The organism is Achromobacter sp. (assembly GCF_049647645.1).
GTDB lineage: Bacteria > Pseudomonadota > Gammaproteobacteria > Burkholderiales > Burkholderiaceae_B > Achromobacter.
Genome location: NZ_JBARYB010000055.1, coordinates 1 through 53,585, shown reverse-complemented (window position 1 = coordinate 53,585; position 53,585 = coordinate 1). Strand labels below are relative to the sequence as shown.

Here is a 53,585-nt window from a genome sequence, read left to right as displayed (position 1 = left end):
AGCTGTTGGCCATCGAGCAGCGCGTTCACGCGCGGGTCGTTGTTGTTCAGCTCATAGGTGTAGGAGCCGTCGGCCTTGAGGACGATCTTGCCGTACTCGCCGTTGACTGCGGTGTTGACGTTGCCGTTGACGTTCTGGCCGGCGGCGACCGTGCCCTTGGCCACGCCCACGACGTTGGTGGCGTCCGCGCCAAGGGTGTCGGCGCCGGTGCCGCTGATGACGTTGCCGGTGGCGGTCAGCGCGGTGTCTTCCGTGACGGAAGCGGTGTCGGGCTTGGCCTCAGGAGCTGTGTCGGTGATCTGGATGACCAGGTCATTGCTACGGGTCTCGCCGGCGAAGTCCGTGACGGAAACCTGGACGAGGTCGCGTACCGAATCGTCGCCGTTAGAGTGATCGGCAGCTCCGCCAGTCTCCTTGTAGGAGTATGTGATCTTGCCAGTGGTGGCGTCGTAATTGGTGATGGTCAGCACCCCCTTGTCGGTGGTGATGACTACCGGGTTGGCGGCGCTGGCGTTGCTGACGTCTTTGCCGCCGACGGTAACCTTGTTGATGCCAGCCTCGGCGGATACGGTCACGGAGCCGGTGACCGTGGCGCCGGAGGCTTCGGCCACATTGTTGTGGCCAGCGGTAACGTCGCCGTCGCTGTCTTCAGGCGTGATCACCGGAGGAGCGTCGGTCTGCCCAGTGACCGTAATGGTCAGGGTGGCCGTGCTGGTCGCGCCCTGCGCGTCGGACACGGTGTACGTGATCGACGTCGTCGCCGTCTGGCCATCATTCAGGTACTGGAACGCCGTGCCGGGATTGAACGTGTATGTACCGTTGGCGTTCAGCGTGAATGTGCCGCCATTGGAACCTACGACAGGCTGGCCTACGTCGGCGTCGACGCCGTTGACCTGCGAGACGTGCATGGCGTCGCCGTCCGGATCGCTGTCGTTGCCCAGTACGCCTTCTGTGACGTGGTCAACGACCAGGGGCTTGTCTTCACCGGTGGTGCCTTCGTCATTGGTAGCGACAGGGACAGGGTTGCCCACGGTCCAGACGAAGGTCTGGGAGACGGTCGCACCCGACTTGTCGGTGGCGGTCACGGTGATGAGGTACTCGCCCTTGACCCCCGTATTGGTGTGATCGGACGCCCAGTTGGCGAACTGGCCGGTGAAAGTACCGGTAGTGGGGTCGAACTTCAGCCCGCCGGGGATGTGGTCGACCGAGTAGACCAGGGAATCGCCGTCATCGAGGTCGCTGAAGAAGCCGGACAGGTTGTAGTTGACGACATCGCCGTCCATGTTGTCCTGGTTCTGCAGGGCAACTGCGGTCGGCGCGTCGTTGGTGCCGGTGATTTCGACCGTCAGCGTGGCGGAGCTGGTGCCGCCTTGGCCGTCCGTGACGGTATAGGTGATCGAGCTGGTCGCCGTCTGGCCGGCAGCCAGGTGCTGGAAGGCGTTGCCGGGGTTGAACGAGTACGAGCCGTCGGGGTTCAGGGTGAACGTGCCGCCGTTGGAGCCGGCCGTCGGCGTGCCGACGTTGCCGGTGGCGCCGTTGACTTGCGAGACGGTCAGGGTATCGCCATCCGGGTCAACGTCGTTGGCCAGGACGCCGTTTTGGGCGTCGACGTTGAGTGTGGTGTCCTCATCCGTGGTGCCGTTGTCGTTGGCTGCTGTCGGTGCGGGATTGGTGACGTCCCAGTTGAAGTCCTGGGAAGTCGTGGCGCCGGACGGGTCGGTGGCGGTCACCGTTACCGTGTAGACGCCGTTGTTGCCGCCTTGCGAGGCGGAGTGGTCGATGGTGCCGGTGATGATGCCGGTGTTCGGATCAATGGTGAGGCCGGGCGGCAGGCCGGTGGCCGTAAAGGTGAGCTTGTCGCTGGTGTCCGGGTCCGAGAAATGGCTGGAGACGTTGTAGCTCACACCCGTCTGGGCGTCGATGCCCGACGTGTCGGCAATGGCGGTGGAGACCGGGCCATCGTTGGTGCCGGTGATCGTCACGACGACGGTCGCCGTGGAGGTGGCGCCGCTGGGATCCGTGATGGTGTACGAAATGGTGCTGGTGGCAGTTTCGCCCACGGCCAGATGGCCGTATTCGTTACCCGGGGTGAAGACGTAGCTGCCGTCGGGCAGGACCGTGAATGTGCCGCCGTTGCTGCCGTTGACCGTGATGCCGGCCGGGGTCATGGGGCGGCCGCTGACCGAGACGATCGCCAGCGGGTCGCCGTCGGGGTCCGAGTCGTTCAGCAGCAGGTTGCCGCGCACCAGGCTGTTCTGGTCTCCGCTGGCAGCGTCGTTCAGCGCGTTGGGGGGAGTATTGACGGTGGCTGGGGTTGCGTCATCGTCACCGCCGGCGCCGGCGCCGGTACCGGACAGGCGGGGCAGGATTTCCTGGCCGCGGCTGGGGTTCGGGTAAGCCAGGTCGAGCGGCGTGGTCGTTTCCAGAATGCGGGCCAAGCGCACGAAGCTGCTGCCGCCGTCAGGGCCGCCGCCGGTCAAGACGGCTGCGGTGGGATCCAGTTCGTCGAACGGATCGCGGCCGTCGCGCAGGGCGGCCAGGAGACGGTCGGAGTCGGTGCCGGAGGGCGGGGCCACCGCCGCTTCGGACGGGTCGGCCAGCGGGCCGGTCATGTCGCCGGTTACCGCGACCTCGCGGCCTTCGCCGATGACGATAGGCATGCCGTTTTCAACCTGAAGCGAAACCGTGGCGCCCGAGGCAGTGACGACGTCGCTGCCGGCGGGGACCTTGCTGCCTTGATGCAGTTCGGTCAGAGAACCGTCGCTATTGCGTATCCACGCGCGACCGGAGATTTCGTTGACGACTGCGGGGGAGGTGTTGGCCATGTTGGTTCCGTTTCAGGGAGTTATCCAAGATGGCCAGATACTAGATTGCGCCGCCGGCGCGGGATATTGTCCTCAAGGACAGTATCAGGAAGTAATTTTGATTTTGGCGTCGGCGGGGGCTGAAATGCCGTGAACGAGCAGGGCGAGCTGCAGGCGGTCGGTTACGCCCAGCTTTTCGAAAACGGCTGACAGGTGGGCCTTGACCGTGCGTTCGGTAATGCCCAGGGCTTCGGCGATCTGCGCATTGGCCTGGCCGCTGGAGGCATAGCGGGCGACGGTGATTTCACGTTCGGTCAGCACGCCGCCGTCCCAGGAGTGCGCATCCTGGGCGCGTTCGGCGACCAGTTTGAGCAGCCGCGACACCAGGGAACGGCCCATCCAGATGCCGCCGGATGCGACGACTTCCAGCGCCTGGGACAGCGAAGCTGCCGACGCATAGCCGTGGCAGTATCCGTGCGCGCCGGCGCCCAGGACCCGGGTGCCTTGCTCGTCGTTCGGGCTGGGGCTGGCGACAACCACGTGCATGTCTGCCAAGGTCGTGGCCCAGCTGGGGTCTTGCCAGGACGGCAGGCGGGGCAGGTCCGCGTCCAAGACCGCCAGCGTACGGCCCTGTTCGCGCCAGCGCTGCAGGTCGGCCAGGCCGCGCCCGCGGGCCGCCAGCCAGCGGGCCGAGTTCAGGCCACGCCAGTGCTGCCACAACAGGTCGTCGTGCGTAATCAACAGAACAGGAACGGGTTTCATAAAGCCTTGCAGCCCTCCTTCAACGTTCGGTAAAGGCATTCGCCTTGGCGCGCAGTATGGGCTTGAGCAGGTACTGCAGCACCGTGCGCTTGCCTGTCAGGATATGAACCTCCGCCACCATCCCGGGGATGATGGGCAACAGCTTGTCGCCTACCGTGCTGCGGTCCGTGCGGACCCGTACTACATAGTAGGAATTGCCTTTCTCATCGGTCACGGTGTCCGCGCCGATCTGTTCCACCTTGCCTTCCAGGCCGCCGTAGATGGCGAAGTCGTACGCCGTGAATTTCACTTCCGCCTTCTGGTCGGCATGCAGGAAGCCGATGTCGCGCGGTTGGATGCGGACTTCGAGCAGCAGCGTGTCGTCCTTGGGCACGATTTCGATGATGTCCTTGCCGGGCTGGACCACGCCGCCGACCGTGTTGTTGAACAGCGTCTTGACCGTGCCGCGCACCGGGGCGCGCACTTCGGCCAGTTTCACGCGGTCAGCCAGCGCCAGTTTGCCCTGGCGCAGGGTGGCCAGCTTGGTGTTGGTTTCAGACAGTTCGCTGCGGGCCTGGTTGCGGATATTCAGCTCGGCTTCCTGCAGCTTGCTTTCCGCTTCCTTGATGGAAGCCTGGAAGCGGTCGATCTGGGCTTCGGCGCCTTTCTGTTCGCCGCAATAGCGGGCCACGTCGCGTTGCAGGCGCAGCAGATCCACTTCGGATACGGCCCCGCTCTTGAGCAGGGGACGGGTCACCTGCAGTTCGCGCGAGGTCAGGCTGCAGCTCGCTGCGGCCTGGTCACGCTTGGCGATGGTTTCGCGCAGGTCTTCCTGGCGCTGCTTGAGTTGCTCGCGGGCGACGTTGACCGTGGCGTTCAGCTCTGTGGTGCGGGCTTGCCAGACATTACGCTCCATTTCCACCAGTCCAGGCGCCTGCGTCAGTACTTCCTCGGGGGCCACGAAGGGCTCGCCGGTGGCCAGGGCCTGCAGTCGGGCGGCCTTGGCGAGCAGGGACATGTATTCCGCGTTATTTTCGCCCAGGGACGAAGCGAACCGGGTGGAGTCGATCTTCAGCAGGACTTCCCCGGCCTCGACTTCTTGCCCCGGACGCACCAGGATTTCCTCGACGATACCGCCGTCCAGGCTCTGGATGATCTGGACCTGGCGCGACGGCACGACCTTGCCTTCGCCCCGGACGACTTCGTCGATGCTGCCGGTACCCGCCCACAGCAGCAGTCCGCCGGTGGCCAGCAGGCTGACCCACAGCAGGATGCGCGAGCCACGCGCCTGGGATTCATGGATGACCCATTCCGCGTTGCCGACGTAGTCGGAGCGTTGTTGGGGTTTGCCTTTTTCGGCTCCGTCCAGCAGGCGGTCGAAGAAGAACACGAAGACGCCGCGCAGCATGCGCCACAAGCTTCCAAACAGGCCGTGCCGGGTTTCGCCGGGATTGTTCAGCATGGTTTCCTCAGCTTCCGCGTCCGACGCGTCCTTGACGCAGTGCTTCGACAACCTGTTCCTTGGGACCGTCGGCCACGATGTGACCGTTGTCGATCACGATCAAGCGGTCGACCAGGTCCAGCAGGGCAGTGCGGTGCGTGACCAGCAGGATCGTCTTGGTGGCGCTGGCTTCGCCCAGGCGCTTGCGCAGTTGCGCTTCGCTCTGGTGGTCCATGTTGCTGCTAGGCTCGTCCAGCAGCAGGATGGGCGGATCGTTGATCAGGGCACGTGCCACCGCCACCGACTGGCGCTGGCCGCCGGAGAGGGACTCGCCGCGTTCGCCGATGACCATGTCGAAGCCGTCGGGATGCAGGTTGGCGAAATCGGTGACGCCGGCCATATTGGCGGCCGCCAGGATGCTGGCGTCGTCGGCGTAGGGCGCGCCCATCGCGAGGTTGTGTTTCAGGCTGCCATAGAACAGCAGCGGGTCCTGCGGCACGTGGCCGATGGCGCGGCGCACGTCGGCGGGATCGATCTGGCGCACGTCTACGCCGTCCAGCAACACGGCGCCCTCGGTGGGCTGATACAGCGCCAGCGCCAGTTTTTCCAGCGTGGTCTTGCCGGAACCGATGCGGCCGATGATGCCGACTTTTTCACCCGGCTGCAGTTTGAAGGACACCTTCTTCAGCACCGGCTGCTTGCTGCCGGGATAGCTGAAGGTAACGTCGCGGAATTCAATGCCGCCGTGGAAGACCGGACGATGCAGGAATTCGGCTTCTGCCGGACGTTCAATCGGCAGCTTCATATAGTTGTCGATCGAGCCGAGCGAGGTGCGCGCGTTCTGGTACTGCATGAGCAGCCCGGCGACCTGGCCGAGCGGGGCCAGGCAGCGGCCGGCGATCATGGAAGCGGCGATGATGCCGCCCATGGAGATGGCGGATTCCTGCGCCTGGTAGACACCGATAATGACGACGGAGATCGATACCAGTTGCTGGACGGCCTGTACGAAGCCGACCGTCGAAGACGAAATCAGCTTCAGCTTGCCGCCAGTCAGGGCGATAAATTCGGTGGCGCGTTCCCAGTTGCGCTGGATCGAGCCCTGGGCATTGAGCGTCTTGACAGACTCCAGGCCGGTCAGCGCCTCGACCAGGGTTGCATTGCGTTGCGACGAGGCCTGGAACGATGCCATGGTCAGCGATTCCATGCGGGCCTGCGCGGCCAGCGATACCAGCAGGATCAGCACGATCGCGACCAGGGGCGGGAGGATCATCCAGGGTGAGATCCAGGCCAGCGCCAGCAGGAACAGGAGAATGAAGGGCAGGTCCACCAGGGTAGTGATGGTGGCCGACGCGATGAAGTCGCGGATGGATTCGAACGAACGCAGGTTGGCGGCGAAGGAGCCCACCGACACCGGCCGGCCTTCCATGCGCAGGTCCAGCACCCGTTCCATGATCTGCGCCGACAGGCGCACATCGACCCGCTTGCTGGCGCTGTCCACAACATGGGAGCGCGCGGTGCTCAGGATCATGTTGAAGATCACGACCAGGGTGATGCCGATAGCCAGCACCCAGAGTGTCTCGACGGCGTTGTTTGGCACGACGCGGTCATACACGTTCATGGTGAACAGCGGCATCGCCATTGCGAAGATATTGATCAGCAGGGCAGCGATCAGCGCATCGCGGTACATGCGCCGGTTTTCCATGATGGCGGCCCAGAACCAATGGCGCTCGCGTACCTTGGCGACTTCGGGCGCGCGCGCGTCGAAGCGGAACTGCGGGCGCACAAAGCACACCAGCCCGGTGTATTGCGCAGACAGTTCCGCAGCGCTCATTTCCATCGAGCTGCCACCTAATTCGGGGTGGCTGACAACATACTTATCGCCGTCCCTTTTCAGCAACAGGCAGGCGCGCTCGCCGTTGAGCAGCAGGATCGCGGGCAACAGGTCCTGCGAGATGCTGTCCAGCGTGCGTTTGACCACGCGGGCGGAGAGCTGCGCGCGCGCGGCGGCGCGCGGCAGCAATGCGGGAGTCAGCTTGTGTTCTTCCAGAGGCAGGCCCGCGGACAAAGCCTGTCCCGTCGCCGTCACGCCATGCAGCCGGGTGATTTCCACCAGGCAATCCAGCAGAGGGTCGTCGTGCGCCGCGCGCGCGTCAGCGCGCCACTCCCGGGCCGCCGTTTCAGATAACTTGTCCATCTTCGTCATCCAGCAGGTCGAGGTGTTCGGAGAGGCGCGCGCGCTGTTGCTTGCGCTGGGTCAGCTTTTGTTGAGCCTGCACAGGCAGGTCGGTCATACGCAAGGTGCCATTGGCTATCAGCGCGTCGATCAGATCTTCCAGGACGCGGACAAAATCCGCGTCCAGTTGTGAGAAGTCGTTGCCCTGTTTCTGCATATGGTCTCCTTGCGCTTGCGTCGCCTAGGGTTTGGCTTTGGGCGAGTTTACCGGGATGAACGTAGGCGGCAGATTGCCTTCGTTGTATTGCACGCGCACGGGAGCCAGGCGGGCGGAGTCAGGAACCGTGGAATTGCAGAGCTTGATCACTTCGTCGGAGACTTCCAGCTTGCCGTTTTCCTCGGGCATTTCATTGCGCGCGGGCTGCAGCGACAGCGCCGGCAGCAGCGCGTGCGACAGCGCCAACCAGCGGTACTGGGCGAGCTGGAGGTCGTACAAGCCGTTGGTCAAGGCGCGGCGCGACTCGAACAATTCATTTTCGGTGTCCAGCAAGTCCAGCAGCGAACGCTGGCCGATCTGGAACTGCTGGCGGTAGGCTTCGCGCACCTTCGTGGTGGCTACTTCGTGGTCGCGCAGGAACGGCAGCTTCTGGCTCAGGCTGGCGACGTTGTTCCAGGCCACCGCCAGATCCTGCTGCACGTTGCGGCAGGTGTAGTCGCGGATATCGCGCGCGGCGTAGGACTGCGCGGAGGTCTGGCGCACGCGGGCGGAATCGGCTCCGCCGCGATACAGGTTGTAGCTCATGACGACCTGGACGCTGGAACTTTGGATGTCGCGGTTCTGGGGCGTGGGATCGTTCTGGTCGCGGCCGGTGGAGGCCACGAACTCGAACTTGGGCGAGAACGCGCCCTTGGACGAGGCGACGCCGGCCTGCGCGGCTTGCAGCCCGGCCTGCTTGGACAGGAAGCTGGGGTTGCGGCGCAGCGACTCGTTGAAGTCGGCGGGCTTGACCGGCAGCTTGCTGGCGATATCGGGCGTCGGCTGCATCGAGTCAGGGGGCAGGGCGCCAGTGACACGCTGGAAGCGTTGCTGCACGTCCAGCAGGTTGGCGGTTTCGGTCATCAGGTTGGTCTGGGCCAGCGCCAGGCGCCCGCCGGCCTGTTCCAGGTCGACGCGGCGGCCCACGCCGGAGTCAGCGCGTTCGCCGATCTGCTTGAGCGTTTCTTCGTGCAGGGTGTAATTCTGGCGGGCCAGCAGCTCCATGTCGCGATAGCGCTGCAGGTCGATGTAGGCCTGCACGGCGCCGAACGCGGTGTTGTCGCTGGTGGCCAGCAGGTCATAAAACCGCGCCAACTTGTCGAAGCCGGCTTGCTTGACGTCGTTGCTCGTGCGGAAGCCGTCGAAAATCAGCTGGCGCAGTTCCACGCTGTAGCCGGGCCGGTTCCAATTCTGCGACCCGACTCCGGGCACGTTGCTGCGGTACTCGCGACCCACATAGCCTTGCGCATTGATCTGCGGGAAGAAGGCGCCGCGAGCGACGGCCTGGCCTTCCAGCGAAGCCTGGAAATCGTGGTACTTGGCCTGGATTTCCGGATTGCTGAGCAGGGTCTGCTCGACGATCTGGTTCAGAGTGACGCCAGCTTGCCCGGAGGCGGGAGCCGATGACTGTGCAAATGCCGCAGGAACGAATGCCAGGGCAAGGACCGAAGTCGTGCTTTTGAGCAAAAACGAAGCCATAGTGATTATTCGCGAGTCGAGTTAGGAATTAATGGCCGCCATATTGTGTGGAAATGTCAGTTTTGACGAGTCAATATTTGTTAATTCTTGACGAAGTTTTCCGGTCGGCAGTTTGAGTTTCTTCGCGCATCATCTCTTAATTAGCTTGAATTTGCACTAATTTCGCTATATTCCAGATTTTTGGTCCAGTTTAATGCAGGATAAATGCGGTTTATTGCGTTTTGTTTCGCAGTTTGGGCGTCCGCGCTGAACAACGATTATATCGGTTTGATAATTTTGTATCTGTTTTAAATACCCGAATTTGTATCTGTAACTGTTTGGCTACAGCATCGTTGGGGCATGAAAGTGGGACGAAGTCACCCCTGTCATTTCCTAGCATGGTAGTGTTAATACTGGTATATAAGGTGCAGTTGTACTAGGTTGAGACCCTGTGCATAATTCGCTCATGCCGCAGTGGCCGGCGCACGGGAATGGTTTTCAACCGCGCGCGGCACGAGCCGGATTGTCTACTTGCAGAGCGCATCCATGGCCCAAACTCTTTACGACAAACTCTGGGACGCCCACGTCGTCCACCAGGAATCAGACGGTACCTGTCTGCTCTATATCGACCGCCACTTGGTGCATGAAGTCACCAGTCCCCAGGCGTTCGAGGGCTTGGCGATGGCCGGCCGCAAGCCGTGGCGCACGGGCGCCAATCTGGCGGTCGCGGACCACAACGTGCCGACGCTGAACCGCGCCCAGGGCATCGACGATCCGATTTCCCGCCTGCAGGTGGATACGTTGGATGCCAACTGCGATAAGTACGGCATCACCGAATTCCGCATGAATGACCTGCGCCAGGGCATCGTGCACGTGATCGGCCCGGAACAGGGTGCGACCCTGCCTGGCATGACCGTAGTCTGTGGCGACTCACACACCAGCACGCACGGCGCGCTGGGCGCGCTGGCCTTTGGCATCGGCACCTCCGAGGTCGAGCACGTGCTGGCGACCCAGACGCTCCTCATGAAGAAAGCCAAGAGCATGTTGATCAAGGTCGAAGGCGAACTGCCCTTCGGCTGTACGGCCAAGGACGTGGTCCTGCACATCATCGGCATCATCGGCACCGCCGGCGGCACCGGCTACGCCATCGAGTTCGCTGGCAGCACGATGCGCGCCCTGTCGGTCGAAGGCCGCATGACCGTCTGCAACATGGCCATCGAAGCCGGCGCCCGTTCCGGCATGGTGGCGGTCGACGACAAGACGATCGAATATTTCCGCGGCCGTCCCTTTGCGCCCACCGGCGTGCTCTGGGACCAGGCGGCAAGCTACTGGCGCACCTTGCATACCGATGAGGGCGCCAAGTTCGACTCCGTGGTGGAGATCAATGCCCGCGACATCAAGCCTCAGGTCACCTGGGGCACGTCTCCCGAAATGGTGCTGCCGGTGGATTCCCGCGTACCGGACCCCGACCGTGAAAAGGATGACGTGCGCCGCAGCGGCATGGAACGCGCCCTGCAATACATGGGCCTGAAGCCCAACACGCCGCTGACTGACATCCGCGTGGATCGCGTCTTCATCGGCTCGTGCACCAATTCGCGCATCGAAGATCTGCGCGCGGCCGCCGCCGTGGCGCGCGGCAAGCATGTGGCGTCCAATGTGCGTCAGGCCATGGTGGTGCCGGGCTCGGGCCTGGTCAAGCAACAGGCCGAGCGTGAAGGGCTGGACAAGATCTTCATCGAGGCGGGTTTTGAATGGCGCGAGCCGGGCTGCTCCATGTGCCTGGCCATGAACGCCGACCGCCTGGAACCCGGTGAACGTTGCGCTTCCACCTCGAACCGCAACTTCGAGGGCCGGCAAGGGCAGGGCGGGCGCACCCATCTGGTCAGCCCGGCCATGGCCGCCGCCGCCGCCGTCGCCGGCCATTTCGTCGACGTCCGCACTTTCCGTTAAGCGTCAAGCACCGAGTACCGACATCATGCAAGCATTTACCACTCACGAAGGCCTGGTGGCTCCGCTCGATCGCGAAAACGTCGACACGGACCTCATCATCCCCAAGCAGTTCCTCAAGTCCATCAAGCGCACCGGCTTCGGCCCGAACCTGTTCGACGAGCTGCGCTATCTGGACCACGGCGAACCCGGCATGGACAACAGCAAGCGTCCGCTGAATCCGGATTTCGTGCTGAACCAACCACGCTACCAGGGCGCGTCGGTGCTGCTGGCGCGCAAGAACTTCGGCTGCGGCTCCAGTCGCGAGCATGCGCCCTGGGCGCTGACGCAGTTCGGCTTCCGCGCCATTATCGCGCCGTCGTATGCCGATATTTTCTTCAACAACAGCTTCAAGAACGGTCTGCTGCCGATTGTCCTGTCCGAGCTGGAAGTCGCGCGCCTGTTCGACGAAGTGAAGGCTTTCCCGGGCTACAAGCTGCGCGTCGATCTGGACCGCCAGGTCGTGGTGGCGGCGGACGGGCGCGAGATGGGCTTCGACATTGAACCCTTCCGCAAGTACTGTCTGTTCAATGGCTTCGACGATATCGGGCTGACCCTGCGCCAGTCGGACAAGATTCGCGCCTTCGAGGCCGAGCGTCTGGCCCGCCATCCGTGGCTGGAAAGCCGCCCCATCGCCTGATGTCACCCTTATTCTGATTACAGGATCGTTTTTGTATGACTCACAACATCGCAGTCTTGCCGGGTGACGGCATCGGCCCGGAAATCGTCGAGCAGGCCGTGCGCGTCCTGAAGGCGCTGGACGTTTCCTTTGAGGTCAAGGAAGCGCCGGTGGGCGGCGCCGCGTTTGATGCGTTCGAGCATCCGCTGCCGCCGGCCACGCTGAACCTGGCCAAGGAATCGGACGCCGTGCTGTTCGGCGCCGTGGGCGACTGGAAGTACGACAGCCTGCCGCGCGAGTTCCGCCCCGAGCAGGCCATCCTGGGCCTGCGCAAGGCGCTGGGCCTGTTCGCCAACCTGCGCCCGGCCATCCTGTATCCGGAGCTGGCCAGCGCCTCGTCGCTCAAGCCCGAGATTGTGTCCGGGCTGGATATCCTGATCATCCGCGAACTGACCGGCGACATCTATTTCGGCACGCCGCGCGGCGTGCGTTCGTCGCCCGACGGCGCCTTCACGGGCGAGCGTGAAGGCTACGACACCATGCGCTACGCGGAATCCGAAGTGCGCCGCATCGCACGCATCGGCTTCGAATCGGCCCGCAAGCGCGGCAAGAAGCTGTGCAGCGTGGACAAGGCCAACGTACTGGAGACCTCGCAGTTCTGGCGTGACATCGTCATCGAAATCGCGCGCGAGTATCCCGATGTGGAGCTGTCGCACATGTATGTCGACAACGCCGCCATGCAGCTGGTGCGCAACCCGCGCCAGTTCGACGTCATCGTGACCGGCAACCTCTTTGGCGACATCCTGTCGGATGAAGCCGCCATGCTGACCGGCTCGATCGGCATGCTGCCCTCGGCTTCGCTGAATGCGGGCGGCCAGGGCTTGTACGAACCCAGCCACGGCTCCGCGCCCGATATCGCCGGCCAGGGCATTGCCAATCCGCTCGCGACCATCCTGTCCGCCGCCATGCTGCTGCGCTATTCGCTGAACCTGGCGCCGCAGGCCGACCGCATCGAGGCCGCCGTGCGCCGCGTGCTGGCCGATGGCCTGCGCACTGCCGACATCTTCGAAGCGGGTACGACCAAGGTCGGCACGGCGCAGATGGGCGACGCGGTGCTGAAGGCGCTGGCCTGATCCTTTTTTGGGATCCAGCCGCCGGGCGCTCGTGTCTGGCGGCCGAGCCAGCACCACACAAGGGGTGGCCCTGTCAGGCCGCCCCTTGTTTTGCTGTTGTGGCGCCGCCTCGAAAGCGTCTTGCATCCATTGCGGCCCCTATTTTTTATGGTTGCGCCGCAACATCCGGCCGTGCATTCTGATAAATTGTTGAATTGCACGGCTTTTTCCCCCTGGACCCTAGTCTCCACACCTTTAAAGAGCGATTGAAATGAATCAAGCAGTAGGCCTTGTCGGCTGGCGCGGTATGGTCGGCTCGGTGCTCATGCAACGCATGCGCGACGAGAACGACTTCGCACTGATCGAACCGGTGTTTTTCTCCACCAGCAACGCTGGCGGCGCCGCGCCCACTTGGGCTACTGGCGCAGGTCCGCTGCAAGACGCCTACAACATTGACGCTCTGAAAAAACTGCCGATCATCGTGACGGCGCAAGGCGGCGACTACACTTCCGAGGTCTACCCGAAGCTGCGCGGCGCGGGCTGGAACGGCATCTGGATCGATGCCGCCAGCACCCTGCGCATGGCCGACGACGCCATCATCGTGCTGGATCCGGTCAATCGCCCCGTCATCGACGCGGCGCTCAAGCGCGGCGTGCGCAATTTCATCGGCGGCAACTGCACCGTCAGCTGCATGTTGATGGGCCTGGCCGGCTTGTTCAACAACGATCTGGTCGAATGGATGACCTCCATGACCTACCAAGCCGCTTCTGGCGGCGGCGCGCAGCACATGCGCGAACTGCTGACCCAGTTCGGCGAAATCAACCAGTCGGTCAAGTCGCTGCTGGACGATCCCGCATCGGCCATCCTGGAAATCGACCGTGGCGTGCTGGCCAAGCAAAAGGATTCGGCGCTGCCCCACGAGCACTTCGGCGTGCCGCTGGGCGGCAACCTGATTCCCTGGATCGACAAGGATCTGGGCGACGGCATGTCCAAGGAAGAGTGGAAGGCCGAGGTCGAGACCAACAAGATCCTGGGCCGCGGCGCCGCCTTCGGCACGCCCGCCACGCCGATCGACGGCCTGTGCGTCCGCATCGGCGCGATGCGCTGCCACAGCCAGGCGCTGACCATCAAGCTCAAGCGCGATGTGCCGCTGGACGAGATCGAGGCGCTGATCGCCGAAGGCACCCAGTGGGCCAAGGTTGTGCCGAACACCAAGGAAGCCACGGTTTCCGCGCTGACCCCGGTTGCCGTCACCGGCACGCTGGATATTCCGGTGGGCCGTCTGCGCAAGCTGTCGATGGGCTCGCAGTATCTGGGCGCCTTCACCGTGGGCGACCAACTGCTGTGGGGCGCCGCTGAGCCGCTGCGCCGCATGCTGCGTATCGCGCTGGCTGAGGCCTGATGCTTTTGCAGGCGGCGCTTGGCGCTACCTGATCAAGCACGCAAGGCAAGCAAGGGCACCTCAGGGTGCCCTTGTCGTTTGCCCCGCGTCTGCACTGTGGCGGCAGACCGGCACGCCAACAAACGTTGCCGGGCCTTTCAGGTTTGTGAAATGCGCATGATCCATTACACTTTTCCCGTGAATTGATGCCTGTTCTCACCTATATGGGGTGAGCCGGCTCCAGCCCGCAAGTCGACTACAAGAACGGAATTCCAGCTTATGACCCAGCGTTCGCGCCAAGTGAAGCATGCCCGCCGTTTTAAAGCCCTGCAGTGGGCGATTGCGCTGGCGATTGGCTCAAGCGTGTGTAGTTCGGCCATGGCCATGCGCGTAGGGCATTCGCGGGTGGTTTCCGCGCCGGGCGCGCCGCTGCAGGCTGTGGTGGGATTGCAGGAACTGACACCCGACGAGATCGCCTCGCTCAAAGTGTCGGTGGCGGACGAGGCCGCCTGGCAACGTGCGGGTCTGAAGCCGCCGGTTCCGTTGGCAAGCATGGTGGTTCGGGTCGAGGACGGCCTGGACGCGACGCGTAAGAATCTGCGGGTGCGGGCCTCGCAGCCGCCGATAAGCGGCGCGGTGGACCTGCTGTTGAACATCAGCTCCAGTTCGGGGCAGCGCCAGGTGCAGGTCAGCATCCTGGTGCCCCTGCGCGGCACCAGCGCGGACGTCACGCCGGCAGCGGTCGGCACGCCAGGCCGTGCGGCCGGGACGCGCTCGGTCAACGTGAAGTCTGGCGACAATCTCTTCGCCATTGCCCAACGCAATGCCGTGCCCAACGCATCGGTCTATCAGATGCTGGTGGCCTTGTGGCGCGCCAATCCCGAGGCGTTCATCCAGAACAATATGAATCTGGTGAAGGCCGGGCAGCGACTGACGATTCCCGATGCCGCAACCGTGCGCGCCGTGGATCCGGCCGAGGCGCGCCGCATCTTCAACGAACATGCCGATGCGTTCGCGAAATATCGCGCGCGCATTGGCGCGGCTGCGGGGGCGAACCCGTCCGTGGTTCAGGGGCAGGGCGCAGCTTCGGGCAGCGTCGCTCCTCCCGCCGATGCCGGGGTGGCGAGCGCCTCGCCGCCTCAGGATCGCGTGCGCTTGTCCTCCGGGCAGGCGCAAGACAGCGCGTCGGCGCAGGCCGAGGCTCGGGCCGACGCCCGGACCTCAACCGAGCGCGCCATGGCCGATGTCCAGGGCCGCGTGAGCCAACTGCAAAGCAATGTCGACGATCTGAACAAGGCGGTGGGACAGCAGGGCGCCGCAGGCGGAGCGGCTGGTGCTACGGGATCGCCGGGCGCGGCTGGAGCGCCAGGCGTTTCGGGTGCGACAGGCGCTTCGGGCGCGGCGGGCGCTTCGGGCGCGACAGGCGCTTCGGGCGCGACAGGCGCTTCGGGCGCGGCAGGCACTTCGGGCGCGGCAGGCACTTCGGGCGCGGCAGGCGCTTCGGGTGCGACGGGTACTTCGGGTGCAACAGGCGCTTCGGGCACGGCTGGGACGCCGGGTGCAGTAGGTGTTCCAGGCACCGCAGGTACTCCAGGCACCGCAGGTACTCCGGGCGCAGCAGGTACTCCGGGCGCAGCAGGTACTCCGGGCGCAGCAGGTACTCCGGGCGCAGCAGGTACTCCGGGCGCAGCAGGTACTCCGGGCGCAGCAGGTACTCCGGGCGCAGCAGGTACTCCAGGCGCAGCAGGTACTCCGGGCGCAGCAGGTACTCCGGGCGCTACTGGCGCCGCCGGCACTCCTTCCGCCGCAGGCGCGTCGGGCACGCCCTCGTCGGAGCAGTCAGCCGGCAAGCCGGCAGACAAGGGCCTCACCTCGGACATGCCCGCATGGCTGGCCGATAATCTGCTCGTCATTGTCACTGCGGTGCTGGCGCTGATCGCATTCGCCATCGCATGGCTCTTGCGGCGGGCCGGCGCACGACGCGAGGACGATGACGAGGAAACCTATGAATTCAACGAGCCAGCGCTGGATACGGCGGCGCTGAACCGCAAGCTCGGCAGCATCAATCTCGACCTGGACGAACCGCCCACGGACGAACCGCACCGTGTCGGCGGGCCACGGATTTGATACATGTCTAGAGTTGCATTGGGGCTGGCGTATGACGGCTCCGCTTGGCAGGGTTGGCAGACACAGCCGCACCGGAAAACGGTGCAGGACACGCTGGAGGCCGCCCTGGGTAGTTTTTGCGGTGTGGAAGGGCCGGTGGCGACGATCTGTGCTGGCCGCACGGATACCGGGGTGCACGGTGCGATGCAGGTGGTCCATCTGGATACCGCGCTCGACCGGCGGATGGAATCCTGGGTCCGGGGAGTGAATGCCTTCCTGCCGCCCAGTATTTCGGTCCAGTGGGCGCAGCCGGTATCGGACGAGTTTCACGCGCGGTTTTCCGCGCGCGCCCGTACCTATGTCTATTTGCTGTGGCGCGGCCGGGTGCGGCCCGCGCTGTGGGCGGGCCGGGCGGGCTGGTGTTTCCAGCCGCTGGACGTCGACGCCATGCGGGCCGCGGCGAATGCCTTGCTGGGCGAGCACGACTTTTCCAGCTTCCGGTCCTCGCAGTGCCAGGCCAAGCATCCGGTGCGCCATCTTTACCGGCTGGATATCGAAGAGCGCGGGCCGTTCCTGGTGTTCACGCTGAAGGCCAATGCTTTCCTGCATCATATGGTGCGCAACATCATGGGCGCGCTGTTGCAGATCGGGCAGGGGCGCGAGCCTGTGGACTGGATGGCGCAGTTGCTGTCCTGGCGCGACCGCAAGCTGGGCGCGCCGACGTTCGCGCCCGATGGGCTGTATCTGTCCGCCATCGATTATCCGGAAGAGTTTGGGCTGAATGAACTCGACGGGGGATCGCAGTTGCTGTCGCCGTTTACTCAAACCTATTAGGGATGCCGCCGGCAACGGCGACGCCTGCCTAAATCCGATGGAGGCTTTTGCCATGCAACGCCGCGCGTTTTTGAAGCAGACCGCCCTGGGCGGCGCCGCCCTGGTCGCTCCGGCGTTCGCGCAGGAAGTCCCGGTGGCCGAAGAAAACGCCAGCCCAAATCCGCCGGAAGCGCCGGCACAGGCGCAAGAGGCTGCGGTCACCGTGCCGCAAGTCCCGGCTGCGGCGCCCGAAGCGCCGGCGGTGGCGGCCGCCCCTCCCAAGGTTGCGTGGCGGCTGGCCTCGAGCTTTCCCAATGAGTCGCCGACCCTGTTCGCCGGCGCCGAGGACGTTGCGCGTTATGTGAGCGAGGTGACGGACGGGCGCTTCAGCATCGAGATTTTTCCGGCTGGCGACCTGGTGCAGCCAGGGCAGGTGCTGGAAGCCGTGCAGCACCGCGTCGTCGATTGCGGCCATACGGCGTCGACCCGTTATTTCGATATCGACCCGGCGCTGTGCTTTGACGCCGGCGTGCCATTCGGCCTGAATACGCGGCAGATGAACGCATGGATGACGCAGGGCGAAGGACTGGCGCTCACGCGCGTGCTGTTCGACAAGTACAACATCCTGAACTTTCCCTGCGGCTATACCGGCGCGCAAATGGGCGGTTGGTTTCGCGGAGAAATCAAGACCGTGGACGATCTGCGCGGGCTGAAGGTGAAGGCCGGCGGCTTCGCGCGTCATGTGCTGGCGCGGATGGGCGCGACGCCCGTCGAGGTGCCGGTGGCCGAAACCTATGCCGCGCTGGAGCAGGGCGTCGTGGATGCCGTTGCCTGGATCGGTCCTTATGACGATGAAAACCTGGGACTCTACAAGGTGGCCCGGAACTACTATTTCCCGGGCTGGTGGGCGGGCACGCTGCAATTGTCCCTGTATGTGAACCAGGACGCCTACGATGAACTGCCCAAGCCGTATCAATCCGCCCTGGCGCTGGCATGCCGCATGGCTACGGCAAACATGATCGCCAAGTACGACGCTGGCAATCCGGATGCGCTGCGTCGCCTGGTGTCACGCGGTGCGCAGTTGAAGGCGTTTCCCAAGCCGGTCCTGCAGGCGAGCTACGAGGCGTCGCTGGCCGCCTACCAGGAAATGAGCGCCAAGGACGCCATGTTCAAAAAGCTGTACGAAAGCATGGCGGCGTTCCGCGACAAGGAAGCCCCGTGGTTTCGCCTGGCCGAGGGCAGCTTCGACAATCTTGTGGCCACCTTGGGCCAGCCCGCCGTGTAGGCCGATCTGCATGCCGGATATACTGAATCGACCGGCTGCGCAGGGCGGCCAAGCAAGCGAAGAGTTTCATGCGCACACGCATCAAGATCTGTGGATTAACCCGTGAACAGGATATCGACGCCGCCGTCGCGGCGGGCGTCGATGCGATCGGCTTTGTGTTCTACGCCAAGAGCAAGCGTTGCCTGACGCCGACGCGCGCGGCGCAGTTGAGGCGCATGGTGCCGGCCTTTGTCGACGTGGTGGCCTTGTTCGTGAATCCCGAAGAGGCCGAGGTGCAGGCCGTGCTGGACCAGGTCAAGCCGGAGCTGCTGCAATTCCATGGCGATGAAACGCCGCAGGATTGCGCCCGTTACGGCCATCGCTTTCTACGGGCATTCCGTGCTGGCGCGCCGGGACTGGATACCGCGGAAAACCTGGCCTCCACATGCCGCGCCTACGGCGAAGCCGCTGGCTGGCTGTTCGATAGCTACAGCGCGGGCTACGGCGGCAGTGGCCATGGCTTCGACTACGCCTTGCTCGACGAGGTGAGGGCCGATCCGGTGTCGCGGCCCCTGATCCTGTCCGGCGGTTTGAACGCCGAAAACGTCGGCCAGGCGATGCAATTGATCCGGCCTTGGGCGGTCGATGTGAGCAGTGGCGTGGAGCTTGAGCAAGGGATTAAAAGTTCTGATAGAATCTCGTTCTTCGTTGCTGCAGCGCAAGCCGCAGACGCGAAGCTGAAGGAAAATTAGTAGTGCAGTGCAGGCGGTTTGAAGGGGGCGGCAAAGCTGAAAAGCGGCGCCACGAAACTCTACAAAACGTGTTGCGAGAGAAGTCTGAAGGCCTTGCAAAAGCCAAGCGCCGCAAACTTCGAAACGCAATAAAAAATGCAAAAAATCTTCCAAGACGATTTGCATAGCTTAAAAAAGCACTATATAATTCTTCTTCTTTGCAGGCGGTTAGCTCAGCTGGTTAGAGCGCCACGTTGACATCGTGGAGGTCGTTGGTTCGATTCCAATACCGCCTACCAAATTCCTGCAAAGTGCTGTCAAGCACGGCAAAAGAAAAAACCGCCAAGTCGATGACTTGGCGGTTTTTTTATTGTTTCAAGCCTTCCCGGGGAAGAGAAAGTCACGGCTGCCTTGGTGGGGGACGTCGTCAGATGATGAGAACGGATGCCGAGGCGTATCCAGCTTGGCTGGCTTGAAGATTAGCTGACGACAACGCATGGCTGAGATCGGCAAAGTCCGTGCGCCATTCTGGTAGATGTATGTTGAAATAGGGCGCGTAATATCGAAAGATATTGGTTCACTCTGCGTGGCTGCATTTGTTCAGCCACCTTCCGTTAACCAGCCCGACTGCCTCAAAAAGATAATTGACCGGGCCGATAATCTCCAAAGGAAGCTGATTTGGACCAGGGAACGGTGTGAGCGCAGAATCGCCATGGCAATATGGGCGCGGACGACCGGGACGGTCCATCGTGCGCCGCGTGACGCTTGGTTTTGTTGTGGTGTGGGTTGCGTCGGTGGCGGTTCTGGCACGCTGGATGTCTCAGGAGATCGAGGCATCGCGGCTGGACAGCCTGACCGCCAGCGCCGAATACGAGTCCAGAATTACTGCGCGCGTCATGGGCCGGTTGTTTACGGAGATGGTAAGCGTGGCCAATATGGTCGCGCGCCAGGGCCAAGTGATCGAACTCGCTATTCGATACCGCACGGATCCTCCCGGCGTGGCCGAATTGACGCGAGAGCAGCGAGCCGCCGTGTTTACGCGCGATCCGCTGGTGCGTAGAGTGGGGGACTTCATGAGTGCGCTGGCTGGCGATCTGCAATACGCGCGCATTTACATGAACAATATGTCGGACGATACGGTGACCGCAAGCAACTGGGCGGAACCGGACAGCATTGTCGGCATGATTTACGCGGGCCGGGCGTATCTTGCAGATGCATTACGCGATGGCACCGGCAGTTACTTCGGTATTGCGCGACTGAACAAGAGTCCATCCTACTTCGTCGCGAGCCGTATCGAAGACACGAATGACGTGCCGCAGGGCTCGGTGACCGTAAAGTTCGACGCTCCCGACGTAGCGCTTTACCTGGCTGGCCGGCATATTGCGCTGATCGTGAATCGCCAAGGCCGGGTAACCACGACTTCGTTCGCGCCATTCATGCTGCATAACGTTGCCGCGCTATTGCCCCCTGATTTGGTATTGCCTTCCGACGGTGACGAAGATCTGGGCGAACCCATGGAAATACAGGCAATTTCCGGTTCGCGCCATGCAGACCAGTGGCTCATTGATGGCAGGCCGTATTTGGTGCGGTTTCAGCCGCTGGCGAATACCCAATACCAATTGATTACGCTGGCATCGCTCGATTATTTGGGGCCCATGCGCAAACGGCACATGTGGGCGGCGCTGCTGGTAGCAATGGTCGGTCTGACCCTGATTCTCCTTTCCGGCCGAGTGGTCGGGCAAATGGTGAGACGACGCCAGGATGAACGGCACGCTGCCAACCATGATGCGCTGACCGGCTTACCCAACCGGCGGGCCGTCATGGCCGAACTGGAGCGGTATTTCGCTTCGGCAAAACGGAAGCCGCAATCTGTGCTGGTGGCGTTTATCGATCTGGATGGATTCAAGACGATCAACGACACTTATGGTCACGACATCGGCGATAAGTTCCTGGTCGAAGTCGGCCGACGCCTGTCGGCAGGTCTGCTTGCAGGAGACATGCTGGGTCGCTGGGGAGGCGATGAGTTCGTCGTGGTCGGATTGGGCGCGAGGCCGGGATCCGATACGGACAACATTGTTGAATCGATGCGGACGCGGCTCGCTCCGTTGCTCAGCGGCACCTATACCTTCGAGGGCTGCAGTTTCCACTATGCAGGTGCAAGCTTTGGCATCGTGAGTGCGGATCCGTCGGTCAGCGTTCTACAAGCCGTTCTCAAGGAAGCAGACCAATTAATGTACGCGGACAAACAGGCGCGGCGCGAGATGCAGATGGCAGGCGCCCTGTCGGCCTGAGCGTGTGCCCATATTTTGCGGGCCAGTAGCGCCCCAATCGTCTTGTCACGACATTGGCCGGAGTTGCGAATGCGTTGCGGCCTATTGCGGCGCCATTTACTGGCGCAATCTGGTTGACCTTGTGCCGGCTGTGTTCAAAGTCCGCTTTTGGGCGCATTGAGAATAAGCCGCAAGCCCAGCGCCGAAATAACGCCCGCCGCGGCCCTGTCTATCCATTTTTTCGCGCGCAAATAAACCTCTCGCGGGCCCTTGGTCGAAAAGCAGAGCGCCACGATTGCATACCAGCCGAACTCCACCAGGAATACCAGAGGCGGCAGCGCGAAGTAAATCCATGTGGGCGGATGCTGGGGCAGCAGCGCGGCGAAAATACTTCCGTACCAGATCGCGGTTTTGGGATTGCTCACCTGGGTTGTGAGGCCTATCCAGAAAGAGCGTCGTCCATCACGCGAGGCCGGGGCGTCGCTGCCGGGCAGTGCAAAAGGTTGTTTGGCGCTGCGCCAGATGCCGCTTGCCACATAAAGCAGGTAGGCGCCGCCGGCGATTTTCAACGCGATGTACAGCCATTCCACGCTTTGCAGCAACGAATATAGGCCTGCCAGCGCCAGGCCGGCGAATAGCATGCCGCCCACACCCATGCCGAAGGCCGAGGCCAGGCCGTCCCAGCGGGACTGGCCGATGGCCTTGCGCGCGACGATGATGAAACTTGGCCCTGGCAGCATGGCGCCAAGCCAGAGCGCACCGAGGATTGCGAGCAGGGAGGCAAACGGAGTCATGGCGATGGCTGGGGGCAGAGGCCGCAGGAGATTCTGATTCTTCCACGAAAGCCGGGGTCTGCAAAGGGCGGTGAAACGCCCGCCGGGAGCGGCCGAGTCGCACGACCCTTGCGTCAACAGCCCGTCAACGTCAGCGATGGAGCGCGTCCTTGAGGCGCTGCCTGCGGCGGCGCAAGCATGTCCGGCTGCCGCCCATCCTGCAGGCGGAACACCCCCACCGTCTGCAACAACTGGGCCGCTTGCGTTTGCAAGGCCGTCGACGCGTCTGCGGCTTGCGCCACTCGGGCGGCATTCTGCCGGGTCAGCTCGTCCATCTGGGTCACCGCCTGGTTGACGTCGTCGATGTCCGTGGCCTGTGCCCGCCCCGCATCGCCGATCTGGCTGACGATGCCGGCCACGCGTTCGATGCTGGCCACCACGTCGCGGATCACGCTGGCGGCATGGTCGGCCTGGCGGAAGCCGCTGTCCGTCTTTTCGAGCGAACCGTCGATCAGGCCGCGGATCTCGCGCGCGGCGCTGGCGCTGCGTTGCGCCAGTGCGCGGACCTCGGTGGCCACGACCGCGAAGCCGCGTCCGCTTTCGCCGGCGCGGGCTGCTTCCACTGCGGCGTTCAACGCCAGGATGTTGGTCTGGAAGGCGATGCTGTCGATCAAGCCGGTGATCTCGGAAATCTTTCTGGATTCCTGCTGGATCTCTCCCATCACGGCGGCGACGTCCGCCACCGCCGTGCTGCCCGTATCGACGATGCGCCTCGTTTCGTCAGTCAATTCCTGGGCGCGCAGCGCGCTGGTGGCATTGTCGTGGACGTTTGCCGCCAGGTCACGCATCGACGTGACCGTCCGTTGCAGCGAATCGGCCTGGGTTCGGGTGCGCTCCTCCAGCAGCTGGTTGTCCTGCATGATGTCGCGCGATGCGACCAACAGGGCGGTTGCCGTGGTCCGGACTCCGCTCAGGGTCCGGTGCACGGCGTCCATCGTGGCCTTGAAGCTTTGCCCCAGGCTGCTGTCCATGCTCAGGCCGGCGAAGCGCAGGTCGAACACGCCGGGCTCGCGACCGATATGCGCGCTGAGCCGGGCCAGTTCCTCTGCCGCTACTGCGGCCCGCTCCATTTTCCAGGCCAGCCAGCCCAGCGCGGCAGCCTGCACCACGACATAGGCCGCATGCAACAGCACCATGGGCAAGCTGGGCTCGGTGAAGCAAATCGTGCCGTAGCCCCATTGCTGCAGGAAATTGAAGGACAGGTGATGCAGGGCGATGACCACGGCTGCGCACAGAATGGTGCGCCAGTCCCGATATGCCAGCAGCAGCGAGAGCAGCACGAAGATGCCGAAATGGATTTCGGCCATGCCGGACATCAGGTGGATATGGAGCGCGGCCAGCACCATCAGGCCACAGGCCACGGTCAGGCGGGTGCTTAGCCTGCCGGGCCGCCAGAGTATCAGCAGCGACGGTATGCCTGCGCCGGCCAGGCCGACTCCGATGGCGGCGCTCCAACGCCCGTACTGAGGGGCCATGCACAGTCCAACAGCGAACAGCAGCCAGAGCAGGGGCAGCATGGCCCGGTCGGTCTGGCGGTAAGAGTCTTCCAGCAAATCGCTTGCGTTCCGCATGGCGTTTCCTTGCGACGGGAAGCGCGGAGTTCCGCGCACGCTCGATTTTTATTCAATAATTCCAATTTGTGAATATATATTCCAATTTATTCTTAGTTGTCTCAAAGGCGCCACCGGCCAGGTAGTCGGGTAGCGGTTACAGGGAATGGGTGCCATCGTCGAAATGTGTGGCGCGTTTGAAGCGAGCGGAAAACCTGGGATATCCTGCTGCCCATCATGATGAGAGTACTTTGGCTATGCCTGGGTTGCCTGATGCTGGCATTGGGTGTGATCGGCGCGTTTCTGCCCGTCATGCCGACGACCATATTCCTGATCCTGGCGGTGGCCTGCTTTTCCCGGTCTTCGCCGCGGCTGGAGAAATGGCTGTTGGATAGCCCGACCTACGGTCCCGCGCTGCGCGCCTGGCGGGATCAGGGTGCCGTGTCGCGCAAGGGCAAGACCTATGCTTGCCTGGGCATGGCCGTTGGATACGTATTGTTTTGGTGGGGCGCGCACCCGTCGTGGATGCTGGCCGCCGCCGTTGCCGTTTTTTTCCTGGCCAGCGCTGCGTATGTCGTCACGCGGCCGGCGCCGCGGGAGCCGGCCGCAGGGCCTGCTCGGCAATAGGCGCCGGTGCGGGACTCAATGCGAATGCCGGGGATCGCCCCGTGTTTCCACGACCTTCAGGTACAAGGTGGCGGGTTCCAGGCAACCGCCGGTTGAAAGCTGGCCGACCAGTTGCCGGTACAGCTCTTGCCAGGGCGTCTGCGATTCCGGCGCCTGATAAGGAGGTTCAAGCTTGCGGCGCTCCATTTCGGTTTCGTCCACCAGGGCGATGACCGAGCGCTGGTTCAGGTCGACGCGGATGCGGTCGCCCGTGCGCAGCAGCGCGAGGCCGCCGCCTACCGCGGCCTCTGGCGACATGTTCAGGATGGACGGGCTGGCCGAGGTGCCGCTCTGGCGGCCGTCGCCCAGGCAGGGCAGCGAGTCTATGCCGCGCTTGAGCAAGTGCGAGGGCGGCGCCATGTTGACCACTTCCGCGCTGCCCGGGTAGCCCACGGTGCCGGCGCCGCGGATCACCAGGATGCAATGCTCGTCGATGTTCAGGGCGGGGTCTTCGATGCGTGCGTGGTAGTCCTCCGGACCCTCGAACACGATGGCGCGCGCCTCGAAGGCGTTCTCCGAACTCGGCTCCGACAGATAGGCGCGGCGGAAGGCTTCGCCCACCACCGACATCTTGATGATCGCGCTGTCGAAGAAATTGCCCGACAGGACGATGAATCCCGCGCGGTGCTTGAGCGGCGCGTCGCAGCTGCGGATGACGTCCGCATTGTGGGTCTTGGCCGTGGCCGCGATCTCGCCGATGGTCTTGCCGGACACGGTGGCACAATCCGCGTGCAGGCGTCCGGCGGCCGTCAGCTCATGCAGCACGGCGGGGACGCCGCCCGCGCGGTGGAAGCCTTCGCCCAGGTGTTCGCCGGCGGGCACGCAGTTGACCAGCAGCGGCACGTCTTCGCCCAGCCGCTGCCAGTCGTCCAGGCTCAAATCGATGCCGGCGTGCCGCGCCATGGCGATGAGGTGCGGCGGGCAGTTGCTGGAGGCGCCCAGCGCCGAAGCCACCACGATGGCGTTCTCGAAGGCCTGCCGGGTCAGGATGTGCGACGGCCGCAAATCCTCGCGCACCATGTCGCAGATGCGCAGGCCGGTGGCATAGGCCATCTGGCCGCGTTCGCGGTAGGGCGCGGGGATGCTGGCGCAGGTGGGCAGCGACATGCCCAGCGCCTCGGCCAGCGAGTTCATCGACAGCGCCGTGCCCATGGTGTTGCAGTGGCCGATGGATGGCGACGATGCCGTGGCCAGCGTCATGAAGCCTTCGTAGTCCAGCTTGCCCGCGGCCATCAAGTTGCGCGCATGCCAGATGACCGTGCCCGAGCCGACGCGCTGGCCGTCGTGCCAGCCGTCCAGCATCGGTCCGCCGGACAGCACGATGGCGGGAATGTCGACGGTGGCCGCGGCCATGAGGCAGGCGGGCGTGGTCTTGTCGCAGCCGGTGGTCAGCACCACACCGTCCAGCGGGTAGCCGTGCAGGATCTCGACCAGGCCCAGGTAGGCCAGGTTGCGGTCCAGCGCGGCGGTGGGGCGCCGGCCCTGCTCGGCCAGCGGGTGTACGGGAAACTCCATGGGGATGCCGCCCGCGTCGCGGATGCCGGCCTTGACGCGCTCGGCCAGCGCCAGGTGATGGCGGTTGCAAGGCGCCAGGTCGCTGCCGGTCTGGGCGATGCCGATGATAGGCCGTCCCGATTGCAGTTCCTGGCGCGTCAGGCCGTAGTTGAGATAGCGCTCGACATAGATGGCCGTCATGTCGGCGTGCGCCGGGTCGTCGAACCATTTCTGGCTGCGCAGCTTGCGGGGAGTCTGTGGCATGGGATTCTCGTTTACAGCGGTTGCGTGGCGGCCCGGCGCCTGTCCGGGCCGCAAGGCCTAGTTGCGGGCCTTCTGGATTTCGTCGTTCAGTTGCTTGACCAGGTCGGGGCCGAGCTCCTGCGTGTACTTGTCGACCACCGGCTGGACTTTCTGGCGCATGCGCGCGACCTCTTCTGGCGAGACGGTGTTGATCTTCATACCGGCCTTTTCGAGCGTGGTCATGGCCTTCTGGGAATCGGCCCGGCTGTCCTGACGTTCAAAATCGCGCGACGACGCGGCCGCCTGGCGAATGAGCTTTTGCTCTTCGGGTGACAAGGTGTCCCACCATTTCTTGGACGCCAGCACGACCCAGGGCGTATAGACGTGGCGGGTGATGGTCAGGTAGGGCTGGACCTCGTAGAACTTGCTGCTCTGGATAGTGGTGATGGGGTTTTCCTGACCGTCCACCGTGCGCGTTTCGAGGGCGGTGAACAGCTCCGAGAACGGCATGGGCACGGCATTCGCGCCCAGCGTGTTGAACACGCCCAGCGCGATCTGGTTCTGCATCACGCGCAGCTTGATGCCTTGCAGGTCTTCCGCGCGCGCGATGGGGCGCTTGGAATTGGTCATGTTGCGAAAGCCGTTTTCCCAGTAGACCAGGCCGATGATGCCCTTGGCTTCCAGCTTCTTCAGCATGTCCTGGCCCACAGGGCCGTCAAGCACGGCGTCCGCTTCCTTTTCGCTGTTGAACAGGAAGGGCAGGTCGAACACGCCGAACTCTTTGACCATGCCGGCCAGCGGCGCGGTCGATCCCACCATCATTTCCTGCACGCCGCCCACCAGGGCGCTTTGCATTTGTTCGTCCGAGCCCAGGTTGGCCGAACCGAAAGTCTTCATCTTGAGCTTGCCGCCGCTGATTTTCTCCAGTTCCTGCGCCAGGTGGCGCGCGGCGCGTCCCTGGACGCTTTCATCGTTCAGGCCGTAGCCGAAACGGATCAGGCGCGGTTTGACGTCGGCGGCGGACGCGACGCCTGCGATGGCGCAGGACAGCGCCGTCGCCAGGACAAGAATGCGGGTCTTGAAACGGTTCATCATGGTGCTCCTCCTTGGGGTTTTTCTAATGCATCCAGCGTGCGGGTACGGTGATCAACTCGGGGAAGATCACCAGCAGGACCAGCAGCAGCGTGTAGGCGGCAACGTAGCGCCACACGCCCCTGATGATGGTTTCCATATTGATGCGGGCGACGCCGCAGACCACGTTGAGCACGGTGCCCACCGGCGGCGTCAGCAGGCCGACGCAGCCCACCATGACGAACATCACGCCGAAGTAGACGGGGTCGATGCCGGCCTTGGTGACCACCGGCATCAGCACCGGCGCCAGGATCAGGATGGTGGGGGTCAGGTCCATCACCGTGCCCACCAGCGTCAGCAGGATCAGCAGGGCGAACATCAGCAGCCTGGGCTGGTCCAGGACGGGCTCAAGCAGCGCGATCAGGTCCTGCGGCATGTCGGCCAGCGTGATCATGTAGGACGAGACCATGGCGGCGGCCACCAGAAACATGACGATGGCGGTGGTGCTGGCGGCGTTGATGAAGAGCGGCCCCAGATCGCGCACGCTGATTTCGCGGTAGACGAACAGGCTGACCAGCAGGGCGTAGACCGCGGCGACGACGGCCGCCTCGGTCGGCGTGAAGATGCCGCCGCGCAAGCCGCCGATGATGATGACCGGCAGCATCAGGGCCCACAGCGATTCGCGCAGCGCTTTCCAGCGTTTGCTCCAGGGTACGCGCGGCGCGGGCTTGATGCTGCCGTGCTTGCGCGCCACCCAGGTCCACACCGCGACCAGCGTCAGGCCCATCATCAGTCCGGGCGCGATGCCGGCGAAGAACAGCTTGGTGATCGACACATTGGTGGCGACGCCGAAGATGATGAAAGAGATCGAGGGCGGGATGATGGGCGCGATGATGCCGCCAGCCGCGATCAGCCCGGAGGCCTGGCCCGCGTCGTAGCCCTTTTCACGCAGCATGGGGATGAGCAGGGAGCCCAGCGCCGCGGCGTCGGCCACGGCGGAGCCAGATAGCGCCGCCAGCAACACGCTGGCGAAAATGGCGACATAACCCAGGCCGCCCTGGATGTGGCCCACGAAGGTGCTGGCCAGATTCACGATGCGGCGCGAAATGCCGCCGGCGTTCATCAGTTCGCCGGCCAGCATGAACAGGGGCACCGCCATGAGCGTGAAGCTGTTGGCGCCCGACAGCATGTTCTGCGCCAGGATCTGGGTATCGAAAAAGTCCAGCTGGAACATCATGGCGATCGCGCTGAGCAGCAGCGCGAAGGCGATAGGCATGCCCAGGGCGATCAGCCCCAGCAGCACGAGCAGGAAGACGGTCAGGATCATTGCGGACGTCCGGGCGGGGTAGGGGAGTTGGAGGCGGAGCCGTCAGACCAGCGGGTCTTCGGGCCTGGATTCCGCCGGCAAGGGCCCGCCCGCAAGGACGCGCACAAGATCAATTGCCGTCAGGATGCCCATGGCGACAGCCGCATAGAGCGCCGCGGCGTTGAACACCGCCAGCGACATGCCGGTGACGGGAAGCACGGTGTCCAGCCCGATGATGGTTTGCGTCCAGCTGCCTTCGGCCATCAGCCACAGCACCCACAAAACCAGCAACTGGCAGAACACGTGCGAGATGCGGCGGGCGGCGGGACCGAAGCGTTCGACCAGCATGGTGACGCCGATGTGCTGGTGCGAGCGCAGCGCAATCACCGAGCCCAGGAATATCATCCAGACGAACGCCAGCCGGGAGATCTCGTCGGAGACATTGATGCCTGAGTTGAACAGGTAGCGCAGGGCGACGTTGCCGAACAGCAGCACCACCATGACGGCCAGACAGGCCACCATCAGCCAGGTCTGCAGCGCGAAGCACCAATTGGCGGCGCGGGCCAGCGGCGAACCGCCGGGCCGCCCCGGTGGGGAAGCTCGCATGTTTGTCTCCTATCCGTTTTCCGGAATTTTTTAGGTTTATGCTGTGGGGAATGTTAGCGCTAACATTTTGCGTTTGGCAACCCCCAGTTTTTTGCGTCAGACTACGCGCTCACCAATCGATGCCGAGGACCAATGTCCATCCGTAAACCCCGCAGTTCACGCGCCGGCCGCGTCACCATGCAGGAGGTCGCGCGCCGCGTGGGCGTCAGCGCGATCACGGTATCGCGCGCGCTGCGCACGCCGGACAAGGTGGCGGAGGAATTGCGCCAGCGCATCGCGCGGGTGTGCCAGGAGTTGGGTTATGTGCCCAACCATGCGGCCAGCGCGCTGGCGTCGGCGCGCTCGCAGACCATCGTGGCGCTGATTCCATCGCTGAGCAACGTGGTGTTCGTGGACATCATCGCGGGCATCAAGGAAGAGCTGGACCGTCACGGCTACCACATGCTGATCGGCGTGACCGGTTACTCGCCGGACGAGGAGGAAGCCCTGCTGCGCAAGTACCTGCAGCACGCGCCCGACGGCTTGATCCTTACTGGCGTCGATCACAACCCGGGCGTATGGGATTTGCTGGACACACAGCGCATTCCGACCGTGCACACGATCGAGACGCTGGATGGCGGCGAGCATATGAGCGTGGGGTTTTCGCAATTCGATTCCGGCTATGCCGCCGGCCGCCATCTGGTGGAACGGGGCTACCGCCGCATCGGTATCGTAGGAGCACAGCTGGATCCGCGTTCGCTGCGCCGCTGCGAAGGCTGCCGCCAGGCCTTGCGGGATGCGGACCTGTACGACCCGGCCCTGGAAATCATGACACCGGAGAAGTCATCCATCTCCCTGGGGGCGTCCCTGCTGGAACAACTACGGGCGCGCAATCCCGACTGCGACGCGCTTTTCTTCTGCAATGACGACCTGGCCCAGGGCGCGGTGTTCCAGTGCGGACGCCTGGGCGTGCCGGTGCCTGAGCGCATGGCCATCATCGGCTTCCACGACGTGGCCGGCACGGCCTGGACCACGCCGCCGCTGTCGACGATCGCCACGCCGCGCTACCAGATCGGCGTATCGGCCGCGGGTTTGCTGATGCGGCACCTGGCGGGCGAGCCCGTCGCAGAGCGCCATGTGGACCTGGGCTTCAAGTTGGTGCAGCGCGAAACCAGCTGAAGACCAGGTTCAGGCCCGGCGCAGCGCCAGGAATACGCCCGAGGCGATGATCAGCGCCATGCCCGCCAGGGCCAGCCCGTCCGGCGGGCGCTGGAACCAGAAGGTGCTGAACAGCACCGCCAGCAGTAGTTGGAAGTAGTTCAGCGGGGCCAGGGTCGCCGCGGCCACGCGCTGAAAGGCGGATATCAGGAAGATCTGCGCCAGCCCGCTGCAGGCGCCCAAGCCGACGATGAAGAGCGTATCGGCAAGATCCGGCCACGGGTCCGGCAGGAAGAAGGGCGCCGGCAGCCCGGTGACGACGAGGCAGATGAAGGCGGTGTAGGCATACTGCACCGGCCCAGGCACCTTGCCCGAGAGCTTGCGCGTCAGCACCTGGAACACCGCGTAGCTGACCGCGGACACCGCCATCAGCAGCGTGCCCAGCCAGGGCAGGTTGGAGCCGGGGCGCACGATCAGCAGCATGCCGCCAAAACCCGCGGCCACCGCCACCCACTGGGCAGGACGCACCCGCTCTCCCAGCAGCCAGGGCGACAGCGCCACCATGATCAGGGGCGAGGTGAAGTAGATGGCCGTGGCTTCGGACAACGGCATCCAGATCAGCGCCGTCATGAAACAGGTACCGACCGTGGCCAGCAGCAGTCCGCGCAGTATCAATAGCGGCTTCTCGGCGGCATCGCGCAGGCGCGGGCCGCCGCGGTGCCGCCACAGCAGCGCCACCGCCAGCACCGCCACCGCCGAATAGCGCATGATGTTCAGGAACGGCGCGGGGTAGCGCGCCAGCATGTGCTTGGACCCCGCGTCGAAGGTGGCGAAAGCCACCAGCGCGGCGAAGAACAGCAGGATGCCGGTCTGGCGCGCGGCGGCCGCAGAGGGCAAGGCGAGGGGAACTGTGCTCATGTGGGCGGTTGGACTCAGGTTGCAGCCTGGCCCGCGCCCTGCAGGAACGCGTCCAGCGCGGGGCCGATGGCCTCCACCATGTAGCCGCCTTCCTGCACGATCACGGTGGGCAGTCCCAGTCCGGCGACGCGCGCGCCGATATCGCGGTAGGCATCGATGTCCAGTTTGAGCACGCTGATCGGATCGTCCTTGTAGGTGTCGAAGCCCAGGGCCAGCACCAGCGCCTGCGGCGCGTAGCCGGCCAACGTGGCGAGCGCCGTGTCCAACGTCCGCAGGAAGGCGTCGTTGCCGGAGCCATGCGGCAGCGGCAGGTTCAGGTTGCAGCCTTCGCCCGCGCCATGCCCGCGCTCATGGGCATAGCCGGTATAGAAAGGGTAGTAGCCCGCGGGATCGGCGTGCAGGGACATCGTCATGACGTCGGCACGCTGGTAGAAAATACTCTGCGTGCCGTCGCCATGGTGGGCGTCCAAGTCCAGCACCGCCACCTTGGACCAGCTCTGCAGCAGCCGGCTGGCCGCGGCCGCGCTGCTGTTCAAGTAGCAGAAGCCGCCCGCACGGTCGCGGTGCGCATGATGGCCGGATGGCCGGCACAAGGCATAGGCCATGCCTCCCGTGCTGGCGACATGGTCGGCGGCGGCCACCGCGCTATGGGTGGACCGCAGCGCCGAGCGCCAGGTCTGTGGCCCGATGGGGCAGGACAGGTCGCTCAGGTAGTAGCCGGTCTGGGCCACGATGGACGGCGACGGGCAGGGACCGCGGCCGGCCAGCTCGACCCGGCCGTTGTAGTACGGCGAAAGATTGGGCAGCACCTCGGGCCCCGGATCCACCGAGGCCGATCGCAAGGCCTGCCAACGTGCATAGGCCGTTTCCAGGTAGTCCAGGTAGTCGGGGCTGTGGATGTCTTGCAACGGCCTGCGGCCATAGTCGGCCGGCGCTTCGACCGCGATGCCGCGCGCGGCCAGCGCGCCTTGCAGGCTTTCGGCGCGCGCCGGCAGGTCGGTCGGCGCGCTGATGCGTCCAAGCCGCATGAATTGCTGCGGCGTATGCAGCAGCTGCTCTTCCGAGAAAAACGCCTTCATGGCTGCCCTCGTTGGCGTTATGCGCGCTTGAGTTCGATTTCGACGAACACGAACTCGGTATCGCTGGGGTTGATGACGTTGTGTTCCACGCCCACGGGCCGGTAGTAGGCCACGCCGGTGGTGAGCTGGCTGGTGATTTCGCCGTCGGGCGTATCCAGCAGCAGCGGGCCGGTGGTCTGCGGGACCACCACGTAATTCATGCCGTGGCGGTGCCAACCCGTTTCGCCGCCGGGCGGAAAGCGCCATTCGGTGACGGTGACCATGTCATTGTCGATCTGCACGGTCGGTATGGCGGCGGGGCGTTGCATGGGGTGTCTCCTTGGTGGGTACGAATATTCTTGAAGATTTCAGGCCGCTTGCGCCTTGGTCGGGTCCCAATGCTGGCCGGGGACCGCGGCGATCAACTGCCGCGTGTAGGCATGTTGCGGGTTGTCGAAGATCTGCCCGGGCGAACCGTACTCGACCACCTTGCCGCGATGCATGACCAGCACGGAATTGCAGATCTGGGCAGCCACGCGCAAGTCATGCGTGATGAAGACCAGCGCAATCTTCAGACGCTGCTGCAGATCATGCAATAGCTGCAGCACCTGCGCCTGGACGGACACGTCCAAGGCCGACACCGATTCATCGGCGACCAGCACTTTGGGCTCCAGCGCCAGCGCGCGCGCGATGCCGATGCGCTGGCGTTGACCGCCCGAGAACTGGTTGGGGTAGCGGTCGAAGGCGGATGGGTCCAGCCCGACCAGCGACAGCAGTTCCCGCACTCGCGCCTCGGCCTGGGTGCGCGGCACGCCGTTGGCGACGGGGCCGTCGCTGATGATGCGGCCCACGGTATGGCGCGGGTTGAGCGAGGCGAACGGGTCCTGGAAGATCATCTGGATGTCGTGGCGCAGCGGCCGGAAGCGCGATTCCGGCATGGCGGCGATGTCCTGGCCGTTGAAGATCAACTGGCCGCCATTGATGCCCACCAGCTTGAGCAGGCATTTGCCGATGGTGGACTTGCCCGAGCCTGATTCGCCGACGATGCCCAGCGTTTCGCCGCGCCGCACGCTGAAGCTGACGCCGTCCACGGCGTGCACCTCGCGCTTGCCGCCCAGCCAGCCGCGCCCCACCACATAGGTCTTCTTCAAGTCCCGCACGTCCAGCACGGGCGGGTCGTCCGCGGCGGCCATGCGCGCTTCGCCGCGGCGGTGCGGCACGGCCGCGATCAGGCGTTGCGTGTAGGGGTGGCGGGGGCGGTTCAGGACCTCTTCGGCGGGTCCCTGTTCCACCAGGATGCCTTTTTCCATGACGGCGACCCGGTGCGCGATCTCGGCCACCACGCCGAAGTCATGGGTGACGAACATGACGCCCATGCCTTTCTCTTTCTGGATGCGGGCGATCAGCGCCAGGATCTGCGCCTGGGTGGTGACGTCCAGCGCGGTGGTGGGCTCGTCGGCGATCAGCAGCGCGGGTTCCAGCGCCAGGGCCATGGCGATCATCACGCGCTGGCGCTGGCCGCCCGACAGGCGGAAAGGATAGACGTGGTAGAGCGTGGCGGGGTCGGGCAGGCCCACGAAGGCCAGCAGTTCCAGCGTGCGGGCCATGCGCTGCGCGCCCGGATACGCGTTGTGCACGCGCATGACTTCGCTGATCTGTTCGCCCACCGTCATGAGCGGGTTGAGCGCGGACAGAGGCTCCTGGAAGATCATCGCCATGTCCTTGCCGCGCATGGCTTGCAGGGTAGCTTCGTCCTGCCGCAGCAGGTCCTGGCCGCGGAACAGGATGCGGCCCTGTTGCGGCGTCAGATAGTCGGGCAGGAGGCCCATGATGGCGTTGGCGCTCATGGACTTGCCCGAGCCCGATTCGCCGACGATGCACAGGATTTCGCCGGCGCGGATGTCGTAGGAAACGTCCTGCACGGCATAGGGGCGGTCGCCGCCCTTGGGCAGGGCGATGCTCAGGTTCTGGACGGATAGCAGGGGGGCGGAAGCGTTCATGGCGTCCTCCTATTCGCCGCGCTTGCGCAGCTGCGGGTTGAGGGCGTCGTTGAGGCCTTCGCCGATCAGGTTGATGGCCAGCACGGTCAGCAGGATCGCCACGCCGGGCCAGACGCTCATCCACCAGGCTTCGCGGATCATGGTGCGCGCGGCGCCGATCATGAAGCCCCAGCTCATCAGGTTGCGGTCGCCCAGCCCCAGGAAGGACAGCGACGATTCCGTCAGGATGGCGGTGGCGACCATGAAGGATGCCGACACGATGATGGGCGACATGGCATTGGGCAGGATCTGGGTGCCGACGATGCGCGTCGGCGTCTGCCCGATGACGATGGCGGCCTGCACGAATTCGCGCTGCTTGAGCGTCATGAATTCCGAACGCACCAGGCGCGCGGCCGGCGGCCACGATACGACCGCGATGGCGCCCATGATGGAATAGACCGAGGGGCTCAGGATCGCCACCAGCACCACGGCCATGGCCAGTTGCGGGATGGTCTGGAAGAACTCGGTGAAGCGCATCAGCGCGTCGTCCGCCCGGCCTCCGCAATACCCCGCCACCGATCCGACCACGATGCCGAAGACCAGCGCCACGGCGGTGGACAAGAGGCCGACCATCAACGAGACCCGGGCGCCCCAGACCAGTCCGGCCGTGATGTCGCGGCCCAGCATGTCGGTGCCGAAGGGATAGTCGGCATTGGTGAACGGCGGAATCAGCGGGTCGGCCACCATCATCCAGGGCGATTCTTCATACAGCAGCGGCGCGGCCAGGGCCACCAGGACCACGATCAGCATGATGGCCAGTCCGGCCACCGCTCCGTAATTGCGCATGTAGCGCCGGGCGAATGACTTCATGCGGCGGCTCCTTGCTGCGCGCCCGCGCCGATGCGCGGATCGATGAGTCGGTACAGCACGTCGGTCAGCAGGTTGAACACCACCACCATGATGGAGGTGACCAGGAAGATGCCCAGCAGCAGCTGGTAGTCGCGCTGCAGCAGGGCGTCGAACATCAGCCGGCCTATGCCGGGCCAGGCGAACACGGTTTCGGTCAGCACCGCGCCGCCCGCCATCTGGCCCAGCTGGATGCCGGCGAAGGTGATGACCGGCAGCAGCGCATTGCGCAGCACGTGGGCGCGGATCACGCGGCCGGGGCTGACCCCCTTGGCGCGCGCCGTCTTGACGAAATCCATGCCTATCACTTCCAGCATGGAGGCGCGCGTCAGCCGCACATAGACCGCCATGAAGAAGCAGCCCAGCGTCACGGTCGGCAGGATCAGGTGCTGGGCAATGTCGCCCGCGCGCGCCCAACCGCTCAGGTTCGCGCCCACGGTCTCCATGCCGAAGGCCGGCAGCCAGCCCAGCATCACCGAGAACAGCAGGATGCCCATCAGCGACAGCCAGAACAGCGGCGTGGCATACAGCACCAGAGCACCCGTCATGACGGAACTATCGATCCAGCGGCGCTTGTTGCGGTAGCGGGCCTTGGCCGCCACCACGCCCAGGAAGACGCCCAGCACGATGGAAAAGACGAAGGCGCAGGACATCAGCAGGAAGGTGGCCGGCAGGCGTTCCAGGATCAGGTCCAGCACCGGCACGTGGTTGCGGTACGAGAAGCCCAGGTCCAGCTGCACCACGCCCTTCAGGTACAGCAGCAGCTGGGTCAGGATGGGCTTGTCCAGGCCGAAGGCGACCCGCAGCTGTTCCACGTAGGCCGCGTCGCCGGCGCCGGCCTGGCCCGCCAGCACCGCGGCGGGGTCGCCAGGCGCCAGGCGGATCAGGAAGAAATTGATGATCACGACGCCCAGCACGACCACCAGGGCCTTGCCGATGCGTGAAGCGAGAAAAGACAGGAATTTCATGCTCTGGGTCCTTTCAGGTCGGGCGCGGGCTGCCTAGGGCAGCCCTTGTCCGGCCGGCATCCGCCGCCGCGGCAGGCGTGCCGCGGCGGCGTCCTGCGGCGCTTATTTCTCGATGTACACGTCGTCGAAGCTCTCGTTCAGGCCGATGGCGGTCTTGACCAGGTTCTTCACGTTGCCGCGATAGAGCGTGGGGAATTCCATGTCCACCAGGAAGCCATTGGCGATCTCATTGACCAGCGTGGTCTGCAGCTTGGTGTAGACCTCCTGGCGCTTGGCGGGATCCACCTCGGAAGCGGCTGCTTCCCACTGCTTGTCGGTCTCGGGGTTGCTGTAGCCCTGTACGTTGGCGAACGGCGATCCCTTGACGATGTTCGACGAGACATACAGCCGCTGCACGCCCAGTGCGGGGTCGCCGTACTGGTAGGTGAAGGTGGTGGTCATGTCGAAGTCCCAGTTGCCCGTGCGGCTGGCCCAGCCGCCCGCGTCGGTGGCTTCCAGGTTGACCTTGAAGCCCAGCTGCTCCAGCGCCTGCTTGGTGTATTCGCCCAGGCGGTCCCAGGTGGAGCCATAGGGGAAGCTCAGTTGGCGGATCGTGTAGTCCTCGGGCTTGATGCCGGATTCCTTGATCAGCGCGCGCGCCTTCTTCATGTCGAATGCCAGCGGCGGCATGTTCTTGTCGTAGAACATCTCGGTGGTGACGAAGGGGCTGGTGGACACCTTGCCCAGGCCGAAGAAGATGTTGTTGACCACCATGTTGCGGTTGATGGCCGCCATCACCGCCTGGCGCACCTTCAGGTTGTCGAAGGGCGGCTTGCGCATGTTGAAGATCAGGTAGGCCTGGGGCGAGAACATCTCCCAGCCGGCGGTGGTGTACTCGACCTTGGGCAGGGCGCGCAGGCGCTTGATGTCGACGTTGTCCACGTCGCCGCCGCGCAGCACGTCCACGCTGCCGCGCTCGAAGGCCACCGCGCGCGAGGCCGAATCGGGGATGACGTTGAACACCAGTTCATCCAGATAGGGCTTGCCCGGCTTCCAGTAGTCGGGGTTGCGGGTCAGCTTGATGTATTCGCCGCGCTTCCATTCCTTGAACATGAACGGGCCGGTGCCGACCGGCTTCTGGTTGGCCGGGTTGGTCATGTAGTCGGTGCCCGCATAGAGGTGCTTGGGCATCATGGGCGCGAAGCCTGGCTCGAACATGAGCATGAAGGCGGGGAAGGGCGTCTTCAGTTTGACGACGACCGTCTTCGCGTCCGGCGCCTGCACCGATTCCACGAACTTGTTCAGGATCACGCGGGCGCGGGCATGGGTCTTGGGCAGCATGTCCGCCAGCGAGAACACCACATCCTCGGAGGTGAAGGGCTTGCCGTCGTGCCACTTGACGTTGTCCTGCAGGTGGAAGGTGTAGCTCAAGCCGTCGGCCGAGGCTTCCCACGACTTGGCCAGGCCGGGCTGCGGCTTCAGGTCGGTGGAGTAGGTCAGCAGGCTCTCGTAGATCTTGCCGGCGACGAATTGCGTGGGGCCTTGCTGGTTGATGGCCGTGACGATTACCGGCGGTTCGGGCTGGACGATCATGTTCAGCGTGCCGCCCTTGGTCTGGGCCAGAGCTTGCGTGGCGGGCAACGCGGCCGCAAGGACCAGTGCGCCGATGCTTAGGGAGAACCATTTTTTCGATTTCACTGCGAGCCTCCGGGCTGGAAAGGATCTGACAGGTGTCCGCGTCGCGGATGCCGTGCTCTGGCAAGCAAACCTCATGCCACCTGTGTTTTCAGGGGTACTACGGGTGGAGCCGCTACAACAATGCTTCGTATGGGTGCTCTTCAGCGCGCTGCGCACCATTGCGGCGCGCCGTTGTCGTCGCCAAAGTCCTCTCGCAGGCGCGCCAGGATGCCCAGCAGATGCGCATGCATGGCGTGCCGCGCGCGGATTGGGTCGCGTGCCTGGATGGCGGTCAGGATGCGCTGGTGCTCGGCATGGGCGATCGCCCAGACCTTGGTGTCGACGAAATAATCCTCCATGCGGCTGTACACCGGGCTGGTCTGCGTCAATTCCCACAGATGAGCTACCGAGGCCGCGACCGCGGCGTTGCCGCAAGCCGCGGCGATGGTATTGTGGAATTCGCGGTCGTGGTAGCCGGGCGAATCGCCGAGCGACATGCCCTCATGAGCGTCGCGGATGGCGGCGATCTGGGCGGGCGACCCATGCTGCGCGGCCATGCCGGCGCATTCGGGTTCGATCAGCATGCGCGCTTCCAGCAGGTCGAAGGGGCCGATGCCGTCCTGTCCTGGCGCGGAGTAGCTGGGGGCTGGGGCGGCCACTTCGCGAGCGGCGGTGACGAATACCCCGGTACCCACGCGCACCTCGACATAGCCTTCTATTTCCAGCGCGATCAGGGCCTCGCGGATCGACGCGCGGCTGACTTGCAGCTGTTCGGCTAGTTCTCGTTCAGAAGGCAGGCGTCCGCCGCGAGGGAATTCTCCGGCCCGGATCCGGCCGGCGATCTGGTCGGCGATGACTCGATACAGGCGGGTGACGGCGGCAGCTTGGAAGGTGTTCATCGGCGGGCGAGGCGGGAACTTTGGGCCAAGTGGTCAGGCCACCAAATATAGGCATCCCATCCTTGAATAAGAAGGAGAATTTCGCATTTCAAGGGAAAACGATCACAGGGATTTCACCTCTTTCTTTAGGGTGGTCAGGCCAGTTAGGAACACTACGCGGGATTTACAGTTTCCCGACAAATCCCGAACAGAATCCCCGTTGTCGCGGGCAGGGGCCATCCCATACTCCGTCCCGCCCGATTAAGGGTATGAAGCTGCGCGCCGCGCTGGCAGCAGGGGGGAGATGGAAGTGAAGGAAGTTGCGAAGCGGGCGTTGCGGCCGGAGGGCTGGCGGATCGGCGTGGGTATGGCGGTGTTCGCGCTGGCGTGGCTGACGCTGCTGGACCGGGCGGCCCTGGCGCCTCCCACCGACAACATCGAGCAGCTCACCTGGGTGCGCAGCCTGGAATGGGGCTACTACAAGCATCCGCCGTTGCCGACCTGGCTGTTATGGCCCGCGGTGCAATTGCTGGGCTGGTCGGCATGGACGAGCTACATCGTCGGGGCGCTCTGCACCCTGGGCGCTTTCGCGCTGCTGTGGCGCTGGCTGCGGGTCATGCGCGGCGGCGGGCACGCGCGGGTGGCGTTGCTGGCCGGCCTGTGCATCACCTTCTACAACGGACGCCTGCATTTCTACAACCACGAGATCGTGCTGATCCCGCTGGCGGTGGGCTGTGCCGCCGCGTGCTGGAAGGCCTGGACCACGCGCCGGATCGGGTGGTGGATTGTGCTGGGCGTCTGCTTGGGCCTGGGCGCCTTGTCCAAGTACCAGAGCGCGGTGGCGGGCGCCGCCGTGCTGGCGTTCTGGTTGAGCCAGCGCGGCTGGCGCGACCCCATGCACCGTTTCGGCCTGCAGGTGGCGGCGCTGACGGCGTTGGCGGTCTTTGCCCCCCATCTGTGCTGGCTGGCCTACAACGACTTTGAACCCCTGAATTACGCGATGGCCTCATCGCTGGCGGCGGGCCTGCCTTGGAGCAGCCGCGTGGCGGAGGTGGCGCGATGGTGGAGCGACCAATTGTTGAACCGCGCGATGCCGGCGTGGGTGCTGCTGGGCGCCTTGTGGTGGCTGGTCCGCCGCCGTGGGGGCGCTTGCGCGATGGAGCCGGCGGCGCGGCGGGGCGATGCGGGCCGGGCCATTCTGCTGTCGTTCGGCTTCACCCCTCTGGTCTTCGTCAGCGTGATGACCATCGCCAGCGGTTCTCACGTGCAGCTGCATTGGGGCACCCCCTATCTGCTGTTTGTCGTGCCGGCGGTGATGGAACTGGTGCGCGGCGGCGCGTGGCAGCGCGTGCGGCCGCGCGACGGGGTGCTGGTTTTCGTGTTGGTCCAGGCGCTGCTGATGGCGCGGGTCGAGTTGACCTCGCCGGGCGGGGCTGGGCTGACGCGCAAGGCGTCGGACTGGCGCAACTTCGATTCCCGGGCCCTGGCCGATGCCCTCCATGAACCCGCCAGGGCTGCGCTGGGCGGGCCGGTCAGGCTGATATCGGGGCCGCCCGCCGAGGCAGGCGCGCTGGCGCTGCGCCTGCCGGAGCAGCCTTTGGTGTTGATAGATGGGCAACTCCGCTTCAGTCCCTGGGTGCCGGAGGACATGGCGCAGGTATGCGGCGCATTGGAACTGGAGCTGAAGGCGTCCGGACCGGGTTTCGTCGTGGTCGGACGGGATTTTCCGGGTCTGTACTGGCGCGTGGCGCCACCCTCCGCGCCTTGCGGCATGGCGGCAGGCGCGCCGCGTCCCTAGCGCGGGCTACTGCGCCTCGCCGTCCGGCTCCGGCGTCTGCGTGAAGGCGCGCACCAGGCGCGCGATGCCGTCCAGCTCGTCTTGCGCGCCCACCACCCATTCCGCTTTCTCGAACGGGCTGTCCGAGGGCGTGCTGTCCATGCCAGACTTCAGGTCATTGAGCAGTTCCAGCGCCATGTCGGTGGCCTGGGGGCTGCTGCGGGTCGAGAGGGCGATGGCGATCGCCAGCGCCTGGCGCATGGCAAGCAGGCGGCCGTCCAGTTCATTGTCCATGGTGGTTTCCGTGTTGTGCATCAGCTTTGATAAGGCCGCATTTTACGGGGCGAGACGGCGGGCGCCTTCGAAGATCCGCGGCAGGACGTACGGATTGGTCCGGCGGGAACACGCCAGGGTTTGCGCAAGATCAAGCCGCAGTGGCCGGCACAGGCGAATAATTCCAGGTATGCAAGCCGCCCTACGCCCATTACAGACTGAATCCCGCGAGCCCTCCGCCGCCAGCCCCTTGTTCCCGCCCCAACTGTTGGCGCGACTGGACAAGAACGGGCCCCGCTACACCTCATATCCCACGGCGGACCGGTATCACGGTGGTTTCGGCGAGCAGGATTACCGGCAGGCGCTGCAGCAGCGCCGCGCGGCTGCGCCTGCGGAGCCTTTGTCGCTCTACGTGCACATCCCGTTCTGTGAATCGGTCTGTTATTACTGCGCCTGTAACAAAGTGGTGACCCGCCATCACGACCGCGCCGCCCGCTATCTGGACGCGCTGGCCGCCGAGATCGAGCTGCATGTGCGCGAGCTGGGCGAGGGCGTGCCGGTGTCGCAATTGCATTTCGGCGGCGGCACGCCGACTTTCTTGTCGGACGATGAGTTGTCGCGCCTGATGGCGAACCTGCGGCGCGCGTTCCGCTTCGAACCCGATGCGGAAATCTCGATCGAAGTGGATCCCCGTACCGCCACGCCCGAGCGCCTGGCCCACATGCGCGAGCTGGGCTTTAACCGCCTGAGTTTCGGGGTGCAGGATTTCGATCCGCGAGTGCAGCAGGCGGTGCATCGGGTGCAATCATTCGAGGACGTGCGGGCGCTGATGCAGAGCGCGCGGGCGCTGGGCTATGTCTCGGTCAACATGGACCTCATCTACGGCCTGCCGCTGCAGACCACGGAATCCTTCGCCCGTACCATCGCCCAGGTCATCGCGTTGCGGCCAGACCGCATCGCGCTCTATGCCTACGCCCATTTGCCCGCGCGTTTCAAGCCGCAACGCCGCATCAACGAGGCGGACCTGCCCGACAGGGAAACGCGGGTGGGGCTGCTCAGCGCGGCCATCGACGGTTTTCTGAAGCAGGGCTACGCCTACATCGGCATGGACCATTTTGCGCTGGAAACCGATGCGCTGGCGATTGCCAGGCGGAAGGGGGAATTGCACCGCAATTTCCAGGGATACAGCACGCAGCCCGACCGCGACCTGGTCGCACTGGGCGTGTCGGCGATCGGCCGCATCGGCAATACCTACAGCCAGAACGCCAAGATCCTGGACGAGTACTACGCGGCGATCGAGGCGGGGCGATTTGCCGTCGAAAGAGGGTTGGCGCTGAGCGAGGATGACCTGGTGCGACGCGAGATCATCATGGACATCATGTGCCAGGGCCGCGTGGACTTTGGCCAGGTCGAGGCGCGCCACGGCTTGAGGTTCGCGGACAGTTTTAGCCAGGAACTGTTGCAGATGGCGAATCTGGCCGAGTTGGGCCTGGTCAACCTGCGCCCCGGCGAGCTGCAGGTAACCGGCCTGGGCTGGTACTTCGTGCGTGCCGTCGCCATGGCGTTCGACGGCTACTTGCAGGCGCCAGGCACCGCGGCCAGTTACTCCCGGATCATCTGAGCCGCAGCTTGGCGTGGGGCCCGACGCCGGGCGGCGTTCATTCTGCGAACTTCTCGCGCAGGTAGAGCGCCAGCGACAGATCGTCGGACAGCTGCAACTTGCGCATGGCCCGGCGCTTGTGGGTGCTGATGGTCTTCTTGCTGCGCATCAGCCGCGCCGAGATCTGCGTGACGGACAGGCCCTGGCTGATATGGCGCAGTATTTCCACTTCCGACGTCGTCAAGGCCGAGTGAGGGTGCGTCGGCTGCTGGGGGCGGATCTTGCCGTCCTGCACCGTGAGGAACTCTTCCTTGCCGGCCAGGACGCCGCGGATCATCTCCGGTAGCAGCACCATGCCGCATTCCTTGGCGAAGTAGCCGTTGGCGCCAGCGCGGTAGGCGGCGTACTGGGTCTCCTGGCGGCTGCCGGCCGAGAATGTGATGAGCGCCATCGTCGGGTGGTAGCGGCGCAGGCGCCGCAGGTAGTTGACGCCGTCCCAAGGTTCCAGCGGCAGGTAGAAATCGACGAGGGCGACTTCGCAGGGCGAGTGGGACAGCTTTTCCAGCAAGGAGCGCGCCGAGGTTTCCCGGTGGACCACCCGGAAGCCCGGGCGGCTTTCCAGGTAGGCGCCCACGCCCACGGCCACCACGGGGTGGTCGTCCAGGATGGCTACCTTGATGAGAGGTGGCGGCCGGGACAGGAGCAGGTGCCGGCGTGTACCCGGGCGGTCGCCGGTTTCGGCGGGCTCGGGGTTGAGGTGTGGGGGCGCTTTAAGAGAGAGCGCTGAGACAGTTTTCATCGATGCTCCACATGCAGGATGGGGGAACGCCGGCGGTCGATTGCGCAGGTCGCGGGTAGTCCTGAATTTGCGAGGGCAGATTACGTTTTCGCATGGCCTGCGGGACATGAATCGCGCCAAAATCAGACTGTTGCACCATCGACCTGTTATATATGCGAGAAGCACGCCCGGAACATTCTGGATTTAGGCCGCGACGAAGGACGTGGTTTTGGGTTATGGCGCAGTGGCGCGCACCGCAGGCGCAACCGGTTCGGGCGGTCGGACTCGCTGTGGCGCTTTTGCCACGGAAAGGGTACAAATAGTGATACAATCGTGGACGATAAGCACAGCTTCTGTTGCGCAGTGCATTGTTTGCTGCTTTTGAACCATGCTCGCTGCGGTGAGCGCCAATAGGTCCAGACATCATGTTTTTCCCGCTGGCACGAACTACGACCCGGAACTTTCGCCCTATGTCGCGTTAAGTTTTCGTGCGTCGGGTTTCACCGTGTCAGGTCAGCGGTAGGACTCAGCAAGACAATCCAGGAAACGCGGCTCTCAGGCCGCGTTTTTCGTTTCCGTATTTTGTTTTTTAGTTCCCAGAACCCCCCAGGAAGCACTCCCGATGGTACAGATCACATTGCCCGATGGTTCGCAGCGCCAATATCCGGGGCCGGTAACGGTTGCCGAAGTGGCGCAATCGATCGGTACGGGCCTGGCGAAGGCCGCCTTGGGCGGCCGCGTGACGTTCGAGGGCTCGGACTCCAAGCTGGTCGACACCAGCTTCCGCATCGAGGATGATGCCCGCCTTGCCATCGTGACCGCCAAGGACGCTGACGGCCTGGACCTGATCCGCCACTCCACGGCGCACTTGCTGGCCTACGCCGTCAAGGAGCTGTTTCCGGATGCGCAGGTCACCATCGGTCCCGTGATCGACAACGGCTTCTATTACGACTTCTCGTACAAGCGTCCGTTCACGCCGGAAGACCTGGCCGCCATCGAGAAGAAGATGGCTGAACTCGCCAAGAAGGACGAAGTCGTCACGCGCGAGGAATGGTCGCGCGACGACGCCGTCGAATTCTTCAAGGGCATCGGCGAAAAGTACAAGGCCGAGATCATTGCCTCGATTCCGTCGAATGAGCCGCTCAGCCTGTACCGCGAGGGTGATTTCATCGACCTGTGCCGCGGCCCCCACGTGCCGTCCACGGGCAAACTGAAGGTCTTCAAGCTGATGAAGGTAGCCGGCGCCTATTGGCGCGGCGACAGCAAGAACGAGATGCTCCAGCGTATTTACGGCACGGCCTGGGCGACCAAGGAAGAACAGGAAGCCTACCTGCACATGCTGGAAGAGGCCGAGCGTCGCGACCACCGCAAGATCGGTCGCGAGCTGGACCTGTTCCACTTCCAGGACGAGGCTCCCGGCCTGATCTTCTGGCATCCCAAGGGCTGGGCGCTGTGGCAGCAGGTGGAGCAGTACATGCGCTCCGTCTACCGCGATAACGGCTACCAGGAAGTGAAGGCGCCGCAGATCCTGGACATTTCGCTCTGGAAGAAGACCGGCCATTGGGACAACTACCGTGAAAACATGTTCACGACGGAGTCCGAGAACCGCGTCTATGGCCTGAAGCCGATGAACTGCCCGGGCCACGTGCAGATCTTCAACGCTGGCCTGCATTCCTATCGCGAACTGCCCCTGCGCTACGGCGAATTCGGCCAGTGCCACCGCAACGAGCCCTCGGGTTCGCTGCACGGCATGATGCGTGTGCGCGGCTTCACGCAGGACGATGGCCATATCTTCTGTACCGAGGAACAGCTGCAGGACGAGTGCGCCGACTTCACGGCGCTGCTGCAAAAGGTCTACCGCGATTTCGGCTTCACCGAGGTGCTGTACAAGGTCGCCACGCGTCCTGAAAAGCGTATCGGCTCGGACGAAGTCTGGGATACGGCCGAAGCGGCCCTGATGGAAAGCCTGCGCCGCACCGGCTGCGAATTCGAAGTTTCGCCGGGCGAGGGTGCCTTTTACGGTCCCAAGGTGGAATACACCCTGAAGGACGCCATCGGCCGCCACTGGCAGTGCGGCACGATCCAGGTCGACTTCTCCATGCCCGTGCGCCTGGGCGCCGAGTACGTGGACCAGAATGACCAGCGCCGCCCGCCGGTCATGCTGCACCGCGCGATCCTCGGTTCGCTGGAGCGTTTTATCGGCATGTTGATCGAAAACCACGCCGGCGCGATGCCTCCCTGGCTCGCTCCGGTGCAGGCTGTCGTATGCTGCATTTCCGAACCTTCGGCCGATTATGCGGCTGAAATCACGCAAAGCCTGAAAAAACAAGGCTTTAGAGTAGAGTCCGATTTGCGCGGTGAAAAAATCACTCGTAAAATTCGGGAGCACAGCCTGCAAAAGGTGCCGTACATCCTCGTCGTCGGCGACAAGGAAAAACAAAACGGCACCGTAGCCGTACGCGGACTGGGCGGACTGGACCTCGGGGCCATCGCATACGACGAATTCGTCGCGCGCTTGTCCGAGGACGTGTCCACCCGTCGCGACGTCAACCAACCTGGTAGCAGCGCTGCTTAACATTTCTAGGAGCTTTCAACATCGCCACTGAAAAAGCCAATCGCATCAACGGTGAAATCCGCGTCCCCGAGGTGCGCCTGATAGGTCTGGACGGAGAACAGCTGGGCATCGTCAAGATCGCCGACGCTTTCCGTCTTTCCGAGCAAAGCGACGTGGATCTGGTGGAAATCGCGCCGAACGCCGAGCCGCCGGTCTGCCGTTTGATGGACTACGGCAAATTCAAGTACCAAGAGCAGAAGCGCCAAGCCGAAGCTCGTTCCAAGCAGAAGGTCATCCAGGTCAAGGAAGTCAAATTCCGTCCGGCCACCGACGAGGGCGACTACCAGGTCAAGCTGCGCAATCTGCGCCGCTTCCTCGAAGAAGGCGACAAGGCCAAGGTGACGCTGCGTTTCCGCGGCCGCGAAATGGCCCACCAGGAACTCGGTATGCGGGTGCTTGAACGTGTGCGCGACGATCTGCTGGAACTTGCCCAGGTCGAAGCCATGCCGAAGCTCGAAGGCCGTCAGATGGTCATGGTGCTGGCGCCGAAGAAAAAGGCCGTGCCTGCGGGCAAGCCTGAATCGGCTGCCTGAGCTCCTGCCGTAGCCTCTCCAGGGAGGCTACGCCGCTTTTGCGACCCGCCGCCTGCTATTGCGCCGGCGGGTTCGCTAATTGGGCGGCTCTGCGCTACGATGTCATAAAGCCGCCTTCCCGCGAGGGAAGGCGGCGTCCGTTCAGGGTGTCGCGATGCATGTATTGTTCGTTTTGGATCCCTTGCCGCTGCTCAAAGCGTACAAGGACAGCTCTGTCGCCATGATGCGCGCCCTGGTGGCGCGCGGCCATACGCTCAGCGTGGCCATGCAGGGCGATCTCTATATAGAGGCGGGCACGGTCAAGACCGCGTCTACCCCTATCGAACTGGTCGCGGACGCCGATCTGCACGGCCACGACTGGTGGCGCGAGTCCGCCGCCCAGGATCTGCCGCTGGCGGAATTCGGCGCGGTGGTCATGCGCAAGGACCCGCCGTTCGATATGGAATACGTGTATTCCACGCATCTGCTCGAATACGCCGAGGCGCAGGGCGCCCGCGTGTTCAACACCGGCGCGTCGATCCGCAACCACCCCGAAAAGCTGGCCATTACCGAAATCAGCGAGTTCACGGCGCCCACGCTGGTGACCCGCAGCATGGCCCGCCTGAAGGCGTTCCACGACGAGCATCACGATGTCATCGTCAAGCCGCTGGACGGCATGGGCGGCACCGGTGTATTCCGGCTGCAGCCCAAGGATCCCAATCTCAATGCCATCCTGGAAACGCTGACGGACAATGGCGCGCGCACCATCATGGCGCAGCGCTACATTCCCGATATCGTCAAGGGCGACAAGCGCATCCTGCTGATCGGCGGCGTGCCGGTGCCGTATTCCCTGGCTCGTATTCCGTTGGCCGGCGAAACCCGCGGCAACCTGGCGGCCGGCGGCCGCGGCGTGGCCCAGGAGCTCTCCCCGCGCGACCGCGAGATCGCCGAGGCCGTGGCTCCCAAGCTGGCCGCCCGCGGCCTGCTGCTGGTCGGCCTGGACGTCATTGGCGATTACGTCACTGAAGTCAACGTCACCAGCCCCACCTGTTTCGTGGAAATCGCGGAGCAAACCGGTTTCGATGTCGCGGGCATGTTCGTCCAGGCGCTGGAAAAGGCCGTGGCGACCCCTGTCGCGGCAGCTTGACCTGCCGGGACTCCTACCATGACCACAGGTATTGTCATCGTCGTGCACGCGCCCCTGGGCGCGGCGATACGCGATTGCGCCAGCCACGTCATGGGCAACCTGGACGGCATGCTGGCCATACACGACATCCAGCCTGAAGACCGCCCGGACGATCTGGCGCCGGAAGTCCTCAAGGACATCCTGGAGCAGGAACACGGCGCGGGCGTGCTGGTGCTGACCGACCTGATCGGCGCCACGCCTGCCAACATTGCCAAGCGAGCCGTCTCCGACGCGCAGGCGCAGGGCATCCAATGCTGCGTGCTGGCCGGCTTGAACACTCCGATGCTGCTGCGGGCCCTGACCTATCGCAATCTGCCCCTGGCTGAAACCCGCGAGAAGGCGCTGGCCGGGGGGCTTCAGGGTGTCTTGCGTGTAGACTGACGGGCGGAAGTTTGCCCTATTATGTCGGCTATCGATTCTGGCCGAAGGGCGGTTCGACGTTTTGCTGCGATCAACACTGCGGCGTCATGCCGCAGCCACCATATTTCCTATGCCTAATACAGACATCGTCATCAGCAATAAACTGGGCTTGCACGCCCGGGCGGCTGCCAAGCTGACGCAGCTGGCCAGCAAGTTTTCCAGCGAGATCTTCATTTCGCGCGGCGCGCAGCGCGTGAACGCCAAGAGCATCATGGGCGTCATGATGTTGGCGGCCGGGCTGGGCGTGACGGTAAAGCTGGAGGCCTCTGGCAACGACGCCGAGCAGGCTCTTTCTGAAATTGAATCACTGTTCGACAGCAAATTCGGTGAGCAGGAATAGAATTTCTTCCGCATCCGCCGGCCTGAGCGTTGCCCAGGCCGGCTCGTCTACGACCCTCAATGACGCGCCCAACGGGGCTGGCTTTGCCAGCCCCGTTGTGTGTCTGTACGGCAAAGGCGTGGCCAAGGGATATGCCATCGGCCGCGCGGTCGTCATGGGCGCGGCGGCGCTGGAAGTCGCGCACTACCGCATCTCGCCCGAGGACGTGCCTGCCGAAAGCAGCCGGCTCACCGATGCCCTGGCTTCGGCGCAGCAGGAACTGTTGCAGCTCGCCGACACCTTGCCGGCCGATGCGCCGCGCGAGCTCGGCGCCATGCTCAATGTGCACAGCCTGCTGCTGGGCGATCCCTTGCTCGCCGAGCAGACGCTGGCGCTGATCGCCGAACGTCACTACAACGCCGAATGGGCGTTGACGACGCAGGGGCAGATTCTGGGCCAGCAGTTCGACGCCATGGAAGACGAGTACCTGCGCGAGCGCGGGGCCGACGTGCGCCAGGTCATCGAACGGGTGCTGCATGTGCTGGCCGGCACTTCGGCCATCCTGCCCGACATGTCCCACATGGGCGGTGACGAAGCGCTGGTGGTCGTGGCTCACGATATTTCGCCCGCCGACATGCTGCGTCTGCGTGGCGGCCGGTTCGCCGCCTTCGTGACGGACCTGGGCGGGCCCACTTCGCATACCGCCATCGTGGCGCGCAGCATGGCCGTGCCTGCCGTGGTGGCCATGGGCAATGTGCGCGAGCTGGTCCGCGATGGCGACATGCTGATCATCGACGGCGCGGCCGGCGCGGTGATCGTCAACCCGTCCAACCGCATCCTCGAGGAATACCGGCGCCGCCAATCGGCCTATGCCGACGAGCGCGCCGAGCTGAGCCTGCTGCGCGACGAGCCTTCGGTCACGCTGGACGGCATCGACGTGGTGCTGCACGCCAACATCGAACTGCCGGAGGAGGCCGCGCTGGCATTGGCGTCCGGTGCGCATGGCATCGGCTTGTTCCGCAGCGAATTCCTCTTCATGGGGCGTCCGGACCTGCCGGGCGAAGAAGAGCAGTACGAAGCCTACTCCTCGGTGGTCAAGGTGATGGCCGGCCGGCCCGTCACCATCCGCACGCTGGACATAGGCTCGGACAAGACGCTGGACGGCGAGGCCACCGTGGCTACCAATCCCGCGCTGGGGCAGCGCGCCATCCGCTACTGCCTGGCGCGCCCGGAGATGTTCGCGACGCAGCTGCGCGCCATCTTGCGGGCTTCGGCCCACGGGCCGGTGCGCTTGCTGATTCCGATGATCGCCCATATGCACGAGGTGGTGGCGACCAAGGCAGCCATCGAATCCGCGCGCCGCGAGCTCGATGCGCGCGGCCAGGCCTACGCGCCCCAAATGGAAGTGGGCGCGATGGTCGAGGTGCCCGCCATCGCCATTGCCATCGAACCCTTCGCGCAGGCGCTGGATTTCCTGTCCATCGGCACTAACGACCTGATCCAGTACACGCTGGCGATCGATCGCGGCGACCACGACGTGGCGTCCCTGTACGATCCGCTGCATCCGGCGGTGCTGCGCCTGGTCGCGCACACCATCAACGCGGGCGAGCGGGCCGGCAAGCCCGTCGCGGTCTGCGGCGAGATGGCGGGAGATTCGCGCATGACCCGGCTGTTGCTGGGCCTGGGCCTGACCGAATTCTCCATGCATCCGCAGCAACTGCTGGACGTCAAGCGCGAGGTCCGGCGCGCGCACTCCAACGCCTTGCGCGTGAAAGTGGCCAGCGCCCTGAACCGTGCCTTGCCGGTGGATTTGGATACGCTGGACCTGGCCTGAGGCGGTTCGCCGTTGCATGGAAAAAGGCGCCGGGGCGGAATGCCCCGGCGCCTTTTTTTGGGTCCATGCCCGCCTCTGTCGCGCGGCGGGCTGGGAGCTGCGGGCCTAGCTGTGGTAGGCCGATTCGCCGTGGCTGGTGACGTCCAGGCCTTCGCGCTCCTGGTCTTCCGGTACGCGCATGCCGCACAGGGCGTTGGCGATCTTGTAGGCGATCCACGCCACCACGCCGGACCAGACGATGGTCAGCAGCACGCCTTCCAGCTGGACCCACAGTTGGTGGCCAATCATGCTGGGCTCGGCCAGGCCAGGACCGCCAAGGATCTGCGCATTGAACACGCCAGTCAGCAGGGCGCCGACGATGCCGCCCACGCCGTGCACGCCGAACACGTCCAGCGCGTCGTCGGCGCGCAGCAGGCGCTTCAGGCCGTTCACGCCCCAGACGCAGACGATGCCGGCGATGACACCGATGACCAGCGCGCCCACCGGGCCGACCAGGCCGGCGGCCGGGGTGATGCCGACCAGGCCGGCGACGGCGCCTGAAGCGGCGCCCAGCATAGAGGGCTTGCCCTTGACAGCCCATTCGGTGAACAGCCAGGACAGCACGGCGCCCGCGGTCGCAATCATCGTATTGAAGAAGGCCAGCGTGGCGTTTTCATTGGCGGCCAGCGCCGAACCGGCGTTGAACCCGAACCAGCCCACCCACAGCAGCGCCGCGCCCACGAAGGTCATCGGCAGGTTGTGCGGCTGCATGGCTTCGCGGCCATAGCCCACGCGCTTGCCCACCACATAGGCGCCCACCAGGCCGGCCACGCCGGCGTTGATGTGCACCACGGTGCCGCCGGCGAAGTCCAGTGCGCCCTTGGCGTTGAGCAGGCCCGGCGCCGTTTCGGACGCGAACCAGACCATGTGGGCGATCGGCACATAGGCAAACGTGAACCAGATCACCGTAAATACCAGCACTGCCGAGAAACGGGCGCGCTCGGCGAAGCTGCCAACGATCAGCGCGCAGGTGATACCGGCGAACGTGGCCTGGAACGAGGCGAACAGCAGTTCGGTCAGCGAGTTCGACATGGCGTACTTGCCGTCGGACGGAGTGAACATGCCGGAGAAGAAGGCGCGCGAAAGGCCGCCGAAGAAGGCGTTGCCCTCGGTGAATGCGAGGGAGTATCCGTAGATGAACCAGAGCACCAGGCCCAGCACGAACGTGCACAGCACTTGCAGCAACACGGACAGCACGTTCTTGCTGCGCACCAGGCCGCCATAGAACATCGCCAGACCAGGTACGGCCATCATCAATACAAGCAGGGTAGAGACGAGCAACCAGGAGATATCCGCTTTATCCATTTTCAGGCTCCATTGAGTCTTTATTTATTTACAGCGCAGCTTCGCCGGCTTCACCCGTCCTGATGCGGATCACTTGTTCCAGCGGCGCGGCGAAGATCTTGCCGTCGCCGATCTTGCCGGTGCGGGCGGCCTGTTCGATCGCTTCAATGACCTGATCGACCAAGTGGTCGGGCACGGCGGCCTCGACGCGCAGCTTGGGCAGGAAATCAACGGCGTACTCGGCGCCGCGATACAGCTCGGTATGGCCTTTCTGGCGGCCAAATCCCTTTACTTCGGTGACAGTCAGGCCCTGGACGCCGATCCCGGATAGAGCCACCCGCACTTCGTCGAGCTTGAAGGGCTTGATGATGGCGATGATGAGTTTCATGGCATTTCCTCTCATGGTTGCACGTTGGCTTCATCCATCAAGCAAATTCCATGCCATGTCGGGCACAGCCCAGTCGGGGGCGGCGGCAGCGTTCAAGTTGCGCCTGAATGCACCAATCCGGTGCTTCATGCACTGGCGGCCGGCTTCAAGTTGGTGCGGAACGCCAGCCTTTGGGGCAAGCAACCAAATATGTTTTCAGCCTGATATTTGTAGCAGATTGATTCTCCGTTTATTGCGTTTTATGTTGGCATATAAGCGATTTCGTCTGGTCCTCAATGAGCCGGATGCACCCCGCCGAGCCATGCGAGACGGGCCTCTGGCTCAAATTGGCAGGTGCATGCGGTGACTCAGGGAGATGCTGGAACCGGCGTAATGGACGCAGGTTCGTGATACGAGGGTTTACACCCGCCAGCTTGTTGTCGAGGGGCTGCTGCAGAAGAATCAATATCAGTTCAAACCTGTCCCCAAACAGACGGGCCGCAGGCGGAGTTCGGGCGTTCAAGAACTCCCAAAAGAAGGCAGGAACGGGAAGGGGTAGTCATGAAGATCCACCGCAAGGCTTTCTGCACTCTGGTCCTGGCCGCATCGCTTGCCGCGCTGGCCGGCTGCAACAAGGAAGAAAAGGCCGCCACGCCGGCCGCTTCCGCTCCTGCGCCTGCTGCTACGACTCCTGCGGCGCCGCCTCCACCCGCGACCTCGCCGTCCACGGCTGCCCCGGCGGCAGGCGCTGCGGCGTCCATTCCGGCCGAGTGCGAGGTCTACATCGCCAAGGTCAATGCCTGCATGGACAAACTGGGCAGCGGCAATCCGGCTGCCGCCGCGATCAAGGAACAGCTTGACGCGGCCAGGGCGCAATGGGGAGCGGTCAGCGACAAGACGCAGTTGGCGACGCAATGCAAGCAGTCGTCGGATACGTTCACGCAGTCGGCAAGCCAGATGGGTTGCCCGTAACGATGTTGGTAGGGGGTTGCCGCCATGGCAGCCCGGTTTTCTCCTGTGCTTTGAAGGGCGGTCACCGCATGCGGCCCGCCCTCTTTTTTTGCCTGGAGGCGACCCTTTTTTCGCCCTTGGGCCCGGAAATGGCAGTTCGACGCACTACACTCGAGGCATCAAGAACACAGTGAGGCCGTCATGAATAATCGCACCCAGTGGATGGAAGACATCCAGAAGAACATCTCCGACCTGATCGCCCGCAGTCCGGCCGCGGACGTGGAGCGCAACGTCCGCGCGATGATGACGCAGGCGTTTTCCAAACTGGATCTCGTCACGCGCGAGGAATTCGACGTCCAATCCGATCTGCTGGCGCGCACCCGCGCCCGGGTGGATCAACTGGCCGCGCAGGTGCAGCAGCTGGAGTCGCGCTTGTCCGCATTGGAGAAGTAAGCCTGCGCCGGCCGCGCCGCGGCCGGCATGGACTTTTCCTTCAAACGGTCGCGAAGCTGCGGCCGTTTTCATTTTGGGCGCGGACTTGCGGTGGCTCGGCGGGATGCTTTTGTCACGGCCGCCACCGCGACGGCCTCGCGTTTGCGGATACTGGTGGGTCCTGCCTTTTCTCGGAGACCGCCTTGACCCTAGCCGTTCTTGCCAGCCGGGCCTTGTGTGGCCTGGACGCCCACGCGGTGCGTGTGGAAACGCATCTGGGTCCGGGCCTGCCCAGCTTCAATGTGGTTGGCCTGCCGGACACCGAGGTGCGCGAAAGCCGCGAACGCGTGCGCGCGGCCATCCTGAACAGCGGCTTCGAGTTTCCGGCCGGCCGGATCACCGTCAATCTTTCGCCCGCCGACATCCCCAAGGAGTCAGGCCGTTTCGATCTGCCCATCGCCCTGGGCCTGTTGCTGGCATCCGGCCAGTTGGCCGCGCCGGTCGACGCCCGCGATGCGGAATCGCCGGTCCAGGATCCGGCCCTGGCTGACCTGGTGCTGGCCGGAGAATTGTCCCTGACCGGCGCGCTGGTTCCTGTCGCGGCGCCGCTGGTCATTGCGCTGAGCGTTGCCCGGGAGGCGCTCGGCGCCACGCTCATCCTGCCTGCCGGCAGCGCCGAGGAAGCAGCCTGGGTGCCAGGCTTGCGGGTGCTGTCGGCACGTACGCTGGCCGACGTGGCGGCGCACGCGACGGGCGCCTGCCTGCTGCCCGATGC

46 protein-coding genes and 1 tRNA gene are annotated in these 53,585 nt (G+C 64.3%); 23 read left to right on the top strand and 24 right to left on the bottom strand.

Annotation, left to right across the window (positions count from 1 at the left end; all coding sequences use genetic code 11):
• The 6 genes from WBB14_RS06625 to WBB14_RS06600 all read right to left on the bottom strand — a co-directional run.
• A partial coding sequence (locus WBB14_RS06625) for a retention module-containing protein (protein ID WP_424239123.1) occupies positions 1 to 2,825 on the bottom strand: 2,825 nt, incomplete at its 3' end.
• Between the two features lie 84 nt (positions 2,826 to 2,909).
• Positions 2,910 to 3,566 carry a helix-turn-helix transcriptional regulator gene (locus tag WBB14_RS06620; protein WP_424239122.1) on the bottom strand — a complete coding sequence of 219 codons (657 nt, stop codon included), beginning with the start codon at positions 3,564 to 3,566 and terminating at the stop codon, positions 2,910 to 2,912.
• Between the two features lie 19 nt (positions 3,567 to 3,585).
• The gene (locus WBB14_RS06615; protein ID WP_013392879.1) at positions 3,586 to 5,007 is read right to left on the bottom strand and encodes an HlyD family type I secretion periplasmic adaptor subunit; all 1,422 of its coding nucleotides are present in this window, start codon (positions 5,005 to 5,007) and stop codon (positions 3,586 to 3,588) included.
• A gap of 7 nt (positions 5,008 to 5,014) precedes the next feature.
• Complete coding sequence (locus tag WBB14_RS06610; RefSeq protein ID WP_424239121.1) at positions 5,015 to 7,180, bottom strand: type I secretion system permease/ATPase; 2,166 nt, start codon at positions 7,178 to 7,180, stop codon at positions 5,015 to 5,017.
• Positions 7,164 to 7,376: a hypothetical protein gene (locus tag WBB14_RS06605; RefSeq protein WP_013392881.1), complete on the bottom strand. Its 213-nt coding sequence runs from the start codon at positions 7,374 to 7,376 to the stop codon at positions 7,164 to 7,166. The genes WBB14_RS06610 and WBB14_RS06605 overlap by 17 nt, the downstream gene beginning before the upstream one ends.
• A gap of 24 nt (positions 7,377 to 7,400) precedes the next feature.
• Entirely contained in the window at positions 7,401 to 8,894 is a 1,494-nt protein-coding gene (locus WBB14_RS06600; protein WP_424239120.1) for a TolC family outer membrane protein, read from the bottom strand.
• Between the two features lie 525 nt (positions 8,895 to 9,419).
• Between WBB14_RS06600 and leuC the strand changes: the two genes are divergently transcribed.
• The 10 genes from leuC to WBB14_RS06550 all read left to right on the top strand — a co-directional run bounded on the left by leuC (position 9,420) and on the right by WBB14_RS06550 (position 21,176).
• Complete coding sequence (gene leuC, locus WBB14_RS06595; protein ID WP_424239119.1) at positions 9,420 to 10,823, top strand: 3-isopropylmalate dehydratase large subunit; 1,404 nt, start codon at positions 9,420 to 9,422, stop codon at positions 10,821 to 10,823.
• 25 nt (positions 10,824 to 10,848) lie between these two features.
• Positions 10,849 to 11,499, top strand: coding sequence for a 3-isopropylmalate dehydratase small subunit (gene leuD, locus WBB14_RS06590; RefSeq protein ID WP_424239118.1), 651 nt, complete (start codon positions 10,849 to 10,851; stop codon positions 11,497 to 11,499).
• Positions 11,500 to 11,534: 35 nt separating this feature from the next.
• Positions 11,535 to 12,611 (top strand): 3-isopropylmalate dehydrogenase, encoded by a 1,077-nt coding sequence (leuB, locus tag WBB14_RS06585; RefSeq protein ID WP_424239117.1) that lies wholly within the window; start codon positions 11,535 to 11,537, stop codon positions 12,609 to 12,611.
• Between the two features lie 250 nt (positions 12,612 to 12,861).
• On the top strand, positions 12,862 to 13,992 hold the full coding sequence (asd, locus tag WBB14_RS06580; RefSeq protein ID WP_424239116.1) for an aspartate-semialdehyde dehydrogenase: 1,131 nt from the start codon (positions 12,862 to 12,864) through the stop codon (positions 13,990 to 13,992).
• A gap of 258 nt (positions 13,993 to 14,250) precedes the next feature.
• The gene (locus WBB14_RS06575; protein ID WP_424239115.1) at positions 14,251 to 16,098 is read left to right on the top strand and encodes a type IV pilus assembly protein FimV; all 1,848 of its coding nucleotides are present in this window, start codon (positions 14,251 to 14,253) and stop codon (positions 16,096 to 16,098) included.
• 3 nt (positions 16,099 to 16,101) lie between these two features.
• Positions 16,102 to 16,911 (top strand): tRNA pseudouridine(38-40) synthase TruA, encoded by an 810-nt coding sequence (gene truA, locus WBB14_RS06570; RefSeq protein WP_424239114.1) that lies wholly within the window; start codon positions 16,102 to 16,104, stop codon positions 16,909 to 16,911.
• A 52-nt stretch (positions 16,912 to 16,963) separates the two neighbouring features.
• Positions 16,964 to 18,175, top strand: a complete 1,212-nt coding sequence (locus tag WBB14_RS06565) for a TRAP transporter substrate-binding protein (RefSeq protein ID WP_424239126.1) — start codon at positions 16,964 to 16,966, stop codon at positions 18,173 to 18,175.
• Positions 18,176 to 18,210: 35 nt separating this feature from the next.
• Positions 18,211 to 18,906 (top strand): phosphoribosylanthranilate isomerase, encoded by a 696-nt coding sequence (locus tag WBB14_RS06560; protein WP_424239125.1) that lies wholly within the window; start codon positions 18,211 to 18,213, stop codon positions 18,904 to 18,906.
• A 201-nt stretch (positions 18,907 to 19,107) separates the two neighbouring features.
• Positions 19,108 to 19,184: transfer RNA gene (locus WBB14_RS06555), tRNA-Val, on the top strand.
• Positions 19,185 to 19,580: 396 nt separating this feature from the next.
• Positions 19,581 to 21,176: a GGDEF domain-containing protein gene (locus tag WBB14_RS06550; RefSeq protein WP_424239113.1), complete on the top strand. Its 1,596-nt coding sequence runs from the start codon at positions 19,581 to 19,583 to the stop codon at positions 21,174 to 21,176.
• Between the two features lie 134 nt (positions 21,177 to 21,310).
• On the opposite strand, the gene WBB14_RS06545 is transcribed toward WBB14_RS06550, so the two are convergent.
• Both WBB14_RS06545 and WBB14_RS06540 read right to left on the bottom strand, forming a co-directional pair.
• Positions 21,311 to 21,949: a LysE family translocator gene (locus WBB14_RS06545; RefSeq protein ID WP_424239112.1), complete on the bottom strand. Its 639-nt coding sequence runs from the start codon at positions 21,947 to 21,949 to the stop codon at positions 21,311 to 21,313.
• 113 nt (positions 21,950 to 22,062) lie between these two features.
• Positions 22,063 to 23,559, bottom strand: a complete 1,497-nt coding sequence (locus WBB14_RS06540; protein WP_424239111.1) for a methyl-accepting chemotaxis protein — start codon at positions 23,557 to 23,559, stop codon at positions 22,063 to 22,065.
• A gap of 216 nt (positions 23,560 to 23,775) precedes the next feature.
• Here WBB14_RS06540 and WBB14_RS06535 point away from each other — a divergent pair, with 216 nt between their 5' ends.
• On the top strand, positions 23,776 to 24,165 hold the full coding sequence (locus WBB14_RS06535; RefSeq protein ID WP_424239110.1) for a YbaN family protein: 390 nt from the start codon (positions 23,776 to 23,778) through the stop codon (positions 24,163 to 24,165).
• Positions 24,166 to 24,180: 15 nt separating this feature from the next.
• Here the strand turns inward: WBB14_RS06535 and WBB14_RS06530 are convergent, their stop codons facing one another.
• The 4 genes from WBB14_RS06530 to WBB14_RS06515 are packed head-to-tail and all read right to left on the bottom strand — an operon-like array spanning position 24,181 to position 28,924.
• The gene (locus WBB14_RS06530) at positions 24,181 to 25,962 is read right to left on the bottom strand and encodes an IlvD/Edd family dehydratase (protein ID WP_424239109.1); all 1,782 of its coding nucleotides are present in this window, start codon (positions 25,960 to 25,962) and stop codon (positions 24,181 to 24,183) included.
• A gap of 57 nt (positions 25,963 to 26,019) precedes the next feature.
• Positions 26,020 to 27,036, bottom strand: coding sequence for a TRAP transporter substrate-binding protein (locus tag WBB14_RS06525; RefSeq protein WP_424239108.1), 1,017 nt, complete (start codon positions 27,034 to 27,036; stop codon positions 26,020 to 26,022).
• 22 nt (positions 27,037 to 27,058) lie between these two features.
• Positions 27,059 to 28,339, bottom strand: a complete 1,281-nt coding sequence (locus tag WBB14_RS06520; protein WP_424239107.1) for a TRAP transporter large permease — start codon at positions 28,337 to 28,339, stop codon at positions 27,059 to 27,061.
• A gap of 42 nt (positions 28,340 to 28,381) precedes the next feature.
• Positions 28,382 to 28,924, bottom strand: a complete 543-nt coding sequence (locus WBB14_RS06515; RefSeq protein WP_424239106.1) for a TRAP transporter small permease — start codon at positions 28,922 to 28,924, stop codon at positions 28,382 to 28,384.
• A gap of 132 nt (positions 28,925 to 29,056) precedes the next feature.
• On the opposite strand from WBB14_RS06515, the gene WBB14_RS06510 reads away from it, so the two are divergent.
• On the top strand, positions 29,057 to 30,082 hold the full coding sequence (locus WBB14_RS06510; RefSeq protein ID WP_424239105.1) for a LacI family DNA-binding transcriptional regulator: 1,026 nt from the start codon (positions 29,057 to 29,059) through the stop codon (positions 30,080 to 30,082).
• A 9-nt stretch (positions 30,083 to 30,091) separates the two neighbouring features.
• Here WBB14_RS06510 and WBB14_RS06505 read toward each other — a convergent pair whose 3' ends face one another.
• The 8 genes from WBB14_RS06505 to WBB14_RS06470 form a co-directional block, all read right to left on the bottom strand.
• Entirely contained in the window at positions 30,092 to 30,979 is an 888-nt protein-coding gene (locus WBB14_RS06505; protein ID WP_424239104.1) for a DMT family transporter, read from the bottom strand.
• A gap of 14 nt (positions 30,980 to 30,993) precedes the next feature.
• Complete coding sequence (locus WBB14_RS06500) at positions 30,994 to 32,058, bottom strand: histone deacetylase family protein (protein WP_424239103.1); 1,065 nt, start codon at positions 32,056 to 32,058, stop codon at positions 30,994 to 30,996.
• Positions 32,059 to 32,075: 17 nt separating this feature from the next.
• Positions 32,076 to 32,366 carry a cupin domain-containing protein gene (locus WBB14_RS06495; protein ID WP_175209445.1) on the bottom strand — a complete coding sequence of 97 codons (291 nt, stop codon included), beginning with the start codon at positions 32,364 to 32,366 and terminating at the stop codon, positions 32,076 to 32,078.
• Positions 32,367 to 32,405: 39 nt separating this feature from the next.
• Positions 32,406 to 34,037, bottom strand: a complete 1,632-nt coding sequence (locus WBB14_RS06490) for an ABC transporter ATP-binding protein (protein ID WP_424239102.1) — start codon at positions 34,035 to 34,037, stop codon at positions 32,406 to 32,408.
• Between the two features lie 9 nt (positions 34,038 to 34,046).
• Positions 34,047 to 34,886, bottom strand: coding sequence for an ABC transporter permease (locus tag WBB14_RS06485; protein ID WP_424239101.1), 840 nt, complete (start codon positions 34,884 to 34,886; stop codon positions 34,047 to 34,049).
• A complete protein-coding gene (locus WBB14_RS06480) occupies positions 34,883 to 35,890 on the bottom strand; it encodes an ABC transporter permease (RefSeq protein WP_424239100.1) in 1,008 nt (335 codons plus the stop codon). The genes WBB14_RS06485 and WBB14_RS06480 overlap by 4 nt, the downstream gene beginning before the upstream one ends.
• A 102-nt stretch (positions 35,891 to 35,992) precedes the next feature.
• Positions 35,993 to 37,567, bottom strand: a complete 1,575-nt coding sequence (locus tag WBB14_RS06475; protein ID WP_424239099.1) for an ABC transporter substrate-binding protein — start codon at positions 37,565 to 37,567, stop codon at positions 35,993 to 35,995.
• Positions 37,568 to 37,707: 140 nt separating this feature from the next.
• The gene (locus tag WBB14_RS06470; protein WP_424239098.1) at positions 37,708 to 38,445 is read right to left on the bottom strand and encodes a FadR/GntR family transcriptional regulator; all 738 of its coding nucleotides are present in this window, start codon (positions 38,443 to 38,445) and stop codon (positions 37,708 to 37,710) included.
• Between the two features lie 289 nt (positions 38,446 to 38,734).
• On the opposite strand from WBB14_RS06470, the gene WBB14_RS06465 reads away from it, so the two are divergent.
• Positions 38,735 to 40,222, top strand: a complete 1,488-nt coding sequence (locus WBB14_RS06465) for an ArnT family glycosyltransferase (protein WP_424239097.1) — start codon at positions 38,735 to 38,737, stop codon at positions 40,220 to 40,222.
• Between the two features lie 6 nt (positions 40,223 to 40,228).
• Here WBB14_RS06465 and WBB14_RS06460 read toward each other — a convergent pair whose 3' ends face one another.
• On the bottom strand, positions 40,229 to 40,495 hold the full coding sequence (locus tag WBB14_RS06460; RefSeq protein WP_424239096.1) for a hypothetical protein: 267 nt from the start codon (positions 40,493 to 40,495) through the stop codon (positions 40,229 to 40,231).
• A 169-nt stretch (positions 40,496 to 40,664) separates the two neighbouring features.
• On the opposite strand from WBB14_RS06460, the gene hemN reads away from it, so the two are divergent.
• Positions 40,665 to 42,095 (top strand): oxygen-independent coproporphyrinogen III oxidase, encoded by a 1,431-nt coding sequence (hemN, locus tag WBB14_RS06455; protein WP_424239095.1) that lies wholly within the window; start codon positions 40,665 to 40,667, stop codon positions 42,093 to 42,095.
• Between the two features lie 37 nt (positions 42,096 to 42,132).
• On the opposite strand, the gene WBB14_RS06450 is transcribed toward hemN, so the two are convergent.
• The gene (locus WBB14_RS06450) at positions 42,133 to 42,873 is read right to left on the bottom strand and encodes a response regulator (protein ID WP_424239094.1); all 741 of its coding nucleotides are present in this window, start codon (positions 42,871 to 42,873) and stop codon (positions 42,133 to 42,135) included.
• 601 nt (positions 42,874 to 43,474) lie between these two features.
• Between WBB14_RS06450 and thrS the strand changes: the two genes are divergently transcribed.
• The 6 genes from thrS to ptsP all read left to right on the top strand — a co-directional run bounded on the left by thrS (position 43,475) and on the right by ptsP (position 49,737).
• The gene (gene thrS / locus WBB14_RS06445) at positions 43,475 to 45,427 is read left to right on the top strand and encodes a threonine--tRNA ligase (protein ID WP_424239093.1); all 1,953 of its coding nucleotides are present in this window, start codon (positions 43,475 to 43,477) and stop codon (positions 45,425 to 45,427) included.
• A 20-nt stretch (positions 45,428 to 45,447) separates the two neighbouring features.
• Entirely contained in the window at positions 45,448 to 45,999 is a 552-nt protein-coding gene (infC, locus tag WBB14_RS06440; RefSeq protein ID WP_080551054.1) for a translation initiation factor IF-3, read from the top strand.
• Positions 46,000 to 46,153: 154 nt separating this feature from the next.
• Positions 46,154 to 47,125, top strand: a complete 972-nt coding sequence (gene gshB / locus WBB14_RS06435) for a glutathione synthase (protein ID WP_424239092.1) — start codon at positions 46,154 to 46,156, stop codon at positions 47,123 to 47,125.
• Positions 47,126 to 47,143: 18 nt separating this feature from the next.
• Entirely contained in the window at positions 47,144 to 47,545 is a 402-nt protein-coding gene (locus WBB14_RS06430) for a PTS sugar transporter subunit IIA (RefSeq protein ID WP_013392912.1), read from the top strand.
• Positions 47,546 to 47,654: 109 nt separating this feature from the next.
• The gene (locus WBB14_RS06425; protein WP_042792966.1) at positions 47,655 to 47,924 is read left to right on the top strand and encodes an HPr family phosphocarrier protein; all 270 of its coding nucleotides are present in this window, start codon (positions 47,655 to 47,657) and stop codon (positions 47,922 to 47,924) included.
• A gap of 103 nt (positions 47,925 to 48,027) precedes the next feature.
• Complete coding sequence (gene ptsP, locus WBB14_RS06420; RefSeq protein ID WP_424239124.1) at positions 48,028 to 49,737, top strand: phosphoenolpyruvate--protein phosphotransferase; 1,710 nt, start codon at positions 48,028 to 48,030, stop codon at positions 49,735 to 49,737.
• A gap of 105 nt (positions 49,738 to 49,842) precedes the next feature.
• Here the strand turns inward: ptsP and amt are convergent, their stop codons facing one another.
• Both amt and WBB14_RS06410 read right to left on the bottom strand, forming a co-directional pair.
• A complete protein-coding gene (amt, locus tag WBB14_RS06415) occupies positions 49,843 to 51,081 on the bottom strand; it encodes an ammonium transporter (RefSeq protein WP_424239091.1) in 1,239 nt (412 codons plus the stop codon).
• 28 nt (positions 51,082 to 51,109) lie between these two features.
• Positions 51,110 to 51,448: a P-II family nitrogen regulator gene (locus WBB14_RS06410; protein ID WP_006218735.1), complete on the bottom strand. Its 339-nt coding sequence runs from the start codon at positions 51,446 to 51,448 to the stop codon at positions 51,110 to 51,112.
• 540 nt (positions 51,449 to 51,988) lie between these two features.
• Here WBB14_RS06410 and WBB14_RS06405 point away from each other — a divergent pair.
• The 3 genes from WBB14_RS06405 to WBB14_RS06395 all read left to right on the top strand — a co-directional run.
• Entirely contained in the window at positions 51,989 to 52,399 is a 411-nt protein-coding gene (locus WBB14_RS06405) for a DUF5339 family protein (protein WP_424239090.1), read from the top strand.
• A gap of 180 nt (positions 52,400 to 52,579) precedes the next feature.
• Entirely contained in the window at positions 52,580 to 52,831 is a 252-nt protein-coding gene (locus WBB14_RS06400) for an accessory factor UbiK family protein (protein ID WP_424239089.1), read from the top strand.
• 182 nt (positions 52,832 to 53,013) lie between these two features.
• Positions 53,014 to 53,585, top strand: a 572-nt coding sequence (locus WBB14_RS06395; protein ID WP_424239088.1) for a magnesium chelatase domain-containing protein, incomplete at its 3' end; no start/stop codon positions are given.

Coding starts and splice junctions, on each gene's coding strand:
- amt (WP_424239091.1), bottom strand. CDS start 51,081: ATGGATAAAGCGGATATCTCCTGGTTGCTCGTCTCTACCCTGCTTGTA.
- gshB (WP_424239092.1), top strand. CDS start 46,154: ATGCATGTATTGTTCGTTTTGGATCCCTTGCCGCTGCTCAAAGCGTAC.
- WBB14_RS06410 (WP_006218735.1), bottom strand. CDS start 51,448: ATGAAACTCATCATCGCCATCATCAAGCCCTTCAAGCTCGACGAAGTG.
- WBB14_RS06480 (WP_424239100.1), bottom strand. CDS start 35,890: ATGAAATTCCTGTCTTTTCTCGCTTCACGCATCGGCAAGGCCCTGGTG.
- WBB14_RS06575 (WP_424239115.1), top strand. CDS start 14,251: ATGACCCAGCGTTCGCGCCAAGTGAAGCATGCCCGCCGTTTTAAAGCC.
- WBB14_RS06520 (WP_424239107.1), bottom strand. CDS start 28,339: ATGATCCTGACCGTCTTCCTGCTCGTGCTGCTGGGGCTGATCGCCCTG.
- WBB14_RS06490 (WP_424239102.1), bottom strand. CDS start 34,037: ATGAACGCTTCCGCCCCCCTGCTATCCGTCCAGAACCTGAGCATCGCC.
- WBB14_RS06495 (WP_175209445.1), bottom strand. CDS start 32,366: ATGCAACGCCCCGCCGCCATACCGACCGTGCAGATCGACAATGACATG.
- WBB14_RS06430 (WP_013392912.1), top strand. CDS start 47,144: ATGACCACAGGTATTGTCATCGTCGTGCACGCGCCCCTGGGCGCGGCG.
- WBB14_RS06605 (WP_013392881.1), bottom strand. CDS start 7,376: ATGCAGAAACAGGGCAACGACTTCTCACAACTGGACGCGGATTTTGTC.
- WBB14_RS06505 (WP_424239104.1), bottom strand. CDS start 30,979: ATGAGCACAGTTCCCCTCGCCTTGCCCTCTGCGGCCGCCGCGCGCCAG.
- WBB14_RS06525 (WP_424239108.1), bottom strand. CDS start 27,036: ATGATGAACCGTTTCAAGACCCGCATTCTTGTCCTGGCGACGGCGCTG.
- WBB14_RS06500 (WP_424239103.1), bottom strand. CDS start 32,058: ATGAAGGCGTTTTTCTCGGAAGAGCAGCTGCTGCATACGCCGCAGCAA.
- thrS (WP_424239093.1), top strand. CDS start 43,475: ATGGTACAGATCACATTGCCCGATGGTTCGCAGCGCCAATATCCGGGG.
- WBB14_RS06530 (WP_424239109.1), bottom strand. CDS start 25,962: ATGCCACAGACTCCCCGCAAGCTGCGCAGCCAGAAATGGTTCGACGAC.
- WBB14_RS06515 (WP_424239106.1), bottom strand. CDS start 28,924: ATGCGAGCTTCCCCACCGGGGCGGCCCGGCGGTTCGCCGCTGGCCCGC.
- WBB14_RS06545 (WP_424239112.1), bottom strand. CDS start 21,949: ATGACTCCGTTTGCCTCCCTGCTCGCAATCCTCGGTGCGCTCTGGCTT.
- leuC (WP_424239119.1), top strand. CDS start 9,420: ATGGCCCAAACTCTTTACGACAAACTCTGGGACGCCCACGTCGTCCAC.
- WBB14_RS06620 (WP_424239122.1), bottom strand. CDS start 3,566: ATGAAACCCGTTCCTGTTCTGTTGATTACGCACGACGACCTGTTGTGG.
- WBB14_RS06600 (WP_424239120.1), bottom strand. CDS start 8,894: ATGGCTTCGTTTTTGCTCAAAAGCACGACTTCGGTCCTTGCCCTGGCA.
- leuD (WP_424239118.1), top strand. CDS start 10,849: ATGCAAGCATTTACCACTCACGAAGGCCTGGTGGCTCCGCTCGATCGC.
- WBB14_RS06460 (WP_424239096.1), bottom strand. CDS start 40,495: ATGGACAATGAACTGGACGGCCGCCTGCTTGCCATGCGCCAGGCGCTG.
- WBB14_RS06540 (WP_424239111.1), bottom strand. CDS start 23,559: ATGCGGAACGCAAGCGATTTGCTGGAAGACTCTTACCGCCAGACCGAC.
- WBB14_RS06470 (WP_424239098.1), bottom strand. CDS start 38,445: ATGAACACCTTCCAAGCTGCCGCCGTCACCCGCCTGTATCGAGTCATC.
- WBB14_RS06610 (WP_424239121.1), bottom strand. CDS start 7,180: ATGGACAAGTTATCTGAAACGGCGGCCCGGGAGTGGCGCGCTGACGCG.
- WBB14_RS06535 (WP_424239110.1), top strand. CDS start 23,776: ATGATGAGAGTACTTTGGCTATGCCTGGGTTGCCTGATGCTGGCATTG.
- leuB (WP_424239117.1), top strand. CDS start 11,535: ATGACTCACAACATCGCAGTCTTGCCGGGTGACGGCATCGGCCCGGAA.
- WBB14_RS06565 (WP_424239126.1), top strand. CDS start 16,964: ATGCAACGCCGCGCGTTTTTGAAGCAGACCGCCCTGGGCGGCGCCGCC.
- WBB14_RS06450 (WP_424239094.1), bottom strand. CDS start 42,873: ATGAAAACTGTCTCAGCGCTCTCTCTTAAAGCGCCCCCACACCTCAAC.
- WBB14_RS06510 (WP_424239105.1), top strand. CDS start 29,057: ATGTCCATCCGTAAACCCCGCAGTTCACGCGCCGGCCGCGTCACCATG.
- truA (WP_424239114.1), top strand. CDS start 16,102: ATGTCTAGAGTTGCATTGGGGCTGGCGTATGACGGCTCCGCTTGGCAG.
- asd (WP_424239116.1), top strand. CDS start 12,862: ATGAATCAAGCAGTAGGCCTTGTCGGCTGGCGCGGTATGGTCGGCTCG.
- hemN (WP_424239095.1), top strand. CDS start 40,665: ATGCAAGCCGCCCTACGCCCATTACAGACTGAATCCCGCGAGCCCTCC.
- WBB14_RS06425 (WP_042792966.1), top strand. CDS start 47,655: ATGCCTAATACAGACATCGTCATCAGCAATAAACTGGGCTTGCACGCC.
- WBB14_RS06615 (WP_013392879.1), bottom strand. CDS start 5,007: ATGCTGAACAATCCCGGCGAAACCCGGCACGGCCTGTTTGGAAGCTTG.
- WBB14_RS06485 (WP_424239101.1), bottom strand. CDS start 34,886: ATGAAGTCATTCGCCCGGCGCTACATGCGCAATTACGGAGCGGTGGCC.
- WBB14_RS06405 (WP_424239090.1), top strand. CDS start 51,989: ATGAAGATCCACCGCAAGGCTTTCTGCACTCTGGTCCTGGCCGCATCG.
- WBB14_RS06400 (WP_424239089.1), top strand. CDS start 52,580: ATGAATAATCGCACCCAGTGGATGGAAGACATCCAGAAGAACATCTCC.